Annotated in this window: 49 protein-coding genes and 2 tRNA genes; 17 read left to right on the top strand and 34 right to left on the bottom strand. The window is 58.8% G+C overall.

All coding sequences use genetic code 11. The features are described from left to right. Positions 1-48: 48 nt before the first annotated feature. Positions 49-381 carry a metal-sensitive transcriptional regulator gene (locus tag HMPREF3169_RS01330; RefSeq protein ID WP_061924479.1) on the top strand — a complete coding sequence of 111 codons (333 nt, stop codon included), beginning with the start codon at positions 49-51 and terminating at the stop codon, positions 379-381. A 121-nt stretch (positions 382-502) separates the two neighbouring features. Here the strand turns inward: HMPREF3169_RS01330 and HMPREF3169_RS12895 are convergent, their stop codons facing one another. The 6 genes from HMPREF3169_RS12895 to HMPREF3169_RS01315 form a co-directional block, all read right to left on the bottom strand. Next, the gene (locus HMPREF3169_RS12895; RefSeq protein ID WP_141744814.1) at positions 503-1081 is read right to left on the bottom strand and encodes a hypothetical protein; all 579 of its coding nucleotides are present in this window, start codon (positions 1079-1081) and stop codon (positions 503-505) included. A gap of 3 nt (positions 1082-1084) precedes the next feature. Further along, entirely contained in the window at positions 1085-2227 is a 1143-nt protein-coding gene (locus HMPREF3169_RS12890) for a hypothetical protein (RefSeq protein ID WP_145914869.1), read from the bottom strand. After that, positions 2214-2927 (bottom strand): ATP-binding cassette domain-containing protein, encoded by a 714-nt coding sequence (locus HMPREF3169_RS01325; RefSeq protein WP_070455476.1) that lies wholly within the window; start codon positions 2925-2927, stop codon positions 2214-2216. Before HMPREF3169_RS01325 ends, HMPREF3169_RS12890 begins: the two co-directional genes overlap by 14 nt. After that, positions 2921-3325, bottom strand: a complete 405-nt coding sequence (locus HMPREF3169_RS12585) for a hypothetical protein (RefSeq protein WP_235597022.1) — start codon at positions 3323-3325, stop codon at positions 2921-2923. Before HMPREF3169_RS12585 ends, HMPREF3169_RS01325 begins: the two co-directional genes overlap by 7 nt. A gap of 388 nt (positions 3326-3713) precedes the next feature. Then, a tRNA-Lys gene (locus HMPREF3169_RS01320) sits at positions 3714-3786 on the bottom strand. Positions 3787-3896: 110 nt separating this feature from the next. Further along, complete coding sequence (locus HMPREF3169_RS01315; RefSeq protein ID WP_070455474.1) at positions 3897-5399, bottom strand: acetyl-CoA hydrolase/transferase family protein; 1503 nt, start codon at positions 5397-5399, stop codon at positions 3897-3899. A 179-nt stretch (positions 5400-5578) separates the two neighbouring features. Here HMPREF3169_RS01315 and dusB point away from each other — a divergent pair, with 179 nt between their 5' ends. Then, positions 5579-6724 (top strand): tRNA dihydrouridine synthase DusB, encoded by a 1146-nt coding sequence (dusB, locus tag HMPREF3169_RS01310; protein WP_070455472.1) that lies wholly within the window; start codon positions 5579-5581, stop codon positions 6722-6724. A 49-nt stretch (positions 6725-6773) separates the two neighbouring features. Next, positions 6774-7502, top strand: coding sequence for a phosphate signaling complex protein PhoU (gene phoU / locus HMPREF3169_RS01305; RefSeq protein ID WP_070455470.1), 729 nt, complete (start codon positions 6774-6776; stop codon positions 7500-7502). A 182-nt stretch (positions 7503-7684) separates the two neighbouring features. On the opposite strand, the gene pstB is transcribed toward phoU, so the two are convergent. From pstB to mshD, 5 genes are all read right to left on the bottom strand, one after another. After that, positions 7685-8458, bottom strand: a complete 774-nt coding sequence (gene pstB / locus HMPREF3169_RS01300) for a phosphate ABC transporter ATP-binding protein PstB (RefSeq protein ID WP_061924498.1) — start codon at positions 8456-8458, stop codon at positions 7685-7687. 48 nt (positions 8459-8506) lie between these two features. Beyond that, entirely contained in the window at positions 8507-9418 is a 912-nt protein-coding gene (pstA, locus tag HMPREF3169_RS01295) for a phosphate ABC transporter permease PstA (protein ID WP_070455468.1), read from the bottom strand. Between the two features lie 16 nt (positions 9419-9434). After that, on the bottom strand, positions 9435-10478 hold the full coding sequence (pstC, locus tag HMPREF3169_RS01290; RefSeq protein ID WP_061924504.1) for a phosphate ABC transporter permease subunit PstC: 1044 nt from the start codon (positions 10476-10478) through the stop codon (positions 9435-9437). 127 nt (positions 10479-10605) lie between these two features. Then, positions 10606-11700 carry a phosphate ABC transporter substrate-binding protein PstS gene (pstS, locus tag HMPREF3169_RS01285; protein WP_062037331.1) on the bottom strand — a complete coding sequence of 365 codons (1095 nt, stop codon included), beginning with the start codon at positions 11698-11700 and terminating at the stop codon, positions 10606-10608. 193 nt (positions 11701-11893) lie between these two features. Continuing rightward, positions 11894-12814 (bottom strand): mycothiol synthase, encoded by a 921-nt coding sequence (gene mshD / locus HMPREF3169_RS01280; protein ID WP_061924509.1) that lies wholly within the window; start codon positions 12812-12814, stop codon positions 11894-11896. A 33-nt stretch (positions 12815-12847) separates the two neighbouring features. On the opposite strand from mshD, the gene HMPREF3169_RS01275 reads away from it, so the two are divergent. Further along, positions 12848-13657: an LmeA family phospholipid-binding protein gene (locus HMPREF3169_RS01275; RefSeq protein ID WP_061924512.1), complete on the top strand. Its 810-nt coding sequence runs from the start codon at positions 12848-12850 to the stop codon at positions 13655-13657. Between the two features lie 2 nt (positions 13658-13659). Here the strand turns inward: HMPREF3169_RS01275 and HMPREF3169_RS01270 are convergent, their stop codons facing one another. Further along, positions 13660-14688 carry a diacylglycerol/lipid kinase family protein gene (locus HMPREF3169_RS01270; protein ID WP_246815575.1) on the bottom strand — a complete coding sequence of 343 codons (1029 nt, stop codon included), beginning with the start codon at positions 14686-14688 and terminating at the stop codon, positions 13660-13662. A 65-nt stretch (positions 14689-14753) separates the two neighbouring features. Between HMPREF3169_RS01270 and HMPREF3169_RS01265 the strand changes: the two genes are divergently transcribed. After that, positions 14754-15392: a heme-binding beta-barrel domain-containing protein gene (locus HMPREF3169_RS01265; RefSeq protein WP_070455464.1), complete on the top strand. Its 639-nt coding sequence runs from the start codon at positions 14754-14756 to the stop codon at positions 15390-15392. Here HMPREF3169_RS01265 and HMPREF3169_RS01260 read toward each other — a convergent pair. Beyond that, positions 15389-16267: an aminodeoxychorismate lyase gene (locus HMPREF3169_RS01260; protein WP_070455462.1), complete on the bottom strand. Its 879-nt coding sequence runs from the start codon at positions 16265-16267 to the stop codon at positions 15389-15391. The genes HMPREF3169_RS01265 and HMPREF3169_RS01260 overlap by 4 nt on opposite strands. A gap of 30 nt (positions 16268-16297) precedes the next feature. On the opposite strand from HMPREF3169_RS01260, the gene HMPREF3169_RS01255 reads away from it, so the two are divergent. Continuing rightward, on the top strand, positions 16298-17356 hold the full coding sequence (locus HMPREF3169_RS01255; RefSeq protein WP_070455460.1) for a CAF17-like 4Fe-4S cluster assembly/insertion protein YgfZ: 1059 nt from the start codon (positions 16298-16300) through the stop codon (positions 17354-17356). A gap of 178 nt (positions 17357-17534) precedes the next feature. Continuing rightward, complete coding sequence (locus HMPREF3169_RS01250) at positions 17535-17735, top strand: DUF3073 domain-containing protein (RefSeq protein WP_179294342.1); 201 nt, start codon at positions 17535-17537, stop codon at positions 17733-17735. 482 nt (positions 17736-18217) lie between these two features. On the opposite strand, the gene purM is transcribed toward HMPREF3169_RS01250, so the two are convergent. Genes purM through HMPREF3169_RS01235 form a run of 3 tightly spaced genes read right to left on the bottom strand, consistent with a single transcriptional unit; the run spans position 18218 to position 21206 of the window. Further along, complete coding sequence (purM, locus tag HMPREF3169_RS01245) at positions 18218-19270, bottom strand: phosphoribosylformylglycinamidine cyclo-ligase (protein WP_061924525.1); 1053 nt, start codon at positions 19268-19270, stop codon at positions 18218-18220. 21 nt (positions 19271-19291) lie between these two features. Then, on the bottom strand, positions 19292-20791 hold the full coding sequence (purF, locus tag HMPREF3169_RS01240; RefSeq protein ID WP_061924528.1) for an amidophosphoribosyltransferase: 1500 nt from the start codon (positions 20789-20791) through the stop codon (positions 19292-19294). Positions 20792-20801: 10 nt separating this feature from the next. Beyond that, positions 20802-21206 (bottom strand): sterol carrier family protein, encoded by a 405-nt coding sequence (locus HMPREF3169_RS01235; protein WP_061924533.1) that lies wholly within the window; start codon positions 21204-21206, stop codon positions 20802-20804. 34 nt (positions 21207-21240) lie between these two features. Here HMPREF3169_RS01235 and HMPREF3169_RS01230 point away from each other — a divergent pair, with 34 nt between their 5' ends. Further along, a complete protein-coding gene (locus HMPREF3169_RS01230; RefSeq protein WP_062037303.1) occupies positions 21241-22260 on the top strand; it encodes an acyl-CoA thioesterase in 1020 nt (339 codons plus the stop codon). Here HMPREF3169_RS01230 and HMPREF3169_RS01225 read toward each other — a convergent pair. Beyond that, a complete protein-coding gene (locus HMPREF3169_RS01225) occupies positions 22257-23174 on the bottom strand; it encodes a MaoC/PaaZ C-terminal domain-containing protein (RefSeq protein WP_070455458.1) in 918 nt (305 codons plus the stop codon). The two genes, HMPREF3169_RS01230 and HMPREF3169_RS01225, sit on opposite strands and share 4 nt — an antisense overlap. Then, positions 23175-24503 (bottom strand): 3-oxoacyl-ACP reductase, encoded by a 1329-nt coding sequence (locus HMPREF3169_RS01220; RefSeq protein WP_070455456.1) that lies wholly within the window; start codon positions 24501-24503, stop codon positions 23175-23177. A 154-nt stretch (positions 24504-24657) separates the two neighbouring features. Here HMPREF3169_RS01220 and HMPREF3169_RS01215 point away from each other — a divergent pair, with 154 nt between their 5' ends. After that, positions 24658-25956 (top strand): acetyl-CoA C-acetyltransferase, encoded by a 1299-nt coding sequence (locus tag HMPREF3169_RS01215; protein ID WP_070455454.1) that lies wholly within the window; start codon positions 24658-24660, stop codon positions 25954-25956. A 56-nt stretch (positions 25957-26012) separates the two neighbouring features. Further along, on the top strand, positions 26013-28106 hold the full coding sequence (locus HMPREF3169_RS01210) for an acyl-CoA dehydrogenase family protein (protein ID WP_070455452.1): 2094 nt from the start codon (positions 26013-26015) through the stop codon (positions 28104-28106). Positions 28107-28128: 22 nt separating this feature from the next. On the opposite strand, the gene HMPREF3169_RS01205 is transcribed toward HMPREF3169_RS01210, so the two are convergent. Then, a complete protein-coding gene (locus tag HMPREF3169_RS01205; RefSeq protein WP_062043373.1) occupies positions 28129-28863 on the bottom strand; it encodes a PAQR family membrane homeostasis protein TrhA in 735 nt (244 codons plus the stop codon). 325 nt (positions 28864-29188) lie between these two features. On the opposite strand from HMPREF3169_RS01205, the gene HMPREF3169_RS01200 reads away from it, so the two are divergent. Further along, the gene (locus HMPREF3169_RS01200; protein WP_070432613.1) at positions 29189-30226 is read left to right on the top strand and encodes an alpha/beta hydrolase; all 1038 of its coding nucleotides are present in this window, start codon (positions 29189-29191) and stop codon (positions 30224-30226) included. 224 nt (positions 30227-30450) lie between these two features. On the opposite strand, the gene HMPREF3169_RS01195 is transcribed toward HMPREF3169_RS01200, so the two are convergent. Then, positions 30451-34131, bottom strand: coding sequence for a phosphoribosylformylglycinamidine synthase (locus tag HMPREF3169_RS01195; RefSeq protein WP_070455450.1), 3681 nt, complete (start codon positions 34129-34131; stop codon positions 30451-30453). A gap of 388 nt (positions 34132-34519) precedes the next feature. On the opposite strand from HMPREF3169_RS01195, the gene HMPREF3169_RS01190 reads away from it, so the two are divergent. Continuing rightward, positions 34520-37213 carry an ExeM/NucH family extracellular endonuclease gene (locus HMPREF3169_RS01190; RefSeq protein WP_070455448.1) on the top strand — a complete coding sequence of 898 codons (2694 nt, stop codon included), beginning with the start codon at positions 34520-34522 and terminating at the stop codon, positions 37211-37213. Positions 37214-37413: 200 nt separating this feature from the next. Here the strand turns inward: HMPREF3169_RS01190 and HMPREF3169_RS01185 are convergent, their stop codons facing one another. From HMPREF3169_RS01185 to purD, 5 genes are all read right to left on the bottom strand, one after another. Further along, positions 37414-38100: a DUF2334 domain-containing protein gene (locus HMPREF3169_RS01185; RefSeq protein WP_061924562.1), complete on the bottom strand. Its 687-nt coding sequence runs from the start codon at positions 38098-38100 to the stop codon at positions 37414-37416. Positions 38101-38148: 48 nt separating this feature from the next. Further along, positions 38149-40272, bottom strand: coding sequence for a S9 family peptidase (locus HMPREF3169_RS01180; RefSeq protein ID WP_061924566.1), 2124 nt, complete (start codon positions 40270-40272; stop codon positions 38149-38151). A gap of 75 nt (positions 40273-40347) precedes the next feature. Further along, positions 40348-41217, bottom strand: a complete 870-nt coding sequence (locus HMPREF3169_RS01175; RefSeq protein ID WP_062043355.1) for a phosphoribosylaminoimidazolesuccinocarboxamide synthase — start codon at positions 41215-41217, stop codon at positions 40348-40350. Positions 41218-41238: 21 nt separating this feature from the next. Then, positions 41239-42678: an adenylosuccinate lyase gene (gene purB / locus HMPREF3169_RS01170; protein WP_070455446.1), complete on the bottom strand. Its 1440-nt coding sequence runs from the start codon at positions 42676-42678 to the stop codon at positions 41239-41241. Positions 42679-42749: 71 nt separating this feature from the next. Beyond that, the gene (gene purD / locus HMPREF3169_RS01165; RefSeq protein WP_061924611.1) at positions 42750-44048 is read right to left on the bottom strand and encodes a phosphoribosylamine--glycine ligase; all 1299 of its coding nucleotides are present in this window, start codon (positions 44046-44048) and stop codon (positions 42750-42752) included. Positions 44049-44082: 34 nt separating this feature from the next. Between purD and HMPREF3169_RS01160 the strand changes: the two genes are divergently transcribed. Continuing rightward, positions 44083-44505: an HIT family protein gene (locus HMPREF3169_RS01160; protein ID WP_061924576.1), complete on the top strand. Its 423-nt coding sequence runs from the start codon at positions 44083-44085 to the stop codon at positions 44503-44505. A 43-nt stretch (positions 44506-44548) separates the two neighbouring features. Here the strand turns inward: HMPREF3169_RS01160 and HMPREF3169_RS01155 are convergent, their stop codons facing one another. Together HMPREF3169_RS01155 and HMPREF3169_RS01150 are read right to left on the bottom strand one after the other, a co-directional pair. After that, positions 44549-46009, bottom strand: a complete 1461-nt coding sequence (locus HMPREF3169_RS01155; RefSeq protein WP_083286037.1) for a sensor histidine kinase — start codon at positions 46007-46009, stop codon at positions 44549-44551. A 34-nt stretch (positions 46010-46043) separates the two neighbouring features. Continuing rightward, positions 46044-46748, bottom strand: a complete 705-nt coding sequence (locus HMPREF3169_RS01150) for a response regulator transcription factor (protein ID WP_061924579.1) — start codon at positions 46746-46748, stop codon at positions 46044-46046. Between the two features lie 210 nt (positions 46749-46958). Here HMPREF3169_RS01150 and HMPREF3169_RS01145 point away from each other — a divergent pair, with 210 nt between their 5' ends. Beyond that, entirely contained in the window at positions 46959-47315 is a 357-nt protein-coding gene (locus tag HMPREF3169_RS01145) for a hypothetical protein (RefSeq protein ID WP_061924582.1), read from the top strand. 11 nt (positions 47316-47326) lie between these two features. Here the strand turns inward: HMPREF3169_RS01145 and HMPREF3169_RS01140 are convergent, their stop codons facing one another. After that, positions 47327-49063: a pyruvate dehydrogenase gene (locus HMPREF3169_RS01140; RefSeq protein ID WP_061924585.1), complete on the bottom strand. Its 1737-nt coding sequence runs from the start codon at positions 49061-49063 to the stop codon at positions 47327-47329. Between the two features lie 173 nt (positions 49064-49236). Here HMPREF3169_RS01140 and HMPREF3169_RS01135 point away from each other — a divergent pair, with 173 nt between their 5' ends. Both HMPREF3169_RS01135 and HMPREF3169_RS01130 read left to right on the top strand, forming a co-directional pair. After that, entirely contained in the window at positions 49237-50736 is a 1500-nt protein-coding gene (locus tag HMPREF3169_RS01135) for an MFS transporter (RefSeq protein ID WP_061924587.1), read from the top strand. Further along, positions 50720-51277 carry a TetR/AcrR family transcriptional regulator gene (locus HMPREF3169_RS01130; protein WP_061924588.1) on the top strand — a complete coding sequence of 186 codons (558 nt, stop codon included), beginning with the start codon at positions 50720-50722 and terminating at the stop codon, positions 51275-51277. Before HMPREF3169_RS01135 ends, HMPREF3169_RS01130 begins: the two co-directional genes overlap by 17 nt. 6 nt (positions 51278-51283) lie before the next feature. On the opposite strand, the gene HMPREF3169_RS01125 is transcribed toward HMPREF3169_RS01130, so the two are convergent. From HMPREF3169_RS01125 to HMPREF3169_RS01105, 5 genes are all read right to left on the bottom strand, one after another. Beyond that, a complete protein-coding gene (locus HMPREF3169_RS01125) occupies positions 51284-51895 on the bottom strand; it encodes a response regulator transcription factor (RefSeq protein WP_061924591.1) in 612 nt (203 codons plus the stop codon). Further along, the gene (locus tag HMPREF3169_RS01120) at positions 51895-52971 is read right to left on the bottom strand and encodes a sensor histidine kinase (protein WP_082778651.1); all 1077 of its coding nucleotides are present in this window, start codon (positions 52969-52971) and stop codon (positions 51895-51897) included. Before HMPREF3169_RS01120 ends, HMPREF3169_RS01125 begins: the two co-directional genes overlap by 1 nt. 16 nt (positions 52972-52987) lie before the next feature. Then, the gene (locus tag HMPREF3169_RS01115) at positions 52988-53710 is read right to left on the bottom strand and encodes an ABC transporter permease (RefSeq protein ID WP_061924599.1); all 723 of its coding nucleotides are present in this window, start codon (positions 53708-53710) and stop codon (positions 52988-52990) included. A gap of 2 nt (positions 53711-53712) precedes the next feature. Continuing rightward, a complete protein-coding gene (locus tag HMPREF3169_RS01110) occupies positions 53713-54612 on the bottom strand; it encodes an ABC transporter ATP-binding protein (protein ID WP_070455444.1) in 900 nt (299 codons plus the stop codon). Positions 54613-54782: 170 nt separating this feature from the next. After that, positions 54783-54855, bottom strand: a tRNA-Thr gene (locus tag HMPREF3169_RS01105). A 137-nt stretch (positions 54856-54992) separates the two neighbouring features. On the opposite strand from HMPREF3169_RS01105, the gene HMPREF3169_RS01100 reads away from it, so the two are divergent. Then, the gene (locus tag HMPREF3169_RS01100; protein ID WP_083286036.1) at positions 54993-56726 is read left to right on the top strand and encodes a threonine/serine exporter ThrE; all 1734 of its coding nucleotides are present in this window, start codon (positions 54993-54995) and stop codon (positions 56724-56726) included. Between the two features lie 35 nt (positions 56727-56761). Here HMPREF3169_RS01100 and HMPREF3169_RS01095 read toward each other — a convergent pair. After that, positions 56762-57262, bottom strand: a 501-nt coding sequence (locus HMPREF3169_RS01095; RefSeq protein WP_148132088.1) for an IS30 family transposase, incomplete at its 5' end; no start/stop codon positions are given.

Genomic DNA, 57262 nt, shown 5'->3' with positions numbered 1-57262 from the left:
CGTTACAAAATCGCCCCGAAAGGAACCCCTAGATGAACGCAGAAAACCATGTCTGACCAGCAACATACCTGCGCCTGCCATGAGCCTCACGCGCACGGGTATAACGCGGATAGCAAAAACAAAGCGAGGTATTTGGCGCGTTTGAAGCGCATCGAGGGTCAAACGCGCGGCATCCACCGCATGATCGAAGAAGACAAATACTGCATTGACATCATCACGCAGATCTCCGCAGTAACCTCCGCGCTAGAAAATGTCTCTTTGGCCTTACTCGAAGACCATATTGAGCACTGCGTAGCCGGTGCCGCCGCCGAGGATGGTCAAGTGGCCCAGGAAAAGCTCGAGGAAGCCATGACGGCTATTCGCAAGCTGGTTAAGAGCTAACGCCCCCAACCAACACATCATGCGAATCTTCAGCGACACTTCAAAGGTCTGACTAGATTGAGCATGAGCTCCCCCTAGCCCCTAGACAGGGAAAGGAGCAGCTCTAGCCTGCCGGCACTGACTAAGCTCCAGCCTGTTTGAATTTGTGCAAAGAAGGAATACTCACAAGGAGCGAAAGGCCACTTATTAAAAGTGGGACATGGCCTGGCGGGACAGCAAGAGCAAAAAGAACAAAACGCCATTTCGTTTCGGATGCCGATAGCCAAAGAGCCGTTTGCAAGACGAGTTGCGCTATAAGCAACAATGCGAGTGTATCCACGTTCAAATATTTGCCTGCGAAAAATGTTATTCCCATAAGGACGGTGGATACATAAGCAAACCTGACGCTTCCTACGCCGGTCAGGGAAAATACCCAAGGGACGCTCCACAAGACAACGAGAAGCGTGCTGTCTACGACTAACCACTTCCTTGGAGAACGAGCTTCTAGCTTGGAAAGCTGATTACGGAACAAAGTTACTGGCAACGCCGCATAAGCAAATGAACATATGGTACCTACATTCACCCCTGCAGTACCGCTAAGCCAGGGAATTCTTAGCAGCCAGCCTTCAGAGAAGGATAGAGCTAAACCAATAAACAACATCATCAGCAAGACCACAAAAATTCTGTGACCATGGAAGTACAAGAACGCAAATGATTTCACAGGCTAACCGCTAACTCTACAGGTCGACTGCTCGATACGTTGAACAACATCGCTTACGTCAACTTGTCGGTTAGGATCCCAAGGGAGGCCACTAACCGAAATTCCCAAATCTTTCGCCGGAATTCCACAAATTTGCGCATTTGCACGAATCAATTCCGCAGTTCCAACTTGATCCACAAACTCTCCAACGACTCCTTCCAGAGTTGGTTGGCTACTTAGGCTTAAGTGATCTTCTGAAAAATCTCCCCACACCACCGGTCGATTTGAGAAATCTCCCCACTCAGCTGGCACTATTTTAGAGAAGGCTTCCCGCGCTTGGATGTTCAGTAATATGTTTTCTTTTGGGACCTCCGGCCAAGCGCAGACATCCGAAACACAGACAATCTGCGCAGAGTCCCTTTGTACAAGGCCAAATTCTGTAAGTTTCTGAGCCCAAAACGTAGAACCTACGATAGCCAGAAGTCCTAAAAGCAAAGCTGCCATGTACAGCTTTCTTCGGTGCCTAAGCAAAGCCGCAGCCGAAACTACGAGCAGCGTCACTCCCACAATCCCCGCAACTGCTATACCGATTGCTTTCACATCTAGCGTTGTATCCAGAGAACAGCACGCCAAGAAGTCGCCAGCTAAATGCCTCAAAACCCCCGGAGAAGTGGCTGGAACGATCGCATACCAAGTATATGCAAGCGCAACCGCAGCACAGACAGAAATAAGAGGCTTAAGCGAAAAGCCAAGTGCGCTTCCAATCAACACCCAGCAAATACCTACGACGCATGAGTATGCCAACATCATCCAAAAGAACTTGGACGCGAACGATATCGATTCAGTACTTTGGGCTAGGTTAGCCAATACGTAGCCAACAGGAAAAACTAGCGACCATAAAAGCATTCGGTCTCTAAAGATACGAACTACAGAGCTTCGCCCCAATTGCGCAATTTCGCGAAAACGTGATGCTTCCCAAGCCATTCCGGCAGAAACCGCTGGAGCAATAACAACGAACACTAAAGTAGATTGGGCAGCGTTTGACTGGAAATAGGTTGTTTTCCCAAGCTCTGATATAGGAACTGCACTGAGAACGATTCCAGCAAGACAAATCCACAATGACGGGCGTCGAAACCAATGTCTGAATCCGAAATTAGGAACCATCATCGTTCCTCCTCCGCGCAAAAGAGCGTGCGAGATTGTGCACTGGATTGTCGTCTAATTCTGATGCTAACTGTATGAATTCTGACCTTGAACCATCGAATCGCAACTTGCCTTTATCAAGGACAAGAACGCGCTCGAATGGTTTCTGCAGTTCACCTGCATCATGGGTGGAGACAACTAAATTATGCCCCATTTCCACGATCTTTTGATAAACCTTTGTAATGAGCTCCTTGCTAAGGGGATCAAGCGCCGCACTAGGCTCATCAAGAAGCAGAGTTTTCGACCCAGAATTCAATGCTGTAGCGATTGCCAATCTAGAGCGTTCCCCTCCGCTAAGACTTTCACATCTCTGATCGGCAGCCTTCGACAAATCAACAAAGTTTAGCCACTCCAAGCTATGTTTCTTTGCGATTTTCCTATCCTGACCAAACAGCCACGCAACATAAGCGCAGTATTCTCCAGAAGTGAAACCCACAATCGGCATGAATTTCTGCTCGACTAACGATATAGAGCCCACCCTTAAGACGACCCCGTCGTGCGGAGAAGAATCTGATGCCAGGACGGAAAAAAGAGTCGGCTTTCCTGCACCGTTTGCCCCAAGAAGAAGCGTTGGACGTTCATCTATCGTCAACTGCGGTATATCCAGAATTGTTTTGTTTGAACGCCTTATCTTTAAAGCATCAACTCGAATCGTATCTACCATACGACTTTCATCCAATTGATGGTCAAACGGTTCCAATCAAACGTATGAATATCGGCATGATAGTTGCCTGCAGCCTGACGCCCCCAGCCACCTCGATCCCAACCCCCATAGCACCTGTTGAGAGAACGTGAACCCAGGTCCGGATCCGGCTGCCCTGCGAGAGTTCGGCGTAGGGTCATCTCGACTTTTCCTGGCGATCCGTGCGGAGTGTTCAAGCAGGTAGCTGCTGTGATTTCCGTGTTAAACCCATCAATATTTCGATCGTACCAACTACGAGTTTTAAAGCCATCGCGAATTCCATTCACGCTGGTTTCAAAATGCCCCTCAGCATTAGCTGGGACAACAAATGAAGTGATCGCCAAGGCTACAGTCAGCCCTGCTACGACTATTTTCTTCACCGGATTTCACACCTCTTTCTGAGAACTAGGCAAAAGAGACTTGCCTTACCTGAACAAAAGCTTGCTTCAAGCGCCGAACAGGGAGAGATGATATTAATACCTAAAGCTTGGCTATTTTTACATAAATAAATGAGATAAGTCAAAATTATGGCTTTGATATTCCACCCCGGCTATTCCACCCGGAAGTTGGCAGAACTCCGGAACAAAGCCAAGCGAAGAGCCCTGGGTTTTGCTTCTAGATACCTCTGGCTCCCGTATTTCGCCAATAAGCAAGAGGCTGATCACTACCACATGTAACGTCGGAAATAGGTAGCAAGAGTGAATCCAAACAAACAAGGCACAAAAGGCATAAAAATTCCCCTTGGCTTTTACCAAGGGGAATCAAATGTGGGCCCTCCGGGGCTCGAACCCGGGACCTGCGGATTAAAAGTCCGTAGCTCTACCAGCTGAGCTAAAGGCCCATCGCGAAATCATTTTAGTAGGCCCCGCTAAAGAAACGAAACTGGCCCCCACTTTATTGCGGGGAGCCAGTCATGTTTGCTCGTCAGGGGCTAAATGCCGCTGAGTTTGCTTAGCCGCGCATGTCGCCCTTTTCGGCGAAGTTGATCTGGAAGTCGAAGGCGGTCTTCAGATCGTGCGGGGTGTGGACGAACTTGTTGGCGGAAGCACGCTCGTAGTACTCCTCCAGCAGCGGACGGTAATCCGGGTGCGCCACAGCGATGATCTTTTCCACGCGCTCACGCGGTGCGAGACCACGCAGGTCAGCGACACCGTACTCGGTGATGATGACCATGGTGTCGTGCTCGGTATGGTCAGTGTGGGAAACGAAAGGAACAATCGCGGAGATTGCGCCACCCTTTGCCACAGACGGGGAAACGAACGTGGAGATGTAACCGTTGCGGGTGAAGTCACCGGAGCCGCCGGTGCCGTTCATGATGCGGGAGCCGCCAACGTTGGTGGAGTTGATGTTGCCGTAAATATCGGCCTCAATCATGCCGTTGGAGGAGATAAGACCCACGCGGCGGATGACCTCAGGGTGGTTGGAGACCTGCTGCGGACGCAGAATGATGTGCTTGCGGTAGCGCTCTGCCTCAGCGTTCATCTTCTCTGCGTACTCCGGGGAAAGTGCAAAGGAGGTAGCGGAAGCGACAGACATCTTGCCGGCGTCGATAAGGTCGAGCATGCCGTCCTGGATGACCTCGGTGTAGGCCTGGATGTTTTCAAACTTGGACTCCAGCAGGCCTGCCATCACGGCGTTCGGGACATTACCCACGCCGGACTGCATGATGAACTTGTCATACTCCAGGCGGCCAGCAGCAACCTCGCCCTCAAGGAACTCGATGAAGTTAGCGGCGATCTTCTCGGATACCTCATCCGGAGCCTTAAATGGCGCGTTGCGGTCCGGAGCATTGGTCTCAACGACTGCGACAACCTTTTCGGTCGGCAGCTCGATGTACGGGGTACCGATGCGGTCATCAACCTTGGTGATCGGGATTGGCTGGCGGTTAGGCAGCTTCTCGATCTTGTAAATGTCGTGCATGCCCTCGAGGTTCTCGGACTGCCAGGTGTTTACCTCGAGAATAATCTTGTCTGCAGCTTCGATGTATTCCAGGTTATTGCCCACTGCAGAAGACGGGATGATGTTGCCGTCTTCCAGGATGCGGACAACCTCGATGATTGCGACCTGGAAATCGCCGTAGAAGCCCTCCTCTACCTGCTGGCCGGAGTGGGAAAGGTGAATGTCCTGGTAAAGAATCTCGCCTGCGTTGGCCTTGTTACGCAGAGTCGGATCGGAGTTGTACGGAGAGCGGAAGCGCAGTGCGTCCGCCTCTGCCAGCACACCGTCACAATCCGGTGCGGTGGAAGCGCCGGAGAAGACATCGATCTTGAATTCCTCACCAGCAGCGTGTGCAGCCTTTGCCTTTTCAGCGATGGCGGTAGGCAGCGCCTTTGGGTAGCCCGCACCGGTAAAGCCTGAGATACCGACGCGGTCACCGTGATTGACAAACTTTGCAGCTTCTTCAGCAGAAACGACAAGTTCCTTAAACGGCACGTATCCGATCCTATCGGTCAAAGTAAATCCTCCTTTATATATAGGGCCGACCGTACGACACGATCAGCCCCTTTAAGTTACATGCACCACATTAGCGAACTTGTTGAGGTTTTACCGAAAACTTCGCAAACTTACACACCCCCGTCACAACGACGCGCCAAACTTGCCACGCCACCTGCCCAAAGAGCACAATTGGCTGCGTGAATCTTGCAATCGGAAAAATCGAGCTCAACTCCCCCGTTGTCCTAGCCCCTATGGCGGGCGTAACCAACGTGGCCTTCCGCACGCTCTGCCGGGAACAAGAAATTGCGAAGACCGGAACGGTCTCCGGACTATATGTATGCGAGATGGTCACCGCTCGCGCGTTGGTCGAGCGCAATGAAAAGACCATGCACATGACCACGTTCGGGCCAGACGAAAATCCACGCTCGCTACAGCTGTACACCGTCGATCCGGAGTACACCTACAAGGCAGCAAAGATGATCGTTGATGAAAACTTGGCCGATCACATCGACATGAATTTCGGCTGCCCCGTGCCCAAGGTAACTCGTCGCGGTGGCGGCTCAGCTCTGCCCTATAAGCGCCGTCTCTTCGGCAACATCGTCGCCGCCGCAGTTAAGGCCACAGAGGGCACCGACATTCCGGTTACCGTGAAGATGCGCGTGGGCATCGACGACGAGCACCACACGCACTTGGACGCAGGACGCATCGCAGTGGAGGAGGGTGCCGCGGCCGTCGCCTTGCATGGGCGCACAGCCGCGCAGCGCTACTCCGGCCATGCCGATTGGAATGAGATCGCACGGCTCAAGGAGCATCTAGCCGATACCGGCATCCCGGTGCTGGGCAACGGAGATATCTTCAAGGCCACCGATGCCCGCGCCATGATGGAGCAGACGGGCTGCGACGGTGTCGTCGTCGGGCGCGGTTGCCTCGGCCGCCCCTGGCTCTTCGCAGAACTGTCTGCGGAGCTGCGTGGCGAGCCAATTCCTTCCGAGCCAACCTTGGGCGAAGTGACGCAGATTATGATTAGACATGCGGAGCTGCTGGCGCAGCACGATGGCGAGCGTCAGGCCAGCCGCGATATCCGTAAGCACGTGGGTTGGTACCTGCGCGGATTCCCCGTAGGAGGCGAGGTACGCTCGGGCCTTTCGCGCGTGGATTCGGTAAATAACCTGCGCGAATTGCTGGCACCGTGGGCCGATTCGCAGGCGCTTGCCGACGACGCGGATGGCGCACGTGGGCGTCAAGGCTCACCCGCCAAGGTGGTTCTACCCGAGGGTTGGCTGGACGATCCAGAGGACGCAACTGTGCCGGAAGGTGCGGAAATTATGCATTCGGGCGGATAGATATAGCCATAACGAGCATTAGACCAAAAAGTGGTCTATCATTTTCGACATGCGCACCGCATATCGCGAACATCTAGATAGCTTCTCGCACGACCTCATTATCATGTGCGACATCGTCCATAACACCTTAAAGCTCGCCTCTGAAGCACTGATTGAGTCCGAACTCCACTCCGCTGAAGAGGCCATGTCTTTGCGCGAGGAACTGGACGAAGTCCGTAACCGCTGTGAGGAGCGCGCTGTCTTGCTGCTCGCGCTCGAAAATCCCATGGCCAAAGATCTCCGCCAGGTCGTCTCCTCCATCTACATCGTGGAAGACCTCCACCGCATGGGCCGTCTGGCCCAGCACGTGGCATCGGGTGCCCGCCGCCGCCACCCAGATAACGTGGTGCCCGCAGAGTACATCGGCTATTTTGAGGAGCTCGCACGCTTAAACGACGACATGATTAGGATGTTGCGCGAAATCTTAGTGACCCCGGACCCCGATACCGCCCTGCGGATGGCCTCTGAAGATGATGCGGTAGATGACATCAACCGCTACCTTTTGTCCATCCTGACGAATCGGGAGTGGAAAGCAAGCGTGCGCGAGGCCGTGGAAACTTCCCAAATGACCCGCTACTACGAGCGTTTCGCCGATCACTGCGTCAGCGTGGCCGGCCGCATCATTTACCTGTCCACCGGGCTCGCTCCGGAAGCCTATATGGCCAAATTAAGCGAGGAAGAAAGGGACAAAGAGTTCGAGTCCCGCATGGCCGAGCTCGAACGCCAGTTCCGCCGTTAATCCTTACTAGGTAGCTAGACCTTTAAGGCAACGCTGAAGCACATTCAATCCAACTACAGGCGTTTCCCGAAAACTGTCTATTTAGATCAATTTTCATTATCTTTAATAACGCTAAACCCCGCTTCCCTCTTATTTCAAAGGAAGCGGGGTTTATCCGTCTGCTACATGAAAGCTACTAAGGCTTAGCCGAAGCGGCCGGAGATGTAGTCCTCAGTGTCCTTCTTAGACGGGTTCTTGAAAATGGTGGTGGTGTCATCGAACTCCACCAGGTGTCCCGGCTTGCCGGTGGCCTCGAGAGAGAAGAAACCGGTCTTGTCGGACACACGCGCTGCCTGCTGCATGTTGTGGGTCACGATGACGATGGTGAAGTTTTCCTTCAGCTCGTGGATAAGGTCCTCAACGGCCAAGGTGGAAATTGGGTCCAGTGCGGAGCAAGGCTCGTCCATGAGGAGAACCTCTGGCTCCACGGCAATCGCGCGAGCAATGCACAGACGCTGCTGCTGACCACCGGACAGGCCGCCGCCCGGCTTGTCCAGACGGTCCTTAACCTCATCCCATAGGTTTGCGCCACGCAGGGACTTCTCAGCGACTTCCTTCAGCTTCTTCTTGTTCTTCTCACCGGACAGACGCAGGCCGGCGACAACGTTGTCCTCGATGGACATGGTTGGGAACGGGTTTGCCTTCTGGAAGACCATGCCGATGGTGTTGCGGACGGAAACCGGGTCAACCTTTGGGCCGTAGATGTTCTGGCCGTCGAGCAGGATCTCACCCTTGACGGAAGCGCCAGGGATGACCTCGTGCATGCGGTTGATGGTGCGCAGAACGGTGGACTTACCGCAGCCGGAAGGGCCGATGAACGCAGTAACTGCCTGTGCTGGGATCTGCATGTTGACGTTCTGTACGGCGTGGAAATCACCGTAGTAGATGTTCACGTCATTGAGCTCAAGCTTTGACATTTTTGATTTACTCCTGTTGAGGGGCTTTAGGTATGGCGGGCGGGCGTGTTACTTCTTGACGGAGAACTTCGCAGAAACGAAGCGCGCCGCAATGTTGAGGATTGCAATCAGCAGGACCAGCGTCAGTGCCGCGCCCCACAGCTTGTCCAGAACGGCCGGCTGGGCGCCGGACTTGTACATATCAAGCATCATCAGCGGCAAGGAAGACATTGCGCCATCCATTGCGTCCCAGTTGATGGAAGAGGTCGAGCCGACCAAGACCAGAACCGGTGCGGACTCACCCATGACGCGGGCAACGGCCAGCATGATGCCGGTGACGATGCCGGACAGAGCGGTCGGCAGAACGATGCGGGCGATGGTCTTCCACTTCGGCACACCCAGCGCATAGGCAGCCTCACGCAGGTCCATCGGGACGACGCGCAGCATCTCCTCCGTGTTACGAACGACGATTGGAATCATCAGCAGCACCAAGGAAAGTGCCACAGCCATACCGGAGCGCTCGAAGCCGAAGAGAGTAATCCACATTGCGAAGACGAACAGTGCAGCAACGATAGAAGGAACACCAGAGAGGATGTCCACCATGAAGGTGGTCAGGCGGCTCAGCAGGCCACCGCGGGAGTACTCCACCAAGTAGATAGCGGTGAAAATGCCGATCGGGACGGAGATGATGGTTGCCAGGAGGGTCTGGACGAAGGTACCGATAATGGCGTGGAGTGCACCACCACCAGCTTCGGTGTCGAGGATGCCGCGCTGCGAGGTAGTCCACCATTCAGGGGTGAAAATGGCGCCGGCACCGCGAGCAAAAAGCTCCCACAGAACCCAGACGAGCGGAATCATGGCCAGAATCATCGTGGCCCACACGATGATGGTGGCGACGTTGTTGGCAGTCTTGCGGCCGCCGGAAATATCAAGGAACGCCGATCCGGAGTTCTGCGGAAGGGTCTTTACTGGAGTAGACATTCAGGTTTACCTCTTCCTACTTCTTCTTCACGATGGAACGGGCAATGGCGTTGACCACGAAGGTCAGCAGGAACAGCATGAGACCGGCCGCGATATAAGCACCCGCACGCATCTCGTTACCGAACTCGGAAGCTGCCAGGGCGATCGCAGTAGCGAAGGTAGTACCGCCGTCGAAAAGCGAGAAGCGGAAATCAATCAGCGGCGAGACAACCATGTACAGCGCCATAGTCTCACCCAGCGCACGGCCCAGGCCCAGCATGGAACCGGCGATGTAACCGGACATACCAAAAGGCAGGACGGTCATGCGGATAACTTCCCAGCGGGTAGCGCCCAGCGCCAACGCGGACTCAATCTGGCCCGGAGGGGTCTGCACAAAGACCTCACGCGCGGTGGCGGCGATGATGGGCAGAATCATCACTGCCAGCACGATGCCACCGGTGAAGATGTTGCGGCCGGTCTCGAAGGAAGGCGAGTTGTCGTAGGTGGTGAACAGGAAGAAGCCGCCAGCCCACGAATGAATCCACTTATAAAAGCCTGAAAGAGCCGGGCCAAGAACCTGCCAGCCCCACAGACCGTAAACGATGGACGGAACTGCAGCGAGCATGTCGACCAAGAAGCCAAGCGGCTTCACTGCGCGGGCCGGAGCGTAGTTGGAAAGGAAGATAGCAATGCCAAGCGCAACCGGCATCGCGATCAGCAAGGCAACAACGGATATGAGCACCGTGGAGCCGAACATGGTCGGGATACCGAACTGCATTGCGTCAGTGTTGTTAGTCTCCCAGCGCTGACCGTAGGTGAAAAAGCCTAGGAAGCCGCCCTCGTTGACGTTCAGTGCAGGCACTGCGCGCCAAATCAGGAAGGCTGCAATGGCAGCGATCATCACGGTGATTAAGGTTGCGGAGGCGGTGGAGAGAAACTCGAAAATTCGGTCACCTGGGCGTTTTACACCCGAACCGGACTTCACGATTGCGGCCTCGGAGCTACCAGCAGAAGAAGCAGGCCGCGAGGCGGCTTCTGTCTGCTCATTTGGTGGCGCCGTGGTGAGATTGTTGTCTGCCATGAGACTACGAAATCCTTTTCAACGGAAACTGTGGGAATTAATGTGCAACACACCGCAGCCCCCAAAGGCGCTCTGATGAACGGATTTGGGGGCGGGCAGTGCTGTCTTTTATTGCGTATCCAGCAAATTACTGGATTGCGTCAACAGCAGACTTCAGACGCTCGAGGTGGTCACCGGTAACAGGGATGAATCCAGCAGACTCGAGGTCGGAGCTCTGGTTATCCAGAACGGTCTTGAAGAAAGCCTTGACCAGCGCGGAGGTCTCCTCATCGTACCCAGCGGAGCAAACGATGTTGTAGGTGGTCAGGATGAGCGGGTAGGAACCCTTGGTGTCGGAACCGAAGAGCGCCTCGGAGTCAACAACCATGTTGTGCTCGGAGCCGGTCTCCTTGAACTTCAGGTTGTCGAGTGCAACGCCGACGGTTTCGTTGGACAGCTCAACCGGGCCGTTGCCGAAGTCGATCTTGGCAATCTTGACGCCGTCAGATTCCTTCTGGTGTGCGTAGCCAGCCTCAACGTAGGTGATTGCACCTTCGATGGAAGCAACCTGGTCAGCAACGCCGGAGGAACCGTTTGCACCCTCGCCGACAGCGTCCGGGAACTGCTTGCCCTCGTTGTCCCAGTTGCCGGTGGCGGTCTTCAGGAACTTCTGGAAGTTGTCGGAGGTACCGGACTCGTCAGAACGGAAGATGACAGTGATGTCGGTATCTGGGAGGTCAACACCCTCGTTGGAAGCCTTGATCTCTTCGTCATTCCACTTGGTGATCTCGCCCTTGAAAATCTTTGCCAGGGTCTCGGTCTTCAGGTTTACTTCCTTGTCACCCAGGTTGTATGCGATTGCAACCGGGCCGATGGTGGTTGGTAGGTGCCATGCGTCGTTGCCCTCGCAACGCTTCTTGGCAGCCTCAACCTCACCCTTGTCCTCCTTCAGAGCGGAGTCGGAACCAGCGAAGTCAACGGTGCCGTTGGTGAAAGCCTCAACGCCAGCGCCGGAGCCGGAGGAGGTGTAGGAGAAGTTAGCGTCAGGGTGCTCGTCCAGGAAGGCCTTCTCGAAGACGGACATTGCGCTCTTCTGGGAGGATGCACCCTCACCGGTGAGGTCACCGGAGACCTCAGAGCCGCCCTCAGAGCCTGAACCGGATTCAGAGCAGGCAACAAGGCCGGTGGAGGTTGCGGCAACAATGCCGAAGATTGCAGCAGTGCGCTTGAAGTTGCGGATCACGGGAAACCTTTCCAAAGCAGAACAGAGATTGTTATCGAGCAAACCGCACATCGCATTGGTAAAAGCGAAAGAGTTGAAAGAGAACTACCAACACCGCGGTTAACTCACGAAAACTAAAGCTATTCGGGGTGGGTTAACCGCAGAGGTGATTTCAGGTAAACAACAAATGAACATGTCACCAAAGTTGGTGAGACTAATCACGCCCCGAATAGACAGAATGGTCTTCAATAACGCTAAACCCGAGGCGCTCATAGAGCTTTACAGCCGGTTTATTATCCGCTTCTACGTAGAGAATTACCCGGTCAGCACCCTTTTCCACCATTCGATTCAGACCATAACGCAGCAAAGGCTTTCCCAAACCTTGACCGCGATAGGCCTCCGAAATGCCGATCACATAAACCTCACCAAACTCATCAATTTCCTCCTTGTGCCATTTGGTCCAGTGGAATCCGGCCAGCACGGGGGCTGCCCCATCATCGCCTTTCTTGGTGTCCCAATAGAAAAGGACATCTGCCGGATCGAACCATTCCGCTTCCATCCCGCGGTGCAAACGCTCTATATCCCATCCGCCTTGCTCCGGGTGCCAGGAAAAGGCTTCGTTGTTGGCACGCACCCATTCCTGCTCGACCAAGTCCGTGCCCCACCGCTCTACCGAATCGGTGAAGTTGGCGGGAGTATACGGGGCGTCGCCAAGCGTGGAGTGCTTTGCCAAATCCTTACCGGCAACCTCCATGACCAGAAGCTGACGCACCTTTTCCATGTGGTTCTTCTGCGCCACAGCCTGGGCTGCCGGCAGATTGCCGTGGGCCCAGACATTTGCCGCAGGCTTTATCGCCCGCACGGCATTCAGCAGCTCGTTGCCCCAGCCACGGCCGCGATATTCGGGGTGGATAAACATCTCGGCGTCGTCTCCGGCGACAGCTGCAAGGCCTACCGGCTCCGCGGCGTCGCTGAGCACCAAGTGCGTGTGTTCCAAGCGCGCGTCATCCAGGCCCAAGATGAATTGCTCCGACAGGGGCGCAATACCGTCGACGCCCCGTGCTAAATCAGCGATTTTCTTGAGCTTGCCTGCGAGTTCTGGGCACTCTGGAAGTTGATAGGTTTCGATATTCATACCCACCAGCGTACGTGCGGTAAGAATAGAAGAGTGACTGTTCTGCAAATCAACCGCAACGTTGTCCGCCTCGGCATCGTCGCCATCGTGGGCACCCTCGCCTGGCTTTCGGATTCTGCCGTGGCCATGCACGCAGAGCACACCGTGGCCCAAGAATCGAAGGCTGTCTCGCGCCTCGAAAATACTCCCGACGTCTACATTGGCGGCTTCCCTTATACGCTCGCCACACTGACCAAAGAGATTCCTTATCTCGAGGTGCAATCTCTCGACGTCGAGGTGCCAAAGCTAGGCATGGTCAATGCTTCGACCACCATGCGCGATATCACCATTACCCCGCAACAAGTCTTTAGCGGGAAATTCGAAGGCGCCCCCGTCTCGACCTATACCCGCAGCATCAGCCTGGATGGCGTGGCGCTGGGCAGGCTGATGGGCATTACTGATCTTTCGATTGCAAACCCCGACAACATCTCCCCTATCGGCGGCACCGCAGCCGAGGCAGAGCTGACGGGTACGCTGCCAGGAGATAAAAAGAAGTCAACGGCAAAGGTCGCGCTGCGCCTGGTTGGCGAGCAATTCCACATGAATGTCTACGACACCGAGGATCCGCGCCTGAAAAAGGCCTTCTCGATGCAATTCGACACCCGCGACCTACCGCTGCCTGCACAGGCGACGTCCGTGAAACTGCATGGTGGCTCCATCACCTTTGAGGTGCAGCGCCGCAACATCAAGTTGAAGTCCACCCAACTGTCCCCTCTCGAAATCGAGGGTTCGGAGGAAAAGGCGGTGAAGGACGCGGAAAAGCGCGCCGTGGACACCGCCCAGCGCGTTGGTCAGGCCAGCTAGCGCTACTTAATCCGCACCAGATCGCGAAGAATCTCGCGCACGCTGCGCTCATGCGGTGGGCGCGGCTGCGAAGGCGCAAAGACCTCGATGGCATCTGCCACCGACTCCAGATGCACCTTGGTGAACTTGCCTTCGGACTCACCATCGGCCTGGAAGCGCTTCGGGGTCGGCGTTTCCAGGTCGACCACCTGTGCATCGTCGAACTGCAATGCGCGGGCCTGGGTAATCTTGCTCAACACGTGCTTGCGATCAACGCCCATCAGGTGCAGCATGCCCACCAAACCGTGAATGCCGCCCAAGTCAGAAACGCCGAAGAGCCCCAGACCCTTGTCAAAAGAATTGCGCGGGTTAGTAACCACCGGCAGCGGGCCCAAGAAGGTCCACGGGTTGGTATTGGAGGTAAACATCAAAGGCACCTTGTGCGCAGTAAATTCTTTGCCATCACGATTGACCGCATGGACGGAAATCTCCGGTGGAATGACGCGCGCACGCAGATAAGCCTGTGCGGAGACCGTCAGATAGCGCAACGGGGTGGCCGCAAACCCCATCTCACGGGCACGATCCACGCGTGCCAAGACATCCGCATCGAGGCCGAAGCCGGCGTTGACCGCGAACCAGCGCTCGTTCCAGGTGCCAAGGCGAATGGTGCGCCGAGTATCGCGCTCCAGCAGGCGTGCCAGTACGTGGGCGGCCTCCACAGGGGTATTCGGAATGCCTAAAGCGCGGACGAAAACGTTGGCGGAACCAGTCGGAATAACGCCGAGCACCGGCAGCTCCTCCGGAGCCGGGCGCTGGTCATTATCTGCCGGACCGAGCAATCCGTTGACAACTTCATTGACCGTGCCGTCGCCGCCAAAGACGACAATGGCGTCATAATCCGCACGCCGAAGACCGCGCACGATCTCTTCTGCATGCCCCGCATAATGGGTAAATTGCATGCGCAGGTGGGCGCCTTCGACATCGCGCAGCAGCGGGATGACCTGCCTGAATAATGCATCGCTCTGCGAAGTCGAGTTCGGATTTGAAATCATTAATACTCGCACAGCGAACCAGCCTAGTGGTTTATATCCCTTTAAGACGACTAGGCTGGTGCGTCATGAGCGAAAATAGCAACGAAAAGCTAAATGGCAACGACGCTGTCAACCATGCCGCCGAAGCATGGAAGGACGCAGCGAACCGCAACATCCCGGCCATGGAAGTCGGCAACAACCCTCTGCCGCAGGAAACCGCTAACCTGCGTCAGGGCCCGTCGCTTCACGACGGCCTGCTAGCCCTTCTTCCCCTCGTAGGCGTCTGGCAGGGCGAAGGCCAGGCCCACGATGCTTCCGGCGAGCAGTACACCTTTGGTCAGCAACTTATTGTCAGCCACGACGGCGAGAATTACCTAACTTATAGCTCCCGCACCTGGCGCATCGACACCGAGGGCAAGCCGCAGGGTGCCGATATCCGCGAATCCGGTTACTGGCGAATCTCCTTGAAGGACGAGATCGAGATGACCTACACCTCCTCTAACGGAATCGTGGAGATCTTCTACGGCGAGCCTTTCAACGAGCGTGCATGGCAGCTCGAGTCCGCGTCCACCATGGTTACCGAAACCGGACCGAAGAACTTCGGCCCAGGCAAGCGCATGTACGGCTTGATGCCGAACAACAACCTGGGTTGGGTCGACGAGCGCATGGTCGACGGCGAGATGCGCCCGTACATGTCCGCTGAGCTTGAGCGCGTAGCAGGCTAGTTTAAGCCATACCGCGCAAGCGCGGCATCAAGCAGGCCTCGGATTTCCGCAGCGTTATCCGGGGCCTTTAGCTTTGCGTCATTGAGGCTTGTAACGCGCACGGCGGTGCGTACTGAAGAGACCAACCACACCGAATCGCAGCGCTCAAGATACTCCGGCGTGATTTCCTTAGCCTTGCAGCGATAGCCCTGCTGCTGCGCGTATTCGAAGAGCGCAGCCTGCGTGGTGCCGGAGAGAATCCCCTTCGCTGCCGGGGTGCGCAGCTTGTTTCCACGCACTGCCACGACGGAGGAGGTGGCGCCTTCCAAGACGATGCCGCTGTCTGGGTCGACGAAGATGACATCATCAAATCCCTTCCCCTTTGCCAGGCGCAAGGTAGCCATGGTGGCAGCGTAGTTCAGCGTCTTGGCGGGCAGTTCCTCGGCCACGTGCCACAGGCGCGGGGTAGTCATTACTTTGACGCCCTTCTCGCGCTGCTCAAGTAGCTTTTTATCGATTGTCTGCACCACGACCCAAGCGCTCGGGTGGCCCGTCGAGGCACGCCCGCGGGTATATGTCCACGTGCACTTGGCCTCGCCTGTCTCATCACCGCCGAAGTAATCCGCGATGGCGAGTTCGGTGGCTTCCTTCCACTTTTCAATCTGCGGTTCCGGCAGCTCGAGGGCCCGCGCTGAGTTCACAAAGCGCGCGCTATGCCGGGCAAGGTTGGCCACCTTGCCATCACGCACCAGCAGCGACTCAAAGATGCCGTCACCGCGAGTGACAGCGGCGTCATCCCAATAGATAAGTGGCAGCGACGGAAGTTGCTTGCGCACAGAACCACCATAGGGCTCTACAACGTAGATGACCGGCTCTTTTCGAGGCGTGAACTCCATAATTTTTATTATGCCCTACCATCGGATCTCGTGAGTTATTCTTCGCCACTTTTAGCGCGCACAGGCGCCGCTGAGTTCCAAGACACCACTGCAATCGACGCCGCGGGCGTCGCCTGGCACTACGGTAACCCGCTCAAGGAGCAAAGGATCATCGAAACCGGCTCCGGGATCGTGGACCGCTCCCAGCGCCGCGTCATCAAGGTCGAGGGCCCAGAGGCTGCGACCTTCCTCAACAACTTGTTATCGCAAAAGCTTGACGACGCCCCCTCTGGCTTCAGCGCCGGCGCCCTCGACCTAGACATACAGGGCCACGTGCTCCACCACATGGATCTCACCCGAGTTGGTGAGGCCTTCTACCTGGATATTCCAGAAGCCCAGTTTTCTTCGCTGCTGGATTTTTTGACCAAGATGATCTTCTGGTCCCAGGTGACGGTGGAAGAAGCGCCCTTGGCGGTTATCACCGTGCTGGGTTCTGCCCTGCCGGCGCCAGCGAGCGCGGTAGTATCGCGCGACGTCACCTGGCGCGGCCCACAGCGCACGGACTATCTCGTCCCGCGTGAAGACCTAGAGGCAGCCGTGGCGGAACTGGAATCGGCTGGCGGAACCTTGGTGGGACTGATGGCCTACACCGCCGAGCGTGTAAAGGCGTTGGAGCCAGAGCTTGCCGCAGACCTAGATGCGAAGGCGATTGCCCATGAGGTCCCGCACTGGATTTCACGCGGGGATGCGCCGGCATTCGTGCATCTGAATAAGGGCTGCTACCGCGGCCAGGAGACCGTCGCCCGGGTGGAGAATCTCGGCCGCTCGCCGCGGCTTTTGGTGATGCTTTATCTTGATGGCTCGGCACCTACCCGTCCGGAGATTGGTGCGGACGTTACCCTCGGCGGGCGCCGCGTGGGACGTCTCGGAACAGTGGTCGATGACTGCGACTTTGGCCCCATCGCACTCGCGCTGGTCAAGCGCTCGGCTTTGGGCGGCCAGCAACTAGTCATTGGGGATGTCGCTGCATCCGTGGAAAATGACTCAATCCCCGTCGATGAGGGCCCGAAGGCGGGACGAGCTGCGGTAGAAAAGTTGCGTGGCCGATAACTCATTTAGCCCTCTGCGCGAGTTATCCCACTCGTTTTGGCATATGTAGGGGGGTGGTGCGGAATTTTTTCGTCACACAGGCTATTGTGTCTAACAGGAAGATACACTTTTAGATTTAAGCCGATGGGGCGTCCAAGAATCCCTGGAACGCCCTACTCACCTCAAGGGGGTCATGCACATGGGACGCGGACGCGCAAAGGCAAAGCAGACCAAAGTTGCACGCCAGCTGAAGTACAATTCGCCTGAAATGGATCTGGATTCGCTCCAGCGGGAGCTTGCCTCCCAAAACCCGAACAACTCCCACGATTACGAGGACGAGGATCCTTACGCCGACTACGTCGACGAGTGGGACGAAGACGACGAGGAGGACCAGCGCTAAGGCGCTTTCCTTTTCGCCGCTGGGACTCCAGCTGTAGGCCGCGGCCGCTTCGCGTGGTTGCGGCCTTTTGCTTTTGGCCGCTGCCCGGCTCTTTCCCGCGGCACCCTGCTCTTCACGGCCGCTTCCCTGGTCTGCCTAGGCTGCCCCTACCCTTCCCTCGGCCTTCCCTCGGCCGGCATTTCCAAATGGTGAGGAACAAATGGTGAGGTGAGGCGTCACCCGCCCCAGGAGCCCACTACAGCCACAGTGGTTACAGTGCAACCTCACCATTTGAAAACCACACTAGGCTTCAACTGCATTTGGCGTCCGCTGGACAGACGGCCCTAAATGGTGCGGTTTTACCATCCGCGCGAAAACGCCGAAGAGCCGAGCGGAAGCGCAGGAAAACCGGCGCCGGAAGAGGAAAACCACAAACGACCTCCCCTCCTCCACCGCGATGTGGCAGAGAACGGAAGGCCGAAAGCAGAAGTGGTTGGGCGGGCTTAGTAGTTCGGGTGCTCGCCGTTCATGATGACGCGCTCTTCGCCCTCGCCGGCGGCGCGGATGGTGCCGAGCTCCCACGCATCAACGTGGCGGGCAGCCATCATAGCCAGGGCGCGCTCGCGATCCTCCGGAGCGACGACGGCAATCATGCCAACGCCCATGTTGAAGGTTTTCTCCATCTCTTCCAGGGAAACCTTGCCCACAGAAGCGATGGTCTTGAAGATCTGGCCCGGGGTCCAGGTGGAACGGTTAACTTCAGCGGTCAGGCCCTCCGGAATGACGCGCTCCAGGTTGCCGGCCAGGCCACCGCCGGTGACGTGGCAGAAGGTGGAAACGTTGCACTCAGCGGTCAGAGCCAGGCAGTCCTTGGCGTAGATGCGAGTCGGCTCCAGCAGCTCCTCGCCGAGGGTGCGGCCAAGCTCCTCGATGTGGCCATCGAGCGGCAGACCTGCCTGCTCCAGCAGGACGTAGCGAGCCAGGGAGTAGCCGTTGGAGTGCAGGCCGGAAGAGGCCATCGCGATGAGGACATCGCCGTCGCGGACCTTGTCCGGGCCCAGGATGGAATCTGCCTCGACTACTCCCACGGCGGTTGCGGAGACGTCGTATTCTTCTGGGTCCATTACTCCTGGGTGCTCAGCGGTCTCGCCGCCGAGCAGCGCAGCGCCTGCCTGCACGCAGCCCTCAGCGATACCCTTCACAATCTCTGCGACCTTCTCCGGTACGACCTTGCCCACGGCAATGTAGTCCTGCAGGAATAGCGGCTCCGCGCCGCACACCACGAGGTCATCGACGCACATTGCAACCAGGTCGATACCGATGGTGTCGTGGACGTCCATCGCCTGCGCAACAGCCAGCTTGGTGCCAACGCCATCGGAGCCTGCAGCCAGGACCGGCTCTTTGTATTCGCCCAGCTTGAACAGGCCCGCGAAGCCGCCCAGGCCGCCCATGACCTCCGGTCGGGTTGCACGCTTTGCGTGCGGCGCAAACAGGGTGACGGCGCGGTCGCCTTCTTCGATGCTGACGCCAGCTGCCGCGTAAGTATTCTCGCTCATTTTTGTTCCTTGCCTTGTGTTTTAGGATTCTTCGCCGAGCAGGGAGCGCACGGCCTCAGCGTTCGGGTTGCCGGCCGGGAGGCCGAGTGGGTAGACACCGTCAAAGCAGGCGGTGCACAGCTCATGGTGAGGCTGCTGGGTCGCGGCGACCATCTCATCGATGGAGACGAAGCCGAGGGAGTCCGCACCGATGGCGTCACAGATAGTCTTGCAGACTACCTCTGGGTCATCCGACGGATTCGCATTCGCAATGAGCTCGCCCGGGGAGGCGAAGTCAATGCCATAGAAGCATGGCCACTTCACTGGCGGCGAAGCGATGCGCACGTGCACCTCCGCCGCGCCCGCCTCGCGCAGCATGCGAATCAGCGCGCGCTGGGTGTTGCCACGCACGATAGAGTCATCCACGACCACCAGGGACTTGCCCTCAATGACCTCGCGCAGCGGGTTCAGCTTCAGGCGAATGCCCAGCTGGCGCAGCGTCTGGGTGGGCTGAATGAAGGTGCGGCCAACGTACGCATTCTTCACCAGGCCGTGCGCGAAGGTGATTCCGGACTCGCGGGCATAGCCCACGGCCGCCGGGTTACCGGACTCAGGCACTGGAATGACTAGGTCCGCATCTGGGGCCGGGTATTGCCGCGCTAGGCGACGCCCGATTTCCACACGCGTCGCATTCACCGAACGGCCCTTGATGTCGGTGTCAGGACGTGCCAGGTAGACGTACTCGAAGACGCAACCGTGGTGAGTTGGCTCCGCGAACTTCTCCGAGCGGATGCCCGCCTCGTCGATGGAGATGAGCTCGCCCGGTTCAATCTCGCGGATGAACTGCGCGCCGACGATGTCGAGCGCACACGTCTCCGAAGCTACTACCCAGCCCTTTGGCAAACGGCCCAGCACCAGCGGGCGCACGCCGTGTGGGTCACGCGCAGCGTAGAGCGTGTGCCCATCGGTAAAGGTCAAGCAGAATGCGCCCTTCACACGCGGGAGCAGCGCACGAGCGGATTCGAAGATGCTGACGCTATCACTCACGCCGTCGGCAAGCAGCATGGACAAGCACATGGAATCGGAAACCGACTCTTGCTGCGGTGCAACCAGCCCGCGCTCTACTGCTTCCTCGCGCAGCTCCAAGTAGTTAACAAGGTTGCCATTATGGCCCAAGGCAATGTCGATGCCATTGGAGGTGGTGGCAAACATGGGCTGTACGTTGGCCCATTCCTTGCCGCCTGCGGTGGAGTACCGGGTATGCCCTACGGCGACGTTGCCTTGAAGAGAGGCCAGGATGGATTCATCGAAGATATTGGACACCAGGCCCATATCCTTGAATACGACAAGGCTGTCATCGTCACCGACTGCGATACCGGCGGCCTCCTGGCCGCGGTGCTGCAAGGCGAAGAGACCAAAGTAGGTCAGCTTCGAAACCTCTTCCCCCGGAGCCCAGACGCCAAAGACGCCGCATTCCTCGCGGGGTTCGGTCTCGTTGTGATCATCGAGATTGGTGATATGGGGAGTTCTTTCAGCTACCACGGCGCTAATCCTAGTCGTTGTGGGCAGTAGAAACTAACGGAATGACTGGCAGCCATCCTGCGATTTCGCCGGAGCGGGAGCCGGAAGCTTCGAGGCGAGCGGCGGAAACGGCTTCTTCCCAGCGGAGCAGGCCCGTGGCCAGCTGCAACCACGTCAATGGGTCCATCTCCACCACATTGGGTGGGGTACCCCTCGTATGGCGAGGACCTTCGATGCATTGAACTGCCACGAATGGGGGCACCCGCAGCTCCACGGAATGGCCCGGCGCGTCGACTTCGAGGGTGCGGGCGGTGCGACGGACGGCATCGGCAAGCAATGCCCTACCTGGTTTTTCCACCTCATCGGGGCGTTTTATCCAGTCTTGGACCGCCACCACGGCAGCGCGCGTGGCCGCTGGGTCTACCTTATTTTTCATGCGCTAATTCGGCCTCCCTGATAACTTTCTATGCATGTCACTAACCCTTCCGGAACAAGAGAATACTGAAACCGCGAAGTCGCCATCGATCACCCTCCGATTCATGGCGGCGCCCACGGATATGACCATCGCTGGTGCGCAGGGCATTGGCGGCGGCCGCGTCTTGGAGTGGATCGACAAGGCAGCGTATGCGTGCGCGGTCCAGTGGTCCGGTGCCTACTGCGTTACCGCCTATGTGGGCCACATCCATTTCACTCGCCCGATTCCTTCCGGGCACTTGGTGGAGGTGCGCTCGCGAATCGCCATGACAGGCCGTTCTTCGATGCACATCGTCAACGAAGTCCTTTCCGCAGACCCACGCGATGGCATCTTCACGCGCGCTTGCGATTGCTTGGTTATTTTCGTGGCGAAGGATCCGGAAACGGGTAAATCCACCCCTGTGCCACCGTTTGAGCCGACTTCCGACGACCAACGTCGTGTCTGGGAGGCGGCCGAGTCCCGCATCGAGCTGCGCCGAGCCATCGAGGATGAGATGGAAAAGCAGACTTATGACGGGCCTTCCGACGCCCCGCGCATGATCAACCGCTTCCTAGCAAAGCCGACCGACGTCAATTGGGGCGGCAAGGTCCACGGCGGCACCGCCATGGAGTGGATCGATGAGGCGGGCGCGGCCTGCACCATGGAGTGGTCGGGCGAGCACACCGTGGCCGTTTATGCCGGCGGTATTCGCTTTTACCAGCCGATTGCCATCGGTGACCTCATCGAGGTGGATGCCCGTATGATGCGCACCGATGCGCGCTCCATGCAGATGTCCATCCACGTCCGCTCTGGCAACCCGCGCGGTGGACGCCAGAATCTGGAGACTGCCATCCACGCCACGGTTTCTTATATGGCGATGGACGCCGACTGGCAGCCGATGGCAGCCCGTCAGTTCACGCCGAAGACGGCAGAGGACAAGGCGCTGTGGGAGCACGCCGGCATCCTGCGCGAGCTGCGCGGAAAGTACTCCCCGAAGCCACTGGTTGTGGCTCCGCAGCACCAGCACTTGGATTAGTGCGCTGGCTCCACGTTGACGGCAACGTGGAGCTTTTCAACGTTTTTGGCTTGGCGCAGCTGCGCGTTCCAACCGGAGCCTTCTTTTTGTTTAAAAAGCGCCGTGGTGGCCGGCAATATGACCGGCTTGTAGAAGTCTGCTTGCACGCGCACTGCATCGGGCAGGCGCCCCTCAAACGCAGTGAGCATCTTGGCGTGGGTGAACATGCCATGGGCAATCGTGTTCGGAAAACCAAAGGCCTTCGCGCCCAGCCGGGAGGTGTGAATGGGGTTCTTATCCCCGGAAGCGGCCGCGTAGGTCTTTACGGCTTCCGGGCTAAAACGCAGCGTCGCAATAGCCGTTACCCCCAGCGCGGGCTTTTCCGGCTGCGGCAGGAAGCGGGCGGCCTCTGGCCTTACCTGCACATCTGCCGGGGTGGAGGAAGAAAAGTGCGCTTTTGGCCCCAGGAATGCGGAGGTTTGCTGCCAGACCAAGATGCCTTCTACATAGATGGAGGTAATCATGTCGAGCACCAGCCCCTTGCGGTGGCTGCGCAGGTTCTCCGCGTGGACGTCGATGGTAAAAGCATCTTCCACGTGCAAAGGGCGGAATTGTTCAATCTTGTTTGAAAGATGAACAATGCCCATGGCGGGGAAAGGAAAACCCGGCGAGTCCATGACTTTGACCGCTAGCGGGAAGGCCAGCGCATAAGGGTAGGTAACCGGAACCTCGTTGCCCAGGCGGAAACCCACTGCTTGGCAATAAGCAGCAAGATGCTCCGGATCAATGTGTACACCTTCTACCCGGTAGGCAATTGGTGGGTCATCGATAACGCGTTTTCCCGCAACACCGGGCAGCGCCTTTATCACCTGCTTGCGGTAAAGCTTGGAAAGCTGCGGAATCTCTTTCAGGTTCTGCACATTGCGGTCTAGCATTTACGCTCCCATCATGTTCTGGCCGCACACGCGCACGGTGTTACCCGTGACCGCCGCGGAGGCCGGGGCGGCGAAGTAGGCGACGGTCTCGGCGACGTCAACTGGCAAGCCGCCCTGCTGCAGGGAATTGATGCGGCGGCCAATCTCACGTGGGCCGGTGGGCATGGCTGCGGTCATGGCAGTTTCGATAAATCCCGGCGCCACCGCGTTGATGGTCGAACCGTTGTCTGCCAGTACCGGGGTGAGGGCATCAACCAGCCCAATGATGCCGGCCTTGGTGGTGGCGTAATTGGTCTGGCCACGGTTGCCGGAGATTCCCGCCATGGAAGACACGCCCACCACCGCTGCCCCGGCTGCAAGATCTCCGCTATCCAGCAGCGCCTCGGTGATACGCACTGGAGCTATGAGGTTAACGGCGAGGACGGCGTCCCACTGCCCCTCGTTCATATTTGCCAGCAGCTTGTCACGGGTAATGCCGGCATTGTGGACGATGACGTCGATGGGGCGGCCATAGTGGCGCTGCGCATGCTTTGCGATGATCGCGGCAGCACCCGGGTCAGTAACGTCCAGCGGTAGCGCGGTGCCCTTGACCTTGTTTGCCGTTTTGCTGAGGTGCTCACTCGCGACGGGGACGTCGATACAGATGACTTGCGCGCCATCGCGAGCCAGCACCTCCGCGATAGTGGCGCCGATGCCCCGGGCTGCGCCGGTGACCACGGCGAGACGGTCTTGAGAAGGCGCCTGCCAGTCTGCGTCCGCCTCGGCGGTAGCGGCCTTCACGCGCACCACCTGGCCGCCTACGAACGCTGACTTACCGGAGAGGAAGAAGCGCACCGTGGATTCGATTTCCGCCGTGGCGCCGGGTTCGACCCAAATGAGGTTCACGGTACCGCCTTTGCGCATCTCCTTAGCCAGCGAACGCGTGAAGCCCTCGAGGGCGCGGGCGGCAATGCGGGCATCGATGGTCGCAGTTTTCTCCGGGGTGGTGCCGATGACCAGCAAGCGTGCATTCGGTGCGAGGTTGCGCAGCTGCGGATGGAAGAAATCGTAGAGCTCTCGCAGCTGCTCTGGCTCCTCGATTCCGGTGGCGTCGAATACCAGCGCACCCCGCCCAGTTTCCGCCTCCACCGAAAGCAGCTGATAGTCCACTGCGAGCGCAGTGGAAAGGAAGTGGGCGATGCGGCCCGCTCCTGCAGAATCAATGACCACTGGGGCGCCTAAAGCCGACTCCCCGGGGGTGAAGCGGCGCAGCGGATAGCCCTGCGGCACGCCCGCCTTCGCGGCCACTGGAGAGTTGATTAGTTTCTCGGCGAAATTGAGTTTGGGCATTCGAAATCCTTCCTTTAACAAGGTTGCAAGCCTTTTTGTAAGAGGTTGCAAGGTTAGTTAATTGAGTGATACAACTAACACTATCATTCGGAATGTGATTTAGGACATTCCAGTGAAAACTTTTCCACCTCTGGTTTCCCAGCAAGGAGTCGCAATGACCAGCAGTTCGCCCCGCGTCGCAATCTTGGGCGGCAACCGCATTCCGTTTGCCCGTTCCAACAAGGAATACGCGCACGCCTCCAATCAAGACATGCTCACCAGCGCCCTCGACGGACTCGTCGCGCGCTTCGGCCTGCACGAGGAACGGGTAGGGCTCGTAACAGCAGGCGCGGTACTCAAGCACTCGCGAGACTTCAACCTCACCCGCGAGGTAGTCCTTGGCTCGGCGCTTACTTCTACTACCCCGGCGCTCGACATGCAGCAGGCCTGCTGCACCTCTTTGGCCGCCGCCATCCATGTTGGTGACGCCATTGCCCGCGGCCGCATCGAATCCGGCATCGCCGGCGGCACGGATACCACCTCAGACGCCCCGCTTGCCGTAAACGATTCCCTGCGGCGCACCCTCATCGGACTCAGCCGCGCAAAGACTCTTTCCCAACGTGCAAAGCTCATCGGCTCAATTCGCCCCGCCCAGCTCGCGCCCGAGCAGCCCCAAAACGGCGAGCCGCGCACGGGGCTTTCCATGGGCGACCACGCGGCTATCACGGCCCGCAAAATGGGCGTAAGCCGCGCCGCCCAGGACGAGCTCGCGCTCGCTTCTCACCAGAAGCTTCATCAGGCCTGGGAGGAAGGTTTCTTTAACGACCTCAGCACCGGCTTCATGGGTGTTAACCGCGATACCAACCTCCGTCCTGACTCCACGCCAGAAAAGCTCGGCCAGCTAAAGCCGGTTTTTGGAAAGCGCGATGCCGAGCAGCACGGTACCCAGGCCACAATGACCGCCGGCAATTCGACGCCGCTTACCGACGGCGCGGCAGTCACCCTCCTGGGCAGCGAATCCTGGGCCGCAAGCCATAACCTCGAGCCGCTCGCCTACCTAGTTGATTCCGAGACCGCCGCAGTGGACTTCCTGCACGGCGGAGACGGCCTTCTCATGGCGCCGACCTATGCGGTGCCACGCCTCCTCGAGCGCAACAACCTCACCCTGCAAGATTTCGACTTCTACGAAATCCACGAAGCCTTCGCCTCGCAAGTCCTTGCCACCTTGAATGCGTGGGAGGACGAGACCTATTGCCGCGAGCGCCTCGGCCTGCCCGGCGCGCTCGGCCCCATCGACCGCAGCAAGCTCAACGTCAAGGGTTCTTCGCTGGCTGCCGGCCACCCCTTCGCGGCCACCGGGGCGCGCATCCTCGCCACCGCCGGGAAGGTCCTGCAGGAAGCAGGCGGCGGCCGCGCTCTTATCTCCATCTGCGCCGCCGGCGGCCAAGGCGTGGCCGCCATCATCGAACGCTAACCCGCACCCCAAAAATCCCCGGCTGCCAAAAGCAGCCGCCCAAAGAAGGAAAAACCATGGCACTCCTCAAGACTCAAAGCAAGGATTCCAGCGCTGCTTCCTCCACCGAGGCAAACCGAGCAAATCTTCGTTCCACCACCGCCCAAGCAGAGCCGCGCAGCCCGCGCCGCCTGCCCAAGACACCGAAGCCATCCGTAGCTACCGAGCTGGGCAACCTACTCGATGGCCCACACGCCGCTTTCCGTCAGGAGCTACGCGAGTTCATCAATGATCCGGAGCTCTTCCCGCATCCGGATCTCTCCGTCGCCGAGCAGCGCGCACATACCTTCAACAATCTCGCTAAGGTGCGCGACTTCGGCGGTTTCCAAAAAGGTCTGCGCCGCGACAATGGCGGGCCCGGCAAACCGATTCTTTCCACTTTCACACTCGAAGGCCTGGCTTGGGTCGACGGCTCACTCGCCATCAAGTCCGGCGTGCAGTGGGGACTGTGGGGCGGCGCCCTCGACCAGCTCGGCACCGAGCGCCACATCGAGTGGGTTCAAAAGGCCGCATCCCTGGAGCTACCTGGTTGTTTCGCCATGACCGAACGCGGCCACGGCTCTGATGTGCAATCCCTTGAGACCACGGCGAACTACGACCCGGAAACCGATGAATTCATCATCAATACCCCGAGCGATACCGCGGTGAAGAACTACATCGGCAACGCCGCCCAGGACGGCCGTGCCGCCGTCGTGTTCACGCAGCTTATGACCCCGGAAAGCGATGGCCGCACCCACGGCGTGCACGCCATCATCGTTCCGATTCGTGACGAGCAAGGCAACGCGCTGCCGGGCATCACCTTGGGCGATCACGGCCACAAGGGTGGACTCGTGGGCGTCGATAATGGCACGCTCCGCTTCGACAACGTGCGCGTACCGCGTGTAAACCTGCTCAACCGCTTCGCAGACGTCGATGAAAACGGCAGGTATTCTTCGCCGATTGAAAACCCCAACGCCCGCTTCTTCACCATGCTCGGCACGCTGATCCGCGGGCGCATGGGCGTGGCTGGTGCCGCGGGCGCCGCCACGGAGGCCTCGCTGGACATCGCGGTGCGCTACGCCAACCGACGCCGCCAATTCGAAGGCGCAACCGGCGCCGAAAAGCACCTTATCGATCACCGCCAGCACCGCCGCCGCCTGCTCATCCCGCTGGCGCGCTCTTATGCGCTGCACCTGCTGCACAACCAAATTCTGGAGCGCTACCAGGAGATGAATGACAGCCAGGAGGCAGGCTCGTGGTCCGTGACCACTCCCACCGAGGAGCAAAAGTATGCCTCCCGCGAGATGGAGTCTTTGGCCGGCGCGATTAAAGCCGCACAGACCCAGCACGCCATCCGCACGATTCAGGAATGCCGTGAAGCCTGCGGCGGCGCGGGCTATATGTCAGAAAACCGCCTGACCACCTACCGCGCCGACTCCGATGTCTTCGCCACCTTTGAAGGCGATAACACCGTGCTGATTCAGATGGTGGGCAAGAACCTGCTCACCGCCTACGGCCGCGCGATGAATGACATGTCTCCATGGGATACCGTGCGCTATGCCGCGACGACCGCCACTGAAGTCGTGCGCCGCCGCACTGGTTTCACCACGCGTCTGCAGGGGCTGGTGGACCTGGTCAATCCGAACGAGGCATCGCTTTTCGACGCCGTCTACCAAGCCAAGCTCATCGACGACCGTGCCCAGTCCGTCCTGCTTTCTCTCGTTCGTCGTATCCAGCCGGCCCGCAAGGCCGACAAGGTGCAGGCAGCCGCCATCGTGGACCAATGCCAGGATCACCTCATCGCGGCAGGCTGGGCCCGTGTAGATACGCTGCTGGTCCAAGCGATGATTGAGGCGGAAGACCGCCTGGAGGTAGGGTCCCTCGCACGCCAGGTCTTCGAGCAGCTACGTCACCTGTTCGTGCTGTCCACGCTGGTCGAGCACGCGGGCTGGTATCAGGAGCACAACTTGCTTCCGGCCGGCCGTATGAAGGCCGCCCGCGCTGCAATCAATGATCTGGTGGATTCTTTGGCACCGTGGTCCGTGGTTCTGGTTGACGCATTCGGCCTGCCTTCCGAGGTATCCAACATCCCAATGCTCACCGAAGCCGGCGTGGACCCGCCGCGCGATTAGGCGCCTGTCCCCATTTGAACGCCTAGGCCGCCACGACCATCCAAATGGCCACCATGTGCACAACCGCAGCCGCGATAGTCGCGCTGTGGAAGTGCTCGTGGTAGCCATACCACCGGGCGTTGCGGCCCGGCCATTTGAAGCCATAGGCCAAAGCGCCTAGCGAATAGATCACTCCGCCGGCAAAAAGCAGCCACACAACTACGGCGCCAGCGGCACCCCACAGGGTGGGAATGAGTGGGACCACCAACCATCCCAATGCCAGATAGACCACCACATCGAGCCAGCGTGGATGGTCTATCCACAACAGATTCAGGATGACACCCAAGATTGCCCCAGCCCAAGCAATAGCCAGCATGAGCGATGCCTGCTTCACGTCTAAGACGATGGCACACAGCGGCGTATACGTCGCCGCAATAAAGACAGCGATGGTTGCGTGATCCGCCCGACGCCACCAACGCACTGCCCGCAAGCTCGGCCATGGCCAACGGTGATAAAGGGCGGACACGCCAAACAAGCCCACTACGCCGACGCCGTAGACGGTAACGGCTAGCGCGTGCCACCAGGGCAGCGTCATCCAGGAATAGGTAATCAGCACAGTAGATGCGATCACCGAGCAAATCGCGGCAAAAAAGTGGCCCCAGCCGCGAGTGAGGGGGCGTGGGCCACGGTCAGCGATGAAATAGCGCCGCTCGACGAGCCCCTCAGGTGGCGCCTGCTCCACCCCTTCTAATAGCGCAGTGTTTTCCTTGTTAGCCATCAATGGGTAGCCGCCTCACTTCGGAGAAAACTTACGTCGCCGTAACTATACGGCGCCCGTCCGACGCTTTCAAGGAAATGCCCACTATTTTGTTATGCTTATTAAATTTTGCACCACCTCCGAAATCGGCGAGGCCTGACCGGATTCGACCGACTACGAAATCTTCTTCGGAGCGCAGCTGTACACGGCCTGGGAGACGACGCTCGGGCCAGCGCTCGGCATCGAATAGCGCGTGCCACTTTAGTCTCAGTAGTTGAATCTTTTTTCAACTTTTCCTGGGAAATACTTATACAAGCTGAAAAATCCTTGTACACTTGCTCCCACTATGACTTCCACACGCTCCATTGGAACCCTGCTCAAGTCCGTCGCTGCCGCCGGCGTCCTCGCGCTGACGATCGGCTCAACCACCACCCCCGCCATGGCGCAGTCGAGCCACCTGGAGAAGGTCTCCTCGCGCGTGACCAACCCGCAGCCTTGGCTGGGTGACCAGGCCAAGATCGTGGGCAAACGCCACATCAACGGCAACCACTGGGTCGTCGACGTGTGGTCTCCTGCCAACCGCGAAATCATCACCAACAACGTGCTGCTGCCGGGCGGCGACCAACCGCGCCCGAGCTTCTATCTCCTGCCTGGCATCCAGGGCGGCCAGGAGGGCATGAACTGGATGACGCATACCGACGTCGGACCATGGTTCGCGGATAAAAACGTCAACGTAGTCATGCCGCTTGGCGGCCCATACTCGCTGTACACGGACTGGAACCAGGCCGACCCAATCCTGGGCGTAAACAAGTGGAACACCTACATGACCCAGGAGCTTCCGCCGCTTATCGACGCCGAATTCCACGGCACCGGCCGCGATGCCATCGGCGGCCTCTCCTCCACCGGTGCGGCGGCGCTCGATATCGCGGCGCATGCGCCACAGCGTTTCAAGGCGGCCGCTTCCTACTCTGGCTGCCCAGTGCGCTCTGATCCGACGGGCGTTCTGACCTCGACGGCAATGATGGCTTACGGAGGCGGCTCCTCTTTCAACGCGTGGGGTCTGCCGGGCTCGCCGCAGTGGGCGGACCATGACCCGAACTTCAATCCGGGTCGCCTGCGCGGTGTAGATGTCTTCGTGGCTTCTGCATCCGGCAACCCGGGTCCGATTGATGGCAACAACATCAACCCGGTGACCAGCGTTGGCCCGCGTGCAGTTGAGGTGGTTGCCAACCAGTGCACCGAGACCTTCACGCACAACGCGCGCCGCGCCGGCGTGAACGTTAACCGCTACTACAGCGAGCAGGGTTCGCACTCCTTCGGGCTCTTTACACACGAGATGAAGGTCAGCTGGGCGCAGACCATCGCGCGCGCAATCGGCGCTTAAGTCGCGGCGCTCACGCGATTTCTCCTGGGCATCACGAACTCCATTCGCTCTGAGGCTTCCACCCCGGTTGGGTCCCCGTCTTTGGGTCCCCGTCTTTGGGTCCCATTGGTTGGGTCCTATTGCGAGTGGAGTTTTGTGTTTTGGGGTAAAAAGGCTCCCTTTGCTAGCAAAGGGAGCCAAGGAATGGGACCCAACCAGGGGGACCCAACCAGCCGGGCTCGGAACTACTTGCGGAAGTACTCTGCCGCAGACTCGAAGAGCTTCATATCGTACTCGCCCGGCACGTTCTTGTAGGTAGATGCCGAGATGCGTTCAGAGTGGCCCATCTTGCCTAGGACGCGGCCATCCTCGGACATGATGCCCTCAAGGGCGAAGAGGCCGCCGTTCGGGTTAACGGAGATATCCATCAGCGGGTTACCAGCAACGTCGACATACTGGGTGACGGCAGCTGCCTTTAGACGCTCCCACTCGGACTCACCAGCAGTGATGCGGCCCTCGCCGTGAGAAATCGGGACGGTGAAGACGTCGCCCTCGTTAATCTTGGACAGCCACGGCGATGCGTTATTGACCACGCGCACACGCGAAATACGCGACTGGTGGCGACCAATCGTGTTGAAGGTCAGCGTCGGGGTCTCAGTGCCCGGCTCAGAAATCTTGCCGAACGGCACCAAGCCCAGCTTGATCAGCGCCTGGAAGCCATTGCAGATGCCGAGGACCAGGCCACCGCGCTCGTCGAGAAGCCCCTGCACACCCGCGGTGAGCGATGGGTTACGCAGGAAGGACGTGATGAACTTCGCGGAACCGTCCGGCTCGTCGCCACCAGAGAAGCCGCCCGGCAGGAAGAGCATCTGGGAGCGATCCAAAGCCGCGGCCATGCGGTCGACGGACTCAACAATGTCCTCCGGGGTGCGGTTGCGCACCACGAGGATCTCCGGCTCGATGCCAGCGCGACGCAGCGCGCGGGCGGAGTCGTACTCGCAGTTGGTACCCGGGAAGACCGGGATGAGAGCGGAAGCCTTGGCGCCGCCGTGGGTCGGAGTGATGGTCGGTGCCTCAGATGCGGAGACCGAAGAAGTGGCGTCTGCCAGGGAAACCGAACCAGTCTGCTCAACGAAGCTCGGGTAGATCTCTACGAGAGTGCCCAGGTAGGCGGCCTCAGCGTCGGCAAAGGAAACCTCGGTGCCGCGGTAGGTGAAGCCGCCCTCGGCGGTCTCACCAATAACCGAGCCCGCGGTTGGCTCCTCGCCGTCTGCCCACTCCAGGACGAAGGCGCCGTAGGCATAGTCGTAGAGCGGGGCGTCGTCAGTAAAGGCGAAGCCGATGCCCTCGCCCAAGCCCATCTTCAGCACGGACTCGGCAGGGCCGCCGAAGCCCGGGGTGTAAGCGGAGATGACCTTGCCGGAGCGCAGCAGCTCCGTCACGGTGCGGAAGTTGGCAACCAGGGAATCTGGGGTGGGCAGGCCGGCCAGCGCAGTATCCTCTGCGCCAGCGATCTCCGGCTGGAAAAGCGTGACCTTGTGGCCCGCTGCCTTGAAGTAGTTCGGCACCATGTGCGTGGCATCGTCGTGGCTGACGGCAACCGAGATGACCGTCGGCGGGACGCTGAGCTCCTCGAAGGTGCCGGACATGGAGTCCTTGCCGCCAATCGCGGCGACGCCGAGTCCAAGCTGGGCCTTGATGGTGCCCAGCAGCGCGGCAGCCGGCTTGCCCCACGCCGCAGCGGAGTCCATGCGCTCGAAGTACTCCTGGAAAGACAAGTAGGTCTCGTCGAAGGAGGCGCCGGTAGCAATCAGCTTAGACACCGACTCCACCACCGCGAGGTAGGCCCCGTGGAACGGGCTGGCCTCAGTGACGTATGGGTTGTAGCCCCAGGACATCACGGAGCAGTTGGTGGTCTCTCCCAGCGCCGGCAGGGTGTGTGCCGTGGCCTGGATCGGGGTGGCCTGGCGGGTGCCGCCGAAAGGCATCAGCACGGTGCCGGCACCGACGGTGGAGTCGAAGCGCTCAGACAGGCCCTGCTTGGAAGCCACGTTGAGGTCGGAGGCCATGCCGAGGAAGGACGCGTTGAAGTCCTCCTGGCGTGCCCACTCGCGGGCCGCGCCGCGCCAATCAGCGGCGGGGGCAACCTCGACGTCGACGTGCTTGTCGGCGCCGTTGGTGTTTAGGAATTCGCGGGAAAGGTCAACGATGGTGTTGCCGCGCCAATGCATGCGCATGCGGCCCGAGTCAGTGACCTCCGCAACGACCACGGCGTTGAGGTTCTCCTCGTTAGCCAGCGCGATCAGCTTGTCGAGGTCGCCTGCCTCAACGACGGTGGCCATGCGCTCCTGGGATTCGGACAGAGCCAGCTCGGTGCCGTTCAGGCCCTCGTACTTCTTCGGGACCGCATCGAGGTTGATCTCCAGCGAATCCGCCAGCTCGCCCACTGCGACGGCGACGCCGCCGGCGCCGAAGTCATTACAGCGCTTGATGAGCTTGGAAAACTCCGGGTTGCGGAACAGGCGCTGGAGCTTGCGCTCCTCCGGCGCGTTACCCTTCTGCACCTCCGCGCCCGCGGTGGTCAGCGACTCCACGGTGTGCGACTTGGAGGAACCAGTAGCGCCACCGATACCGTCACGGCCCGTTGCACCGCCGACGAGCACCACGAGGTCACCCGCCGCCGGAACTTCGCGACGCACGTTCGCCGCCGGTGCGCCCGCCACTACCGCACCCATTTCGAGGTGCTTGGCGACGTATCCCGGGTGATAGACCTCATCAACCAGGCCGGTAGCCAAGCCAATCTGGTTGCCGTAGGAGGAATTGCCGGCAGCTGCCACGCGGGCAATGGTCTTCTGCGGCAGCTTGCCTGCGCGAGTGGTGGTCTCCAGCGGGTTACCGGAGCCGGAGATGCGCATCGCGCCGTAGACATAACCGCGGCCAGACAGTGGGTCACGGATTGCGCCACCGATGCAGGTAGCAGCGCCGCCAAAAGGCTCGATTTCGGTTGGGTGGTTGTGGGTCTCGTTCTTAAACAGCAGCAGCCACGGCTCTTCCTTGCCATCCACGGTGATGGTGACATGAACGGTGCAGGCGTTGATCTCCTCGGAGACGTCCATGGCGTCGAGCTTGCCCGTGGCACGCAGCACCTTACCAGCGATGGTGCCCATGTCCATCAAAGTCACCGGCTTAGCGCGGCCGATGGACTCGCGGGCTGCGAGGTAGTCCTGGTAAGCGGCCTCAACGGTCGGCTCATTGAAGGTAATGGAATCGAGGACGGTCTCGAAGGTGGTGTGGCGGCAGTGGTCGGACCAGTAGGTATCAATCACCTTGAGCTCGGTGATGGTGGGTTCGCGGTCTTCGGAAGCAAAGTAGTTACGAATCAAGGTGGCGTCGTCCGCGTCCATGGCCAAGCCGTGGGAGGCAACGAACTCGGGAAGGGCGGCGTCGGAAAGCGCGGTGAAACCCTCAAGGGTCTCAACGTCTGCGGGGGTATCGACGTGCAATGCCAAAGTCTCCGGCAGCTCCAGCGCTGCTTCACGGGACTCGACGGGGTTAATCAGATCCTTGCGCATGGCGGCAGGAATCTCACCATCTACCGCATAGACCACCGCGGTGCGCACGCGGGGGCGCTCCCTTTCAAAGAGGAACTGAATGCACTGTGCGGCAGAATCGGCGCGCTGATCAAACTGGCCTGGAAGCGGTTCAACGGCGAGAACCCCGCCTGCAACTCCAGCCTCGTCCAGCGTGGAAAAAATAGTGTCTACCTGCGGTTCTGAAAGAACCAACTTGACCGCGGTAGCAAATTCGGAATCGGTGGTGCCCTCTACGTCGTAGCGATTGAGCACGCGCACGTTGACGCCGTACTCCTTCGACAATGCAGCGGCATGCCCGCCCTCGCGATTTTCCACATACACGCGCTGAACCATCGTGCCTCCAGTTTCATTCAGCTCAAGTTTTAACTCGGTAGTCGACTTAGTGCCCACAGTATTTCCCGCGGGGAACGAAAACCAATTCTATAGGGCGGCGGGTTGGGGGTGGTTCGGTTTGGAGGATTACTGGCACCGAGGCCTCGCGTGGGCACAATTTGCCAAATAGTGCGCCCAAATTTGCTGATTTTCCGGGCTTGCTTGGCAAATTGTGCGCAGTTCGCACGCCCCTGCCCCGCAAAGCCCGCGTAAACACCCGGTGAACCGCAAGACAAACCTTTTGGGCGTGCATGTAAACCCCCAAGACATCTGGGGGATGAACGCTTGGCAAGCCCGGCGCGGTGCCTTAGAAACAAATGGTCATATATCTCCTATTGCAAGGTTTCTCATGCGCTCTCGTTCTCTTCGCGCGCTTTCTTTAACCGCGCTCATCTCCACTTTCTCCACTCTCACCGTCCCCGCCCATGCAGCGCCCGCAGGTGATGCCGTGGTTCTTTCTGAGGTTTACGGCGGCGGCGGAAACTCTGGTGCGACCTTTACCCACGACTTCATCGAGCTCTTCAACCCCACCGAAGCCGAGGTCTCGCTGGATGGTTGGTCCGTCGAGTACTTTTCCGCCGGTGGCAACTCGGGCGGCAAGGCTGCTCTCGGCGGCGCGATTCCGGCTGGCAAGCACTACCTGATTCAAGCTGGCCAGGGCAGCGGCGGCTCCACGCCACTGCCTACCCCAGACGCGGAATCCTCCCTGAACCTGTCCGGTTCGAAGGGATCGGTCAAGCTTTACGACGCCTCCGGCAACAAGGTTGACCTCGCCGGTTACGGTTCCGCCCAGCTGGCAGAAGGCACCCCCGCCCCAAGCACCTCCAATGCAGAGTCAGTCTCTCGCGATGAGGCGGGCACCGATACCGACGACAACGCTGCCGATTTCCATGTCAGCACGCCCACTCCTACGCCTTCCGGCAACGAACCAACCACGCCCGCTGAGCCAGAGGAACCAACGCAGCCTGCAGACCCCGGCCGCGAGCTAAGCATCGAAGAAATCCAGGGAACCGGCGCTCAGTCTCCGGTTAAAGACCAGAACGTCACGACCAAGGGCGTCGTCACTGGCGTGTGGTCCGAGGGCGGCATCAACGGCTTCACTATCCAGACCGGCGGCACCGGAAACGAGGCTCCTGCTGCTTCCCCGGCGCTGTTTATTTACATGGGTAACAAGGAAGCCTCTGCTTATCCGCAGCTCGGGGATTCCGTGCAGGTTTCTGGCAAGGTCTCGGAGTTCTTTGACGCCACCCAGCTAACCGCAAATGCCGTCGAGAAGCTCGATGCTCCCCTGCCGGAGGTCACCGCGCTCGAACTGGAGGCCCTGCCGGAAGGCGACGTCGCCCGTGAGGCCTACGAGCACATGCTGGTGCTGCCTGGCACCCACACCGTGACCAACAACTACGCGCTCAACCAGTATGGCGAGGTAGGCCTGGCGCCGGGCACTGAGGCACTCCGCCAGCCGTCGGACCTTTATGACCCGTCGACAGACCCAGACTCCGACCTACAGAAACTCGCCGCTTCCAACGCCGCCAAGCTGGTCACGCTGGACGATGGCCGCACGAAAAACTACCTCGAGTCTGACCAATCCACCCCGCTGCCATATATCGCGCAGGACAACGCACAGACCATCAAGTCCCTGCGCACCACTGACCAGGTAACTTTCCAGCACCCGGTCATCGTGGGTTACTCCCATGAACAGTGGCGCTACCAGCCCACCGCACCGGTAACGGGCAATACGGCAGGCAGCGATTTGCCGATTACCTGGGAAGACTCCCGCGAAAAGGAACTGCACGCACTCGACGTCGAAGGCGAATACACCATTGGTGCCTTCAACGTATTGAACTACTTCACCTCCCTTGGCGAGGAGTACGGCGGCAGCTCCTACGATGACATGAACGGCAACCCGGTCACCGTCAAGCGCGGCACGACCCGCGGTGCTTATACCGCGGAGGCCTTCGAGAACCAGCAGCGCAAGATTGTCGCGGCCGTAAACGGTCTTGATGCCGACGTCATCGCCCTTTCTGAAATCGAAGACGGCTACGGCGTCACCGGCGACAAGTCCAAGCGCGACCAAGCCTTGGCGCACCTGACAGACGAGCTCAACGCGGCCGCTGGTTCCGAGAAGTGGGCCTACGTGACCTCCCCGGAGAAGCTGCCGGACACCGTGGACGTCATTCGCACCGCGTTTATCTACAAAAAGGATCGCGTCACACCGGTTGGTGAATCCCGCATCTTCGTCGACGACCGCTTCACTGGAACGGCCCGTGAGCCGCTAGCGCAGGAGTTCGCGCCAGTCGACGCCGCGGATGACGAGACCTTCGTGGCCGTGGCCAATCATTTCAAGTCCAAGGGTTCCGTTGTTAAGGGTGACGCCGACACCGGCGACGGCCAGGGCAATAACCCCAACGTGCGCAAGGCACAGGCCGAAGCCGTTCTTGAGCACCTGGCTAAGCAGCCAGATTGGCAGGACAAGGCCACCTTCGTGATGGGTGACCTCAACACCTATACCCACGGCGATGCCATCGATGTCTTCCGCGACAGCGGCTACACCGTTCCCGCTGAGGACTACCACGCGGATGCCTCCTACCAGTTCTCTGGCCTGTTGGGTTCCCTCGACCACGTCCTGGCAAACGAGGTTGTATCCGGCAAGGTAACCGACGCCCAGGTGTGGAACATCAATGCCGACGAGCCGGTGGCCTTTGAGTACTCTCGCCGCAATTACAACATCGTGGACTTCTACGACGATTCCCCGTTCCGCGCCTCCGACCACGACCCGGTCAAGGTCGGATTCAGCCTGGGCAAGGCGGCCGCTAACCCAGACGAAGAACCAGACACCGACCCAGACAGCAAGCCCGGCACCAACAAAGGCTCCAGCTCCAGTAACGGCTCTAGCTCTGGTTCGAGCACCGGCAGCATCATCGCATTGATCCTTGCGGTTGCCGTCCCCGGCATCGCAATGTTGCTCGGCGGTTCGCTGAAGTTCCTGACACCCCAGCTCATCGACGCCCTGCCACCGCAGGTCCGGGATTTCCTCAAGCTCTAGGCTCCCGGGAGCGTTTCCTCCGGGGCGTCTTCCCCGGAGCGTCTCCTCTCCCTACGCACAATTTGCCAAATAGTGCCCTGAATTAGCGCGGATTCAGCAGTCTAATTGGCAAATTGTGCGTTTTTGCGCGTTCGGTGCACGCTTTTGCACGCGTGCCGTGCGTTCGGTGCACGCTCGGCGTGCACTTCCGCGGGAGGCTTTTAGCGCTTCGTCAAAAAGACGCCGTAGTCCGCGGGCTGCGCGCCGGCGCTCGCGGCGCGGTCAACCGCCTTGATGAAGTCAGAGACCACTTTCCTGTCATTAAGGTTGCGGCCAGAGATGGAAAGACGCACGGTGTTGCCACGCAGCGCGGAGCGCTCAGCTGCGCGAATAATGTTGCGGCGCCACCACTTCGCCGCGCCGAAGCCCTCGCCGAAGGACAGGTTGCGGGTCTGGTGGAACTTGCCGGAACGCAGCTCGTGAATGCCACGCGTGGAGACCGCGACGTCGAAAGCAAAGTTCGGTAGGACCTCCAAGGTGCCAGGCGACATACGCCAGCGTGGAGGTGCGAAGATGCTCGACTCGAAGCCCAACTTGGCCATCTGCCGCGTGGCGCCCTTCAAACGGAGATTGGCCTCGTGCGAGTCGAGGTTAGCGAACTCAGCGCGACGACCTTGCACCGCTTGGTCGAAGCCATTCAGAATAAGCAACCTACCCGCGGATTCCTGCTCTTTGAGAAAGCCTAAGGTCTTGTCATCCTTGGCCAGGTGCCAATTGCCATCAATGTGTGGGGCAACCAGCAAAGAGACCGGGATTTCTTCCCGGTCTAGTTCTTTGAGGAGGTTACTAGTTTGCTTCCGCGTGTCAGAAAAGATGCTGGAAATCGAAACTAGAAGGTGGCCATGCATAAGTGCAATTATCGCACAGCCACCGCGAGTCCGCGCGGCGAGGAGCGTCTAAGCTTTCAACCCCGTGGCCTTGTTAATGGTCCACGCGTACTCGAAGGCATTCTGGCGCCACTTGTCATAGCGTCCAGAAACACCACCGTGGCCAGCGACCATCTCCGTCTTGAGCAGGAACTGCCCGCCCTTTGCGGTATCACGCAGCTTGGCAATCCACTTCGCCGGTTCCACGTAGAGCACGCGAGTGTCGTTGAGCGAGGTAATCGCCAAAATGTCCGGGTAGTTCTGCGCAGTGACGTTCTCGTAAGGCGCATAGGACTTCATGTAGTCATAGACCTCTGGGTCGTGGTACGGGTCGCCCCACTCTTCCCACTCGATGACCGTCAGCGGTAGCTCCGGCTTCAGGATGGAAGTCAGCGGGTCCACGAAGGGCACAGAGGCCTGGATGGCCGTGAAGCGGTCCGGGGCCATGTTTGCCACCGCGCCCATCAGCAGGCCTCCGGCGGAGCCGCCTTCAGCCACCATCTGATCTGCGGTGGTGACGCCGCGCGCGATGAGGTCATCGGCCACCGCGATGAAGTCGGTGAAGGTGTTCTTCTTCTGCAGAAGCTTGCCGCTGTCGTACCAGGTGCGGCCCATCTCGCCGCCGCCGCGGACGTGCGCCATCGCAAAAATCATCCCGCGGTCCATCAGGGACAGACGGAATACGGAGAAGTACGGGTCCATGCTGGTTTCATAAGAGCCGTATCCGTAGAGAAGCGTCGGGTTAGCTTTGGTGCGGTCAAGATCAGCGCGGTGCACGATGGAGACCGGAATCTGCGTGCCGTCGGAAGCCTGCGTCCACATGCGGTAAGCAACGTAGTCATCCTTGTTGTAACCGCCCGGGACTTCTTGTTCCTTGAGCAAGGTGTACTCGCCAGTCTCGACGCGGTAATCGAAAAGCTGCGAAGGCTGGATGAAGGAGGTGTAGCTCACGCGCAGTACCGGTGCATCCCATTCCGGGTTGCCGCCAACGCTCACGGTGTAGAGCTCTTCGTTGAAGTTTAACTCCTTAAATTCGGACCAACCATGGCGTACATCCATGATTGCGGCACGCCCGATGCCGGCGCGGCGGTAGCCTACGACGACCTGGTCGCGATAGGTATCCACGCCTTCCAGGCGCACATCCTCGCGATGCGGAATCAGCACATCGAGCTCGCGGAGCGGTGCGAGGTCCTCCCCTACTGCCAGCGGCGTGGTGGCCAGGGTGAAGTTCGGGCCTGAGGCGTTGTGGGTGACAAACCAATAGGCCTGGCCGTCGATCTCGGCATAGTCGACGTCGTAGTCAACACCTGCTTCGCGCTGCCACAGAACCTGGAATTCGCCTTCCGGGTCCGTACGATCCAGCACCCAGGTCTCTGAGGTCAGCTTCGAGCCGATAACGATGAACAGGTACTTCTCGCTGCGAATACTGCCGACGCCGATGTTGAAATGCTCGTCAGCTTCATGCATGACTTGCACGTCTTCGGACTGCGCGGTTCCCACCTTGTGGCGCCAGACGGTATCTGGACGCCAGGCATCATCGACCGTGGTGTAAAAGATGTAGTCATCGCCCACCCAGGTCGCACCGTAGAAGATGCCTTCGAGGCGGTCGGAGAGCAGCTCACCGGTACGCAAGTCCTTGATGACCAGAGAAAAACGCTCGTCGCCAGCGGTATCCACGGAATAAGCCAGCAGGTTGCCGGAGTCAGAGACGGTGGAGGCACCCATCGCGAAGAATTCGGTGCCTTCTGCTAGCTCGTTGGCATCTAGGAGGATTTCCTCGCCCTCAGGCGCGCCTTCTTCTGGAATAACGGGAGCGGTCCACGGGTCAGCACCTTCGGTCACCGGAACGCGGCAGCTAATGCCATAGTTCTTGCCCTCGACAGAGCGACCGTAATACCAGTACTGGCCCCTGCGCGAAGGCACGGACATGTCCGTTTCCTTCACGCGCGACTTTACTTCCTGGAAGATGTTCTCAGTCAGCTCTTCAAGGTGCGCAGTCTCCTGCTCAGTATAAGCATTCTCCGCGCGCAGATAATCGAGCGTTTCTGCGGATTCTTTATCCCGCATCCACTCGTAATCATCCACGAAGCTGCAGCCATGAAACTCGCGGGTGATGGGGTGTTTTGCGGCAATCGGCGGGGTCAATTCAGTCATGTTCTCCTCGCTAGATTAGGGGGCTTATTTGTAGTGAGATTTCTCGAAACCCTACCGTAACGAAGGCTTTAGGCCTTAAAAGGAGTTTCCCGAAAGACGCTCGTAAGCCTCGACGTAGCGCGCACGGGTGGCCTCGACGACGTCGTCAGGCAGGCGCGGCGGCTTGGCATCAGAAGCCTGGTCCCAGCCGGATTCCGGCGAGGTCAGCCAGTTGCGCACGTACTGCTTGTCGAAGGAAGGCTGAACCTTGCCCTCCTCATACGTATCGGCTGGCCAGTAGCGGGAGGAATCCGGGGTTAGGACCTCATCGGCCAGAATCAGGGTGCCATTTTCATCGAGACCGAACTCGAACTTGGTATCGGCCAGGATGATTCCCTTCTCCTCCGCGATGCGGGCGGCCTCGGAGTAGATGCGCAGGGTGGCAGCGCGCAGCTCTTCCGCACGCTCTTTGCCCAGCTTGGCGACGACCGCGTCAAAGGACACGTTCTCATCATGCTCGCCCTGCGCCGCCTTGGTGGCCGGGGTAAAGATCGGCTCTGGAAGGCGGGAGGCCTCGGTAAGGCCTTCAGGCAGCTCGATGCCGCAAACGGTACCGCTTTCCTTATATTCCTTTAGGCCGGAACCGGTGAGGTAGCCGCGCGCGACACACTCGAAAGGCAGCATGTCGAGCTTCTTGACCACCATGGCGCGGCCCAGCACTTCCTCTGGGATGCGCTCGTCATCGAGCGGGCCGGCGAGGTGATTCGGGAAATCGATGACGTCGAAGAAGAACTTCGAGGTCGCGGTCAGAACACGCCCCTTGTCCGGGATAGCCGGGTCCAGGGAGTGGTCGTAGGCCGAAATACGGTCGGAGACGACCATCAGCAGAGCGTTCTCGTCGACGTCGTAGATGTCACGGACCTTGCCGGAAGCAAGGTGCTTATAAGAAGAAAGTTCTGGGCGCATGAGTCCTATCCTAATTCGCTTTTAGAGAATCTCGCCTGGGGTATAAGCGGCGGCCTTCGGGTGCTCGCTGACCAGATTGTTGATGCGGGTAAGAACCTGGTTGACCTGGGACTCCGCAGCGCCGATGAAGGCGTGCTTATCGGCCAAGGCAGCCTCCAGGTCCTCGGCGGACATCGGCAGGCGCTCGTCGGCGGCAAGGCGCTCGACCAAGTCCTGATCGCCGCCGTTTTCGCGCATGTTCAGCGCCACTGCGACGGCGTTTTCCTTGATGACCTCGTGCGCGGTCTCGCGGCCGACGCCGGCACGCACGGCCGCCATCAGGATGCGGGTGGTGGCAAGGAAAGGCAGGTAGCGCTCGAGCTCGCGGTCGATCATCGCAGGGAAGGCACCGAACTCGTCCAGCACGGTCAGGAAGGTTTCGAACTGGCCGTCGAGGGCAAAGAAGGCGTCGGGAAGCGCAACGCGGCGCACCACGGAGCAGAATACGTCGCCCTCGTTCCACTGCTGACCGGAGAGATCCGCAACCATGGTGAGGTAGCCGCGCAGGATGACCTGGAAGCCACACACGCGCTCGCAGGAACGGGCGTTCATCTTGTGTGGCATCGCGGAAGAACCAACCTGGCCTTCCTTGAAGCCCTCGGTGACGGTCTCATTGCCAGCCATCAAGCGGATGGTGGTGGCCAAGGAAGACGGGCCGGCGCCCAGCTCAACCAGAGCGGAAACGGCGTCGAAGTCGAGGGAGCGTGGGTAAACCTGACCAACGGAGTTGAAGATGCGGTGGAAGCCCAGGTGATCAGCAATCGCAGTCTCCAGGAAGGCCAGCTTGTCCTCGGAGCCGCCCATCAGGTCGAGCATGTCCTGGGAGGTGCCCATCGGGCCCTTGATGCCGCGCAGCGGATAGGCAGCCAGGAGCGATTCGACGCGCTCGATGCCCAGCAGCATCTCATCGGCTGCGGAAGCAAAGCGTTTGCCCAGGGTGGTGGCCTGAGCAGCAACGTTGTGGGAACGGCCGGCCATGACCTGAGACTGGTAAGCAGCCGCATGCTTGCCGATGCGCGCGACGACCGCGATGGCCTTGTCACGGATGAGGCGCAGCGAGGAATGAATCTGCAGCTGCTCGACGTTCTCGGTGAGATCTCGGCTGGTCATGCCCTTGTGGATGTGCTCAAAGCCAGCGAGGGCGTTGAACTCCTCGATGCGGGCCTTGACGTCGTGGCGCGTTACGCGCTCACGGGCAGCGATGGACTCGAGGTCCACCTGCTCAACCACGGACTCGTAGGCCGCAATGGCCTCTGCTGGAATATCGACTCCCAAATCCTTTTGCGCGCGCATGACGGCGATCCACAGCTGGCGCTCCAGGATGATCTTGTACTCCGGGCTCCAAATATTGGAAAGCTCTGCGGAGGCATAGCGGGAGGATAGGACGTTGGAAATGTTCTTCTTTTCAGCCACGGGAAACATTATTCCATGTACAAAGCCCAGCCTGTACCTTTTGGTAGCAAGCTGGGCTATACGGGGGTGCGAGAGAAAAGCTAGATGGAAATCTCGCCGTCTTCGGCACGCTTTCCGATGTCGCGACGGTAGAAGCTGCCGTCCAACTTAAGGCCTTCTAGCACCTCGTAGGCGGCGGCGCGGGCCTCGGCGAGTGTGGCGCCCTGGCCCAGGACGTTGAGCACGCGGCCGCCGTTGGAGATGACATCGACTTCCTCTTCAACACCGCGCGAGCCTTCGGCTTGCGAGGTACCGGCGTGGAGGACCTTGTTCGGATCATCCAGGCCCGGGCCGGTGATGACGTCGCCCTTACGCGGGGAGGCTGGGTAGCCCTCAGCGGCCAGGACGACGGTAACGGCGTAGCCGTCCTTCCACTTCAGCTCGTCCAGCTCGGCAAGCTTGCCGGTGGCGGTGGCGTTAAGCGCCTCAGCCAGCGGGGACTCGAGCATGGAAAGAACTGCCTGGGTTTCTGGGTCGCCGAAGCGGCAGTTGAACTCGACAACGGCGATGCCCTCCTTGCCCCACGCGAGGCCGGCATAAAGCAGGCCGGAGTACGGGGTGCCGCGGCGCACCATTTCGGCGGCAACTGGCTTGCAGACTTCGTCGACGATGCGCTGCACGCCGTCGGCAGGCAGCCACGGCAGCGGCGTATAGGCGCCCATGCCGCCGGTGTTGGGGCCTTCGTCATTGTCGTAGGCGCGCTTGTGGTCCTGCGCTGGGAGCAACGGAACGACGGTCTCGCCGTCGACCAAGCAGAACAGGGAAACTTCTGGGCCATCGAGGAAGGACTCGAGCAGGACCGGGTTTCCTGCCGCGTGAACCTCGTTTACATGTTCCTTCGCGGCAGCGCGGTCGTCGGTGACAACGACGCCCTTGCCGCCGGCGAGGCCGTCATCTTTCACCACGAAGTGCGGGCCGAAACGGTCGAGGGCGGACTCAATGTCGGCGTCGGAAGCCCCCGGCACCAGCTGCTCCGCGCGAGCGGTGCGAACGCCAGCAGCATTCATGACGTCCTTGGCAAAGGCCTTGGAGCCCTCAATCTGCGCGGCCTCCTTGGAGGGGCCGAAGACGGCGATGCCGTTGGCGCGCAGCTCATCTGCGACGCCGGCAACCAGCGGCACCTCGGGGCCAACGACGACGAGCTCGGCGTCAATTTTCTGCGCCAGCTCCAGCATCTGTGCTGGGTCATCAACCTTGGAGTACTCAGGATGCACCGTGGCCAGGGAATCGAAGTTCGGCGAGCCTGGGGCAACGTGGAGTTCAGTGGTCAGTGGATCTGCCTTGAGACCTTTGAGCAGGGCGTGTTCGCGGCCGCCCGAGCCAATTACGAGAATGCGCATGCCGTCCATCTTAACTGGAGGTAGCCTAGTCACCATGTCTTCTGTATTTACCAAGATTATTAATGGTGAACTGCCTGCACGCTTTGTCTACCGCGACGAGACCTGCGTGGCCTTTTTATCCATCGAGCCCCTCAACTACGGCCACACTCTGGTGGTTCCGATTGAGGAGATAGATAAGTGGACCGACCTCGACCCACAGACCTGGGCACACCTCAACGAGGTGGCACTGGAGATTGGCGCCGCTATCAAGACGGCGTTTAACTCGCCACGCACTGGCTACATCATCGCCGGCTTCGACGTGCCACATACCCACATCCACCTCTTCCCCACCGAGAAGATGGAAGAGTATGACTTCGCCAAGGCATTTGCTGCCGACGCCACCGATCCTGCCGCCATGGATGAGGCAGCGACGCGTATTCGCCAGCACTTGGGCACCGACGAAGAAGGACGCCGCTAACTAGCAGCGTCCTCGTGAGAAGGCCTCGTTAGCGGCCGATTAATTATGAAGCTGGGAGGCGCACCGTAAAGGTGGAGCCCTCCCCCAGCTGGGAGCTCACGGCAATGCTGCCGCCGTGCTGCTCCACCAAAGATTTCACGATGGCCAGGCCCAAGCCCGAGCCGCCGGTATCGCGGGTGCGGGAAGAATCCGCGCGATAGAAACGCTCAAAGATGTGGCTGGTGTCCTCGGGGGACATGCCCTTGCCGTCATCGGCGACGTCGATAAGCACTGCCTTGTCTGTGCCCTCGCCCTCTTCGCGGATGGTGAGTTTGACCTTGGCTTCCTCGCCACCGTGGCGAATGCCGTTGGAGACGAGGTTGAGCAGCACCTGGTGCAGGCGATCAGGGTCGCCTTTGACCACCGGAATATCGTGGGTCTCGTTAACCACGTCGATCTGGCGGCCGGCAAACGCGGCACGCGCGGAGGAACCGACGGAAAGCACCAGCTCCAGCATATCCACAGTGCGCATGTCCAGGCGCGAGCCCTCGGCGCGGGTCAGAGAAAGCAGGTCCTCCACCAATAGCGACATTCGCTTGGACTCGTCATCGATCTTGGAAAAGACGAGATCCACATCCTTGGTGGCGCCGGAGCGATAAAGCTCGGTGTAGCCACGCAAACTGGTCAGCGGGGTGCGTAGCTCGTGGGAAGCATCGCCGACGAAACGGCGCATCTGCTCCTCTTTATCTTGAGCTTGGACAACTGAGCGCTGCAGCTGACCCAGCATCACGTTGAGTGCAGCCGAGAGCTGACCAACCTCGGTGTGCTTCGGCCACTCCGGCACACGCTTGTCCAAGTCACCCGCGGCAATCTCGGAGGCGGTCTTTTCAACGACGCGCAGCGGGCGCAGCGCGCGGCGGATAAACCACATGCCCACCACGGCGATAATGCCCATGACCACGGCAGTGATGATTATTTGCACGATCGCTAGACCGCGGAGAATAAGCCGCTCGTGGGTGAGATCCTTGGCCACTACGGTCACGGTGCCATCGACCTTGATGGCCACGGCGCGCCACTTGGTTTCGTCGTTTCCAACGGAACCGACGGTGGCAGGCTCGTCACCGATGTAGAGGTTCTTCGCGTCCGGCATGCTGGTCTTGGGGCCGGTGTATAAAACGGTGCCATTCGGCAGGTAGCTAAGCGCCACGTATTCCGTAGGCGGGCGCCTAGAGTAGTCCCCCAAATAGTAGTCGTTGCTCATATTGCGCGCCCAGCCGTTGGTGGCATCCTTTAGCTGATCATCGACGTTGCCATACATGACGTCGGACATAATCGAGGACACCGCCAAAGAGGCACCCGCCAGGCCGAGGCCAGAGACCAAGACCATGAGCACCAAAAGCCACGTGCGCAGCGGCATCGCTTTGGGGCGCTGCACGCGGCGTCGCTTAGCGCGCTCCCCGAAGGGAACCGCAACGGACGGGGTTTCAGGCAGCGTAGATTCCGCCGCCGAGTGGGTAGTGCTCATGTATTAGTACTCGAAAAAGGACTGTGGCGAACTACTAGTTACGCGGCATGCGCAGAACATAGCCGACGCCGCGAACAGTATGAATAAGCTGCGTATCGCCGGTGTCGATCTTGCGGCGCAGGTAGGAGATATAGGACTCGACTACGTTGCCATCGCCGCCGAAGTCGTAGTGCCAGACGTTGTCCAAGATCTTGGACTTGGACAGCACCACTTCCTTGTTCTGCATGAGGTAGCGCAGAAGGTTGAACTCGGTTGGGGACAGCTCGATGATTTCGCCTCCCTTGGTGACCTCGTGGGTGTCATCATTCAAGGTGAGGTCAGCATAGGAAATGGTGGCGTCACTGTTTGCGTCATCGACGTTCGCGCCGCGGCGCAGGATAACGCGCAGGCGGGTGATAACCTCTTCCAGGCTGAACGGCTTAGTCACGTAATCATCGGCACCGATGGTCAGGCCATGGATGCGCTGATCGACGCTGTCCTTTGCGGTCAAGTAAAGCACCGGGCCGTCGAGGCCTTCCTGACGCAGCTTGCCAAGCAGCTCGAAGCCGTCCATGCCCGGCATCATGACGTCCATGATGTAGGCATCAGGATTAACCTCGCGGGCCACCCGCAGCGCCTCAGTGCCGGAGTTTGCGCTGAATACTTCGAAACCCTGGAACTTCAGGGAAACGGTGAGTAACTCCACGATGTTGGGCTCATCATCAACGACGAGGACTTTTACTTCTTTATTGTCGTCCATTAGCTCTTGTTACTTCCTTCAGCGAGTGCTTGTTGCTATTTCGCAATAATGACACCCAGCCTTCCAAGGGCACTGAAGGGAGTCTGGACATCACCTGTGAACTCCCATCCTAGCCAACGGCGCCAACAACCAGGCCGGAATACGTAAGGTGAACACCAAGTCGACTTCACCGATGGCAATCACGGCAACCAATCTGAAGAAGGATTCCAAGTGCGCAAGAAACTCACGTTGTCCGAAGAACAGTTCCGATTCATCGACCAACTCACCAACGAGGTCTTTGAAAGCGACATGCTGCCCGAAGGAACCGTTCTCACCGGAGTCGGAATTCAATCCCGCAGGAGCATAGACCCTTCTGGAGAGAGCACGTGGTACCACTTGGATTTGTGGAACCGACAGCTCCATGACGGGCGGACGGTCAGACTGTGGGGCGCATTTCCTGATCTCAGTGAAAAGGAAGACGCGCTTTCTTTCCACACCATGGTGCAGTCTTCAGGCCTTGCCGAAATGTTCTTGACGGCTACACCCGAAACTGCACGGTTCGAAACGATGGAGTACGTAGCGGACTAGCGGCTAGCCGCCTACGGGCGCGGAATGTTGCGCAGGTTGGACTGCGCGAGCTGCAGCATCTGACCAACGCCGCCGCCAAAGACGGTGCGGGTGGCGGCCTTGGAGAAGCCCAGCAGCTGCTCGAAGGTCAGTGTCGGCGGGATGGAAAGAGCGTTCGGGTCGGTGATCATGTCAACCAGAACCGGGCCATCGAAATCCATGGCCTCGCGAATCTGCTTGCGGGCCTTCTTCGGGTCCTCGATGTGGATGTGCTTGATGCCGGCAGCCTCTGCGATCGCGGCATAATCCACGTGCTCATGGTCGGTCTCGTGCTCTGGCAGACCCTGGACCAGCATCTCCAGCTTGACCATGCCCAGCGAGGAGTTGTTGAAGACGAAGGTCTTCACCGGCAGGTTGTGCAGCTTCACGGTCAGCAGCTCACCCATCAGCATGGACAGTCCACCATCACCGGAGAAGGAGATGACCTGGCGACCTTCGTTAGCGGCCTGTGCGCCGATGGCCATCGGCAGTGCGTTAGCCATGGTGCCGTGGCGGAAGGAACCGATCTGCTCACGCTTGCCATTCGGGGTGATGTAGCGAGCGCCCCAGACGTTGCACATGCCGGTGTCGACGGTGAAGACGGCGTTGTCAGCTGCTTCTTCATCGATGATGTTGGCCACGAACTCTGGGTGGATAGGCTTCATCTTCTCAGCCTTCTTAGTGTATGCCTCCACCACGTGGTTGAGCTTGTTGTAGTGCTCCTTGAGCATCTTGTCGAGGAAGCGGCGATCCTTCTTCTCATCAATGTGCGGAAGGATGTTCTCGATGGTGGCAGCCACGTCACCGGTAACCGGGTACTTAATCTTGGTGCGGCGGCCGATGTGGGAGCCGTCAATGTCGACCTGTGCGACGTTGCCCTTGGGCAAGAAGTCGTTGTACGGGAAGTCGGTGCCCAGAAGGATAAGCAGGTCGGCCTCGTGGGTGGCGTCGTGTGCCGCGCCGTAGCCCAGAAGGCCGGACATGCCGACGTCGAACGGGTTGTCGTACTGGATGTACATCTTGCCGCCCAGCGCGTGGCCGATTGGCGCCTTAATCTTTTCCGCCAGCGCCAGCACCTGCTCGCGGGCATCCTTGACGCCAGCACCGACGAAGAGCGCGACGGTCTTAGCCTCATTAATAGCCTGGGTTAGCGCGGCCGCTTCAGCCGGATCCGGGAAGACAACTGGACGTCCAGCGGAGATGGTGGAGGTGGTGAAGGTATCATCTTCAGCCTCCTGCGTGGAAACGTCGCCTGGGATAACGAGCACGGAAACGCCCTTGCCAGCCATGGTGGACTGGATAGCGTGGTGCAAAATGACACCGCCCTGGTCAGCGGAGTTGACCATCTCGCAGTAAGCGGAGCACTCGGTGAAGAGCATCTCCGGGTGGGTCTCCTGGAAGAACTTGGAGCCAATCTGGCGAGATGGGATGTGGGATGCGATGGCCAGAACCTTGGCGCCGTTGCGGTGGGCGTCGTAAAGCCCCTGCACCAAGTGGGTGTTGCCCGGGCCGCAGGAAGCCGCACACACGGCGAGCTTGCCGGTGGTCAGAGAGTCTGCCTCAGCAGCAAAAGCAGCAGCTTCCTCGTTGCGGACGTGGACCCATTCGATGGAGGAACGGCGCACCGCATCCACGATTGGGTTCAGGGAGTCACCAACCAGACCATAAATGCGCTCGACGCCTTGCGCCTCGAGAGTTTCTACGATCTGTTCTGCGTAATTCTTTGCCATATCACTACTTCTTTCAGGAATAGTAAATAGTTTCTCCATCCAGTGTCCTTATTAATTCCCCTTTGTGCCAGCTTTTTACTCAAGACTCACCAAGCCCCCTGACTGGTGATACAAAACACAGGCCACATTCGAGCGTTTGAAACTATAATGAACGTTCGGTACATTTTCATACGATGTCCGCCACCGATTTAGTCCATTCCAATAGCACCGCCACTACCACCGAGTCCACCGCCGTACAGCGCTGGACTTTCTTTGCCGTGATCTCGCTCGGCCTACTCATGGTCGGCCTCGATAACTCAATCCTTTACACCGCCCTCCCGGCACTGACGGATCAGCTCCACACCACCTCTACCCAGCAGCTATGGATCATCAACGCCTATGCGTTAGTGCTAGCCGGCTTATTGCTGGGCACGGGCACCCTGGGAGATCGCATTGGGCATCGCCGCATGTTCGTCATCGGCCTTGTGCTTTTCGGCAGCGCATCCCTCGCCGCCGCGCTCGCCCCCGGCGCGTGGTTCTTGGTGGCTGCGCGCGCATTCTTGGGCCTCGGCGCTGCCGTGATGATGCCCGCTACTTTGGCACTGATTCGCCTGACCTTCGACGATGAAATCGAACGCAACACCGCGATCGGCATCTGGGCCTCCGTTGCGGTCGTAGGCGCTGCGGCCGGCCCTACCGTCGGCGGATTCCTCCTCGAGCACTTCTGGTGGGGCTCGGTCTTTCTCATCAACGTGCCGATCGTGCTCGTCGCACTCTTGCTGACCTTCCTTTTGGCACCGCCCAACCAACCGAACCCGGACAAGCACTGGGATTTCGCATCCTCGCTCTATGCGCTTATTACGCTTTCTTCCCTGGTGCTGGCCATTAAGTCGGTGGCGGGTTCCCATTATGGGCTGGCCGGCGGCGCGCTGGTGGCCTGCGGCATCGGCAGCTTCGCGTTTGCTCGCCGCCAAAAGCAGCTTTCTGAGCCGATGCTCACCTTCGATGTCTTCCGCTCCCCCGTCTTCACAGGCGGCGTCATTGCTGCGGGCGGCGCGATGTTTGGCATGTCCGGGCTGGAGATGCTCACCACGCAGAAGCTGCAGATGGTCAATGGTTTAAGCCCCCTGCATGCGGGAATCACCATTTCTGCGGTGGCGATTGCGGCACTTCCGATGTCCACCCTAGGCGGCGCCAACCTGCACCGCTGGGGCTTTCTGCCCATCATCGCCGGCGGGTTTGTTTTCATGGCTGCGGGCATCGCCATCGCGATGTGGGCGGGCCACCACGGCATCTTTTGGTGCTTCGTTGCGGGGCTGCTCTGCATGGGCATCGGCGCGGGGCTCACGATGTCCGTGGCCTCAACCGCCATCATCGGCGCGGCACCACCCCATCGTTCCGGCATGGCCGCAGGCGTCGAGGAGGTCTCCTACGAGCTCGGCACGCTGCTATCCATCGCTATCACCGGCTCCATTGTGCCTTTGCTTTACTCCCGCAATCTAACCGCGGATATCGAGGGCATGCAGGCGCTTTACGACGCCGCGACCCACGACCTCGCCGCAGCCGCCTACGACAACGCTTACCTCACGACCCTCGGCGGCTTGCTCGCGATGATGCTGCTCTTCGCCGCAGTGACCGGCTATTTGTTTAAAAACAACCCGAAGTCGGGAGGCTACGATGCCGCGCATCAGTAAAAAGACCGAAGTGCTAAAAGCCGCCCTCACCATCATCGAGAACGAGGGCGTGCATGCCGTGACCTACGACGCGCTGGCAACCGCCACGGGAATGTCAAAGTCCGGGCTCATCTATCACTTTCCTTCCCGCCACGATCTGCTCATCGAGTGCCACCGCTTCTGCGCCGCGCGCTGGGAAGCGGAACTCGAAGAGCTAGCCGGCGGCAAGCAGGCCGCGGAGCTAGACAAAAAGGAACGCCTGCGCGCACTCGTGCAATCCCTAGGCAAGAACGACCCTCTGATCGAACTGCTGATGAGCATCCACTCCCAGCAACACCCGGACTTCATGGAACAATGGCGCGACGTCGACAAGCGCTGGCTGCCAGATCCGGCAGCTGATGACCAAACCGCGCTCATCGCCACCATCCTTGGCAATGGCCTCTGGGTCCACGACCACTTGACTGAACGAAAGATACCCACAGCTACTCGCAAAAAGACAGTGGAACTCGTCTTGGAATTCCTAGATTCAGGAAAGCTACAAACCGCACCGCTTAAAGATTAAGCAACGTCAACTGATAATCCAGCCCCGCTCAATGGCAAGATTTACTGCCGCTGCACGAGTGTCAGCACCAGTCTTAGCCATCGCACGCGACAAGTGATTGCGCACCGTGCCCTCCGATAAGTTAACCCGCTTCGCGATTTCCGCGACGACCGCACCATCGGCGGCTGCTTGAAGCACTTCGGATTCTCGAACGGTGAGAGGCGATTCACCGAATAGAAAAGAATCTGCAGCAAGTTTGGGATCAACTACACGCAAGCCGGAGTGAACTCGGCGCACCGCATCAGCGAGCTCTGCGGCAGGCGCGTCTTTAACGATGAAGCCATGTGCTCCCGCGGAAACCGCGCGACGCAAGAAACCCGGGCGCCCGAACGTTGTAACTATCAATATCTTTACCTGCGGTAGCGCTTCTCTAAGGCGTTTCGTAGCAGTCAGACCGTCCACATTCGGCATATCTACATCCATCAAAATAACATCAGGACAAGCCACCGAGGCGACCTCCATGACCTCGCTTCCGTCGCCAACGTCGGCCACTACCTCAATGTCACTTTCCAAGCTAAGCAAGGCGCTTAATGCGCCTCGCACCATAGCCTGATCATCAGCAAGCATCACTTTTATCATTAATGCTCCTTAGCCCATGGCCCGGTTTGAACGGCCTGGGCTGTAAGCTTCAGACCTCCCATGGTGGTTTCACCCAAGCACAATTCGACTCCGTTATTTTGGCATCGCTCCCGCAGCCCTCGCAGACCATTTCCTTCCCTTATCTCTGCTATTCCGACTCCGTCGTCTTCAATCAATACAGATTTGGAGGTCAGACTGATGGAGCATCTCTTTGCACCGGAATGTCGGACAACATTCGTAGTCCCTTCACGCACTACCCAAGCAAACACTTCCCTCAAATCAACCTGTACTTCATCTACCGAATTCGGCATCTTCGCTTTAATACCTGCGCTTTGAAGGAGGCTTAATGCCCGAGCTAGTTCACCGGAAAGGCTGAGCTCTCGATAGCCATTTATTGCGGTGCGAACTTCTGCCAGCGCAGACCTCGAGATTTCCTCAATTTCTGCAATTTGTGACTTCGCCGTATTCGGGTCGAGCTCAATGAGCTTCTTTGCAAGCTCCGCTTTAAGTGTCACCGTTGTGAGAGAATGTCCCAAAATATCGTGCATGTCGCGAGCCATGCGGTTGCGCTCTTCGTTTACTTCGAGTTCTTGGGATCGAACTTCCTGTATCTTCCTTTGCGCTTGGCTAGTAATCGCCATTCGGCTTGCTAAACAGGCAATGCCGGTTGTAATCAAAGACAAGTGGCCGAACGGCCATAGCGACTGAGGAATCGCTATCGCGGCGACTGCAGTAAAAGGCAGGGAAACCTGCCACGGAAATACAAATGCAACAGCCGAGGCAATGAAGTATGCAAGTTGAATCGCATCGGTTCCGACAAGATTAAGCACGATCAGTGCGAGAAAGGTTCCAACCACTAACAACGAAACTGCACGGAGATTGACCCGCATCACACCTAGGCGCAGATCATCGATTGCGATAGCCCAGGAACCAATGAGACAAAATACGCAGCAAAGAACAAGAACCGCGCTTGAAACCGGATACGGGTGGCTTCGAACCGTCAAAAGAATTGGAACAGTAAGGGCCAACCAGAAAATGGCCCAAATACTGTTTGGCCAGGTAATATACCGAGTCATCACTTTTTCATCTTAGCTAAACCCGAGCCGTATCATAGCGCATCTTCCGGGCTGCCCCGACCAAGAATACGAACAGCCAAACCACAACATTGGCCACTGCAGCCCACGAAAAGTTGCTCGCGTCCATCGGCGAAAGCGCCAACTTATGAAGTCCGTAGAGCGGGGTAAGACTTCCAATCTTGTCGAAAGTCGATCCAGGAGTCAGTGGCATAAATACTCCCCCGAGGAAAGACAGCAACGCTAACAAAGGCCCAACTACCTGCATTGTGGTCTCTGCAGGCAAAAGGTATCCCATGAACAACCCAAAAGACATAAAAATGATTGAGCCCAACCATGCGATGACAAAAGACTGAGCCCAAGCCAGAGCCGGCATGTGTGCATGGACCAGCGGTCCACAGATATAAACCGTGAGCAAGGCTATACCGCTCAGAGCTAATCCCGCTGTGGCTTTAGCTCCTACATAGTTAATTGGGCGAAGAGGAGTTAAACGCAGCTGCCGACTCCACCCACTTGCTCTTTCGATGCCGACTGCTGCACCAGTTCCAGCAGTCGCCATTAACCCAGCATAAAGGGCAAGACTTATTAAGATATTTGCTGCCCAGTTTCCATTCCCATATTCCTGCTGTGCATAGTCTGCAGTAGCAAATATGAACAGAAAGGCAATGGGGATAACCACGACGAAAACTAGACCACGGACATTGCGCAAAATGCGCTTCATTTCCAATTTGTATAAATACATATCTACCTTTCCTGATGAGCTAGGTCGATAAAGGCGTCATCAAGGCTGCGCGCAGTAATGCTGATGTCTCTCGCAAGACCTCGAGTTAAAAGCAAGCGTGCGATTTTGTCAGTATCCTCGGCTACCAAAACGAATTCTTCCCTGCGCATATCGAGCGATATCTGAGGAAAATCTCTTAATGCTTGTTCCACTTCTGACTGCGAAGCTTGAAGTTTGGCATGAATTGTTTTTCCTGAAACTTGCGCTCGTAGCTCCTGTGGGCTGCCGTCCGCTACAAGGACACCGTGATTCATCATCACGATTCGATCTGCAAAATCGTCGGCTTCTTCCAAATAATGGGTAGCGAAGATAACGGTTCGTCCCTCGCGAGCATCTTCACGTATATTCGCCCAAAAATCGCGTCGAGCTTCTACATCCACGCCAGCTGTAGGTTCGTCTAAGACGATGAGTTCAGGATTGCTGACCAAAGCCATTGCAAAACGTAGCTTTTGTTGCTGGCCTCCTGAGCATTTACCCACGTACCGTTCTGCAAACTCGCCAGCACCAGCGCGTTCTAACGCTTCCTCTGCGCTTAAGGAATCACGATGGAAACTGGCCATAAGCTCAACCGTTTCGCGAACCTTTAAGTTAGGAAGCAGGCCTCCCGACTGCATCATTGCAGAAACTCGACCGAGCACCACCGCGTTGCGCGGCGTCGTCCCGCATACTTCAATGTTTCCTGAATCTGGTTTGCTTAGACCCAAGATGAGATCGATGGTGGAAGTCTTACCCGCACCATTAGGTCCCAAAAGGGCTACGACCTCACCGCGCTCAATCGAGAAACTGAGGTCCTTTACTGCACAAACCTCACCAAATGACTTTGTTAGTGATTCAACTCTTAACGTGGACTCCGTGTTTGCCATGGTTCAAGTCTCATGCGACACCGCGAAGAGTACGTATAGCAATTGTCATTAGTCGGCGATGACAATTGTCACGGGGTATTAATCTCAGTCGGCGACTGCCAAGTCAGAAGCTCGGCGTTGCTTTCCAATGAAATTAGCCCCGGTAGAAATAAATCTCACCAGGGCCATTGAGCTGGAGACGAGACTTGAACTCGCAACCTACGCATTACAAGTGCGTTGCGCTACCAATTGCGCCACTCCAGCACCGCGGATTGAGCCGCTGCGAAGAATCGTACCCGAGCAGGCGAGCGGACGAAAACACTGGGGTGGCCCGTGCGTCGCGCAACCCCAGCGGATAGAGTGCAAGCAAGAGTCTCAATCGGTTTTTAAGGGTTTGTTGCGTGTCATTTATTTCCGCACTGAGGGAGCGTTTTAGTGCTTCTTCCGGCTACGTTGCCACCATCGATGCGGCAAAGGCCGCGCCACCACCATCGCCGCTGGCGCCAGTCGATCTGACCGACGCCGCGCAGGTCACCGGTGTCATGGAAATCGCTGCGCGCGTGGGCGAAGTCCTCATCAGCGCCGGCACTGCCAACTCCGATGCCAAGGCACAGATTCACCTGGTGGCTTCTTCCTATGGTCTCCACTACTGCCATGTGGACATCATGATGAATACCATCACCATTCACACCGCGATGGGCGCGGGCTCTAACCGCCGTAACCTACACGTCTTCCGCGTGGCCCCTTCAATTTCGGTGGACTTTTCCAAGCTTTCCGCGGTAGACCGCCTGATCTACTCGATCCGCTCCGGCGCCACACCACCGGCCATGGCCGAGCGCGTCTTGGACGAGATCAACAACATGAAGCCGCCTTATCGCACCTCCACCGTCCTTTTGGGCTGGGGCGTTATGGGCGGCACTCTCTCCGTGATGCTCGGCGGCGACGCCTTGGTGGGCGTCATGGCGTTTTTCGTCTCTTTGCTGGTTATGGGCGTCAACGCCTGGGCGGCAAAGTTCCGCGTGCCACCCTTCTACCAAAACATCATGGGCGGATTCCTCGCCGTCGTACCGGCGGCGATCCTCTACAACATGGCCGCCGGAATCGGCATTACCTTCTTGCCTTCCCAGATCATTGGTTCAGGCATCATTGTGCTCGTCGCCGGCCTTACCCTGGTGCAATGTTTGGTCGACGGCATCACCCGCGCACCGGTAACATCGGCCGCTCGCTTCTTCGAAGCCATGCTGGCCACCGGCGCCATCATCGCCGGCGTCGGCGTGGGCATTCAGTTCTCTGACTGGATGGGCTTTACCCTGCCGCCCCTGGCTACGCTCGCGCCGCCGGTCTATCACCAGGTCCCGCTGCTCATCCTCTGCGGCAGCATCGGTTCAGGCGCCTTCGCCCTGGCCTGCGGCGCTTCCTGGATTGAGGTTACCGTCTCTGGACTTACCGCCGGCGCCGGTATGCTCTTCTACTACTTCGTAGTCATTCCTTTCGGCGTGAGCGACGTCGTAGCCTGCGGCATCTCCGCCACGGCGGTGGGCCTGGCCGGCGGCCTGCTCTCGCGCCGCTACATGATGCCGCCGCTCATCACAATGATCGTGGGCTATACGCCGATGCTGCCTGGCCTTACCCTCTACCGCGGCATGTACGCCTCGCTGAATGAGCAGATGATCTCCGGCTTTACCAACCTGTCACGAGCACTAGCCATCGCCGGTGCGCTGGCTGCCGGAGTTGTGCTGGGCGAACGCGTGGCCCGCCGCCTGCGTCGCCCGCAGTACTTCCGCCCTTATGCCACCATCAAGCGCGTGGGCCACTTCTCGTTCCACCAGGCCAGCCGCCTAGCTGCCCGCAAGCCACGCATTCCGCGCGTGCCGCTTTCCCCCTTCGCCCCCAAGGTCAACCGCCCCGTCCTGCCTCCGAAGCTGGGGCCCAAGCCGCCGATGCCTTCCCAGCAGGTACGCATGCTCCAAGACCAAGCCATCGGCGAGGACTGGAAGGAAGAATGGGAGTCCATCACCGAGATGTGGCCGGTTACCACGCAGTGGGAGGACCAACCGCAAGACGGTGGGAGCGCACAACCCGCTGCAGACGGCGCCGAAGATGCGGCCGAAACCGCCCCAGATGCCAAATCGTGAGCAAAAAAGTTCGGCGGTTTCAAGTGGTGGATGCATCACTTGAATAGTTCTTGTATCTTCTCTTCTGGTTTATACCAGTTGAGGACTTTTCTGGGGCGCCCGTTGAGAAGGTCTTGAATGTGTTGGACATCCTTGTCGGTCAGGGCACTAAAGTCGCTTCCTTCGGGCAGGAAGTCTCTGACTAGCCCGTTGGTGTTTTCGTTGGTAGGACGTTGCCACGGCGAGTGTGGATCACAGAAGTAGACTGCTAGTCCACGTGCGATGCTCAGCTTGTCTACTTGGGCTAGTTCTACGCCTTGGTCCCAGGCCAGAGTTTTAGTGATGTTGCGTATTTTGCCGGTAAACATCTCGATCAACTTATCGACAGTCGTGGCGGAATCATGAACATCTAGTTTGCGGATCATGGTGTAGCGAGTACTGCGTTCTACACAGGTTACAAGTGCAGTGGTTCCTCCTTGTCCGATGATGAGATCGCCTTCCCAATGCCCTGGAACTGCGCGGTCGGGCCTGACCCCCGGAAAGTAGACACGTCGGGG

Origin of the sequence: Corynebacterium sp. HMSC08C04 (assembly GCF_001807495.1) — a bacterium.
GTDB lineage: Bacteria > Actinomycetota > Actinomycetes > Mycobacteriales > Mycobacteriaceae > Corynebacterium > Corynebacterium simulans.
This window is presented reverse-complemented; position numbering and strand designations above follow the sequence as displayed.

What these genes read in the sequence shown, in the direction of transcription:
- HMPREF3169_RS01150 (WP_061924579.1), bottom strand. Translation starts at nt 46,748, where the DNA reads ATGGACGACAATAAAGAAGTAAAAGTCCTCGTCGTTGATGATGAGCCC.
- HMPREF3169_RS01210 (WP_070455452.1), top strand. Translation starts at nt 26,013, where the DNA reads ATGGCACTCCTCAAGACTCAAAGCAAGGATTCCAGCGCTGCTTCCTCC.
- HMPREF3169_RS01200 (WP_070432613.1), top strand. Translation starts at nt 29,189, where the DNA reads ATGACTTCCACACGCTCCATTGGAACCCTGCTCAAGTCCGTCGCTGCC.
- HMPREF3169_RS01260 (WP_070455462.1), bottom strand. Translation starts at nt 16,267, where the DNA reads ATGGAGTTCACGCCTCGAAAAGAGCCGGTCATCTACGTTGTAGAGCCC.
- HMPREF3169_RS01235 (WP_061924533.1), bottom strand. Translation starts at nt 21,206, where the DNA reads ATGAAAAATAAGGTAGACCCAGCGGCCACGCGCGCTGCCGTGGTGGCG.
- HMPREF3169_RS12890 (WP_145914869.1), bottom strand. Translation starts at nt 2,227, where the DNA reads ATGATGGTTCCTAATTTCGGATTCAGACATTGGTTTCGACGCCCGTCA.
- HMPREF3169_RS01265 (WP_070455464.1), top strand. Translation starts at nt 14,754, where the DNA reads ATGAGCGAAAATAGCAACGAAAAGCTAAATGGCAACGACGCTGTCAAC.
- HMPREF3169_RS01195 (WP_070455450.1), bottom strand. Translation starts at nt 34,131, where the DNA reads ATGGTTCAGCGCGTGTATGTGGAAAATCGCGAGGGCGGGCATGCCGCT.
- HMPREF3169_RS01330 (WP_061924479.1), top strand. Translation starts at nt 49, where the DNA reads ATGTCTGACCAGCAACATACCTGCGCCTGCCATGAGCCTCACGCGCAC.
- pstC (WP_061924504.1), bottom strand. Translation starts at nt 10,478, where the DNA reads ATGGCAGACAACAATCTCACCACGGCGCCACCAAATGAGCAGACAGAA.
- HMPREF3169_RS01325 (WP_070455476.1), bottom strand. Translation starts at nt 2,927, where the DNA reads ATGGTAGATACGATTCGAGTTGATGCTTTAAAGATAAGGCGTTCAAAC.
- HMPREF3169_RS01175 (WP_062043355.1), bottom strand. Translation starts at nt 41,217, where the DNA reads ATGCGCCCAGAACTTTCTTCTTATAAGCACCTTGCTTCCGGCAAGGTC.
- pstA (WP_070455468.1), bottom strand. Translation starts at nt 9,418, where the DNA reads ATGTCTACTCCAGTAAAGACCCTTCCGCAGAACTCCGGATCGGCGTTC.
- pstB (WP_061924498.1), bottom strand. Translation starts at nt 8,458, where the DNA reads ATGTCAAAGCTTGAGCTCAATGACGTGAACATCTACTACGGTGATTTC.
- HMPREF3169_RS01125 (WP_061924591.1), bottom strand. Translation starts at nt 51,895, where the DNA reads ATGATAAAAGTGATGCTTGCTGATGATCAGGCTATGGTGCGAGGCGCA.
- HMPREF3169_RS01270 (WP_246815575.1), bottom strand. Translation starts at nt 14,688, where the DNA reads ATGATTTCAAATCCGAACTCGACTTCGCAGAGCGATGCATTATTCAGG.
- HMPREF3169_RS01190 (WP_070455448.1), top strand. Translation starts at nt 34,520, where the DNA reads ATGCGCTCTCGTTCTCTTCGCGCGCTTTCTTTAACCGCGCTCATCTCC.
- HMPREF3169_RS01180 (WP_061924566.1), bottom strand. Translation starts at nt 40,272, where the DNA reads ATGACTGAATTGACCCCGCCGATTGCCGCAAAACACCCCATCACCCGC.
- HMPREF3169_RS01220 (WP_070455456.1), bottom strand. Translation starts at nt 24,503, where the DNA reads ATGCCCAAACTCAATTTCGCCGAGAAACTAATCAACTCTCCAGTGGCC.
- purD (WP_061924611.1), bottom strand. Translation starts at nt 44,048, where the DNA reads ATGCGCATTCTCGTAATTGGCTCGGGCGGCCGCGAACACGCCCTGCTC.
- HMPREF3169_RS01140 (WP_061924585.1), bottom strand. Translation starts at nt 49,063, where the DNA reads ATGGCAAAGAATTACGCAGAACAGATCGTAGAAACTCTCGAGGCGCAA.
- HMPREF3169_RS01185 (WP_061924562.1), bottom strand. Translation starts at nt 38,100, where the DNA reads ATGCATGGCCACCTTCTAGTTTCGATTTCCAGCATCTTTTCTGACACG.
- HMPREF3169_RS01225 (WP_070455458.1), bottom strand. Translation starts at nt 23,174, where the DNA reads ATGCTAGACCGCAATGTGCAGAACCTGAAAGAGATTCCGCAGCTTTCC.
- HMPREF3169_RS01110 (WP_070455444.1), bottom strand. Translation starts at nt 54,612, where the DNA reads ATGGCAAACACGGAGTCCACGTTAAGAGTTGAATCACTAACAAAGTCA.
- HMPREF3169_RS01130 (WP_061924588.1), top strand. Translation starts at nt 50,720, where the DNA reads ATGCCGCGCATCAGTAAAAAGACCGAAGTGCTAAAAGCCGCCCTCACC.
- HMPREF3169_RS01250 (WP_179294342.1), top strand. Translation starts at nt 17,535, where the DNA reads ATGGGACGCGGACGCGCAAAGGCAAAGCAGACCAAAGTTGCACGCCAG.
- HMPREF3169_RS01115 (WP_061924599.1), bottom strand. Translation starts at nt 53,710, where the DNA reads ATGTATTTATACAAATTGGAAATGAAGCGCATTTTGCGCAATGTCCGT.
- HMPREF3169_RS01160 (WP_061924576.1), top strand. Translation starts at nt 44,083, where the DNA reads ATGTCTTCTGTATTTACCAAGATTATTAATGGTGAACTGCCTGCACGC.
- HMPREF3169_RS01230 (WP_062037303.1), top strand. Translation starts at nt 21,241, where the DNA reads ATGTCACTAACCCTTCCGGAACAAGAGAATACTGAAACCGCGAAGTCG.
- purM (WP_061924525.1), bottom strand. Translation starts at nt 19,270, where the DNA reads ATGAGCGAGAATACTTACGCGGCAGCTGGCGTCAGCATCGAAGAAGGC.
- HMPREF3169_RS01155 (WP_083286037.1), bottom strand. Translation starts at nt 46,009, where the DNA reads ATGAGCACTACCCACTCGGCGGCGGAATCTACGCTGCCTGAAACCCCG.
- HMPREF3169_RS01135 (WP_061924587.1), top strand. Translation starts at nt 49,237, where the DNA reads ATGTCCGCCACCGATTTAGTCCATTCCAATAGCACCGCCACTACCACC.
- HMPREF3169_RS01205 (WP_062043373.1), bottom strand. Translation starts at nt 28,863, where the DNA reads ATGGCTAACAAGGAAAACACTGCGCTATTAGAAGGGGTGGAGCAGGCG.
- mshD (WP_061924509.1), bottom strand. Translation starts at nt 12,814, where the DNA reads ATGAATATCGAAACCTATCAACTTCCAGAGTGCCCAGAACTCGCAGGC.
- HMPREF3169_RS01215 (WP_070455454.1), top strand. Translation starts at nt 24,658, where the DNA reads ATGACCAGCAGTTCGCCCCGCGTCGCAATCTTGGGCGGCAACCGCATT.
- HMPREF3169_RS01120 (WP_082778651.1), bottom strand. Translation starts at nt 52,971, where the DNA reads ATGACTCGGTATATTACCTGGCCAAACAGTATTTGGGCCATTTTCTGG.
- phoU (WP_070455470.1), top strand. Translation starts at nt 6,774, where the DNA reads ATGCGCACCGCATATCGCGAACATCTAGATAGCTTCTCGCACGACCTC.
- purB (WP_070455446.1), bottom strand. Translation starts at nt 42,678, where the DNA reads ATGTTTCCCGTGGCTGAAAAGAAGAACATTTCCAACGTCCTATCCTCC.